The organism is Halomonas maura (assembly GCF_030409305.1).
Lineage (GTDB): Bacteria > Pseudomonadota > Gammaproteobacteria > Pseudomonadales > Halomonadaceae > Halomonas > Halomonas maura.
Genome location: NZ_JAUFPQ010000009.1, coordinates 208,643 through 266,313, shown reverse-complemented (window position 1 = coordinate 266,313; position 57,671 = coordinate 208,643). Strand labels below are relative to the sequence as shown.

General features: G+C 63.8%; 45 protein-coding genes, 4 tRNA genes and 3 pseudogenes (1 of these 52 cut by a window edge). 17 read left to right on the top strand and 35 right to left on the bottom strand.

From position 1 onward, the window contains the following. From QWY76_RS03280 to QWY76_RS03230, 11 genes are all read right to left on the bottom strand, one after another. On the bottom strand, positions 1–1,008 hold the 5' portion of the coding sequence (locus QWY76_RS03280) for a CobW family GTP-binding protein (protein WP_290309675.1). The gene continues 9 nt to the left of window position 1, outside the view; the window shows 1,008 of its 1,017 coding nt (coding positions 1–1,008); its start codon is at positions 1,006–1,008; its stop codon lies beyond the left edge, outside the window. Between the two features lie 158 nt (positions 1,009–1,166). Further along, a complete protein-coding gene (locus QWY76_RS03275; RefSeq protein WP_290309674.1) occupies positions 1,167–2,987 on the bottom strand; it encodes a SurA N-terminal domain-containing protein in 1,821 nt (606 codons plus the stop codon). 181 nt (positions 2,988–3,168) lie between these two features. Beyond that, positions 3,169–3,441 (bottom strand): HU family DNA-binding protein, encoded by a 273-nt coding sequence (locus tag QWY76_RS03270; protein ID WP_290309673.1) that lies wholly within the window; start codon positions 3,439–3,441, stop codon positions 3,169–3,171. A 178-nt stretch (positions 3,442–3,619) separates the two neighbouring features. Then, positions 3,620–6,028 (bottom strand): endopeptidase La, encoded by a 2,409-nt coding sequence (lon, locus tag QWY76_RS03265; protein ID WP_290309672.1) that lies wholly within the window; start codon positions 6,026–6,028, stop codon positions 3,620–3,622. 168 nt (positions 6,029–6,196) lie between these two features. Further along, on the bottom strand, positions 6,197–7,477 hold the full coding sequence (clpX, locus tag QWY76_RS03260; RefSeq protein WP_290309671.1) for an ATP-dependent Clp protease ATP-binding subunit ClpX: 1,281 nt from the start codon (positions 7,475–7,477) through the stop codon (positions 6,197–6,199). Positions 7,478–7,553: 76 nt separating this feature from the next. Continuing rightward, entirely contained in the window at positions 7,554–8,174 is a 621-nt protein-coding gene (gene clpP / locus QWY76_RS03255; RefSeq protein ID WP_290309670.1) for an ATP-dependent Clp endopeptidase proteolytic subunit ClpP, read from the bottom strand. Positions 8,175–8,264: 90 nt separating this feature from the next. Beyond that, positions 8,265–9,623, bottom strand: coding sequence for a trigger factor (tig, locus tag QWY76_RS03250; protein WP_290309669.1), 1,359 nt, complete (start codon positions 9,621–9,623; stop codon positions 8,265–8,267). Between the two features lie 262 nt (positions 9,624–9,885). Beyond that, positions 9,886–9,960, bottom strand: a tRNA-His gene (locus tag QWY76_RS03245). Positions 9,961–9,984: 24 nt separating this feature from the next. Next, positions 9,985–10,059 (bottom strand) — tRNA-His (locus tag QWY76_RS03240). Between the two features lie 54 nt (positions 10,060–10,113). Continuing rightward, a tRNA-Arg gene (locus tag QWY76_RS03235) sits at positions 10,114–10,190 on the bottom strand. 68 nt (positions 10,191–10,258) lie between these two features. Further along, positions 10,259–10,335, bottom strand: a tRNA-Pro gene (locus QWY76_RS03230). A 251-nt stretch (positions 10,336–10,586) separates the two neighbouring features. Here QWY76_RS03230 and folD point away from each other — a divergent pair. From folD to QWY76_RS03210, 4 genes are all read left to right on the top strand, one after another. Beyond that, positions 10,587–11,468: a bifunctional methylenetetrahydrofolate dehydrogenase/methenyltetrahydrofolate cyclohydrolase FolD gene (gene folD / locus QWY76_RS03225; RefSeq protein WP_290309668.1), complete on the top strand. Its 882-nt coding sequence runs from the start codon at positions 10,587–10,589 to the stop codon at positions 11,466–11,468. 196 nt (positions 11,469–11,664) lie between these two features. Next, positions 11,665–12,138 (top strand): S-ribosylhomocysteine lyase, encoded by a 474-nt coding sequence (locus QWY76_RS03220; RefSeq protein ID WP_290309667.1) that lies wholly within the window; start codon positions 11,665–11,667, stop codon positions 12,136–12,138. Positions 12,139–12,344: 206 nt separating this feature from the next. After that, on the top strand, positions 12,345–13,079 hold the full coding sequence (mtnN, locus tag QWY76_RS03215; protein WP_290309666.1) for a 5'-methylthioadenosine/S-adenosylhomocysteine nucleosidase: 735 nt from the start codon (positions 12,345–12,347) through the stop codon (positions 13,077–13,079). A gap of 6 nt (positions 13,080–13,085) precedes the next feature. Next, positions 13,086–14,030 (top strand): alpha/beta hydrolase, encoded by a 945-nt coding sequence (locus QWY76_RS03210; protein ID WP_290309665.1) that lies wholly within the window; start codon positions 13,086–13,088, stop codon positions 14,028–14,030. A 48-nt stretch (positions 14,031–14,078) separates the two neighbouring features. Here the strand turns inward: QWY76_RS03210 and pyrC are convergent, their stop codons facing one another. From pyrC to QWY76_RS20075, 3 genes and pseudogenes are all read right to left on the bottom strand, one after another. After that, positions 14,079–15,116, bottom strand: a complete 1,038-nt coding sequence (gene pyrC / locus QWY76_RS03205; protein ID WP_290309664.1) for a dihydroorotase — start codon at positions 15,114–15,116, stop codon at positions 14,079–14,081. Positions 15,117–15,282: 166 nt separating this feature from the next. Next, positions 15,283–15,531 carry a hypothetical protein gene (locus QWY76_RS03200; RefSeq protein WP_290309663.1) on the bottom strand — a complete coding sequence of 83 codons (249 nt, stop codon included), beginning with the start codon at positions 15,529–15,531 and terminating at the stop codon, positions 15,283–15,285. Positions 15,532–15,665: 134 nt separating this feature from the next. Beyond that, positions 15,666–15,851 (bottom strand): annotated as a pseudogene (locus QWY76_RS20075) (helix-turn-helix domain-containing protein); the annotation flags it as partial. A 97-nt stretch (positions 15,852–15,948) separates the two neighbouring features. Here QWY76_RS20075 and QWY76_RS03195 point away from each other — a divergent pair. Beyond that, positions 15,949–16,404, top strand: a complete 456-nt coding sequence (locus tag QWY76_RS03195) for a hypothetical protein (RefSeq protein WP_290309662.1) — start codon at positions 15,949–15,951, stop codon at positions 16,402–16,404. A gap of 30 nt (positions 16,405–16,434) precedes the next feature. Here the strand turns inward: QWY76_RS03195 and QWY76_RS03190 are convergent, their stop codons facing one another. Together QWY76_RS03190 and QWY76_RS03185 are read right to left on the bottom strand one after the other, a co-directional pair. Next, the gene (locus tag QWY76_RS03190; protein WP_290309661.1) at positions 16,435–17,676 is read right to left on the bottom strand and encodes an NAD(P)/FAD-dependent oxidoreductase; all 1,242 of its coding nucleotides are present in this window, start codon (positions 17,674–17,676) and stop codon (positions 16,435–16,437) included. A gap of 154 nt (positions 17,677–17,830) precedes the next feature. Beyond that, on the bottom strand, positions 17,831–18,289 hold the full coding sequence (locus tag QWY76_RS03185) for a tellurite resistance TerB family protein (protein WP_290309660.1): 459 nt from the start codon (positions 18,287–18,289) through the stop codon (positions 17,831–17,833). Between the two features lie 14 nt (positions 18,290–18,303). On the opposite strand from QWY76_RS03185, the gene QWY76_RS03180 reads away from it, so the two are divergent. Continuing rightward, positions 18,304–18,765 (top strand): DUF3592 domain-containing protein, encoded by a 462-nt coding sequence (locus QWY76_RS03180; protein WP_290309659.1) that lies wholly within the window; start codon positions 18,304–18,306, stop codon positions 18,763–18,765. Between the two features lie 16 nt (positions 18,766–18,781). Here QWY76_RS03180 and QWY76_RS03175 read toward each other — a convergent pair whose 3' ends face one another. Then, positions 18,782–19,711: a hypothetical protein gene (locus QWY76_RS03175; RefSeq protein WP_290309658.1), complete on the bottom strand. Its 930-nt coding sequence runs from the start codon at positions 19,709–19,711 to the stop codon at positions 18,782–18,784. 247 nt (positions 19,712–19,958) lie between these two features. Beyond that, positions 19,959–22,010, bottom strand: a complete 2,052-nt coding sequence (locus tag QWY76_RS03170; RefSeq protein ID WP_290309657.1) for a polysaccharide biosynthesis protein — start codon at positions 22,008–22,010, stop codon at positions 19,959–19,961. 582 nt (positions 22,011–22,592) lie between these two features. Here QWY76_RS03170 and QWY76_RS03165 point away from each other — a divergent pair. Then, positions 22,593–23,660: a glycosyltransferase gene (locus tag QWY76_RS03165; protein WP_290309656.1), complete on the top strand. Its 1,068-nt coding sequence runs from the start codon at positions 22,593–22,595 to the stop codon at positions 23,658–23,660. A 308-nt stretch (positions 23,661–23,968) separates the two neighbouring features. Beyond that, positions 23,969–24,670: a lipopolysaccharide kinase InaA family protein gene (locus QWY76_RS03160; protein WP_290309655.1), complete on the top strand. Its 702-nt coding sequence runs from the start codon at positions 23,969–23,971 to the stop codon at positions 24,668–24,670. A gap of 75 nt (positions 24,671–24,745) precedes the next feature. Here the strand turns inward: QWY76_RS03160 and QWY76_RS03155 are convergent, their stop codons facing one another. From QWY76_RS03155 to wecB, 12 genes are all read right to left on the bottom strand, one after another. Next, the gene (locus QWY76_RS03155) at positions 24,746–25,312 is read right to left on the bottom strand and encodes an LbetaH domain-containing protein (protein ID WP_290309654.1); all 567 of its coding nucleotides are present in this window, start codon (positions 25,310–25,312) and stop codon (positions 24,746–24,748) included. A gap of 59 nt (positions 25,313–25,371) precedes the next feature. Continuing rightward, on the bottom strand, positions 25,372–26,505 hold the full coding sequence (locus QWY76_RS03150; protein WP_290309653.1) for a glycosyltransferase: 1,134 nt from the start codon (positions 26,503–26,505) through the stop codon (positions 25,372–25,374). Next, positions 26,505–27,857: an O-antigen ligase family protein gene (locus QWY76_RS03145; protein WP_290309652.1), complete on the bottom strand. Its 1,353-nt coding sequence runs from the start codon at positions 27,855–27,857 to the stop codon at positions 26,505–26,507. The genes QWY76_RS03150 and QWY76_RS03145 overlap by 1 nt, the downstream gene beginning before the upstream one ends. 119 nt (positions 27,858–27,976) lie before the next feature. After that, positions 27,977–29,251, bottom strand: a complete 1,275-nt coding sequence (locus tag QWY76_RS03140; RefSeq protein WP_290309651.1) for a sugar transferase — start codon at positions 29,249–29,251, stop codon at positions 27,977–27,979. Continuing rightward, positions 29,241–30,452 (bottom strand): glycosyltransferase family 4 protein, encoded by a 1,212-nt coding sequence (locus QWY76_RS03135; protein ID WP_290309650.1) that lies wholly within the window; start codon positions 30,450–30,452, stop codon positions 29,241–29,243. The genes QWY76_RS03140 and QWY76_RS03135 overlap by 11 nt, the downstream gene beginning before the upstream one ends. Then, positions 30,449–31,720 (bottom strand): glycosyltransferase family 4 protein, encoded by a 1,272-nt coding sequence (locus QWY76_RS03130; RefSeq protein WP_290309649.1) that lies wholly within the window; start codon positions 31,718–31,720, stop codon positions 30,449–30,451. The genes QWY76_RS03135 and QWY76_RS03130 overlap by 4 nt, the downstream gene beginning before the upstream one ends. Positions 31,721–31,746: 26 nt before the next feature. Then, positions 31,747–33,492: a hypothetical protein gene (locus tag QWY76_RS03125; RefSeq protein ID WP_290309648.1), complete on the bottom strand. Its 1,746-nt coding sequence runs from the start codon at positions 33,490–33,492 to the stop codon at positions 31,747–31,749. Positions 33,493–33,584: 92 nt separating this feature from the next. Continuing rightward, positions 33,585–34,403 (bottom strand): class I SAM-dependent methyltransferase, encoded by an 819-nt coding sequence (locus tag QWY76_RS03120; RefSeq protein WP_290309647.1) that lies wholly within the window; start codon positions 34,401–34,403, stop codon positions 33,585–33,587. Between the two features lie 89 nt (positions 34,404–34,492). Beyond that, positions 34,493–35,176, bottom strand: a complete 684-nt coding sequence (locus QWY76_RS03115; RefSeq protein ID WP_290309646.1) for a sulfotransferase family 2 domain-containing protein — start codon at positions 35,174–35,176, stop codon at positions 34,493–34,495. Between the two features lie 69 nt (positions 35,177–35,245). Next, the gene (locus QWY76_RS03110; RefSeq protein WP_290309645.1) at positions 35,246–39,346 is read right to left on the bottom strand and encodes a glycosyltransferase; all 4,101 of its coding nucleotides are present in this window, start codon (positions 39,344–39,346) and stop codon (positions 35,246–35,248) included. A 52-nt stretch (positions 39,347–39,398) separates the two neighbouring features. Further along, a complete protein-coding gene (gene wecC, locus QWY76_RS03105) occupies positions 39,399–40,685 on the bottom strand; it encodes a UDP-N-acetyl-D-mannosamine dehydrogenase (RefSeq protein ID WP_290309644.1) in 1,287 nt (428 codons plus the stop codon). Between the two features lie 63 nt (positions 40,686–40,748). Continuing rightward, entirely contained in the window at positions 40,749–41,870 is a 1,122-nt protein-coding gene (wecB, locus tag QWY76_RS03100; protein ID WP_290309898.1) for a non-hydrolyzing UDP-N-acetylglucosamine 2-epimerase, read from the bottom strand. 607 nt (positions 41,871–42,477) lie between these two features. Here wecB and QWY76_RS03095 point away from each other — a divergent pair. Beyond that, complete coding sequence (locus tag QWY76_RS03095) at positions 42,478–42,984, top strand: hypothetical protein (RefSeq protein WP_290309643.1); 507 nt, start codon at positions 42,478–42,480, stop codon at positions 42,982–42,984. Positions 42,985–43,155: 171 nt separating this feature from the next. Continuing rightward, on the top strand, positions 43,156–44,865 hold the full coding sequence (locus QWY76_RS03090; protein ID WP_290309642.1) for a sensor domain-containing diguanylate cyclase: 1,710 nt from the start codon (positions 43,156–43,158) through the stop codon (positions 44,863–44,865). Between the two features lie 268 nt (positions 44,866–45,133). Here the strand turns inward: QWY76_RS03090 and QWY76_RS03085 are convergent, their stop codons facing one another. The 5 genes and pseudogenes from QWY76_RS03085 to QWY76_RS03065 form a co-directional block, all read right to left on the bottom strand. Next, positions 45,134–46,546 carry an MBL fold metallo-hydrolase RNA specificity domain-containing protein gene (locus QWY76_RS03085; RefSeq protein ID WP_290309641.1) on the bottom strand — a complete coding sequence of 471 codons (1,413 nt, stop codon included), beginning with the start codon at positions 46,544–46,546 and terminating at the stop codon, positions 45,134–45,136. Between the two features lie 267 nt (positions 46,547–46,813). Further along, positions 46,814–48,580, bottom strand: a complete 1,767-nt coding sequence (locus tag QWY76_RS03080; protein ID WP_290309640.1) for an SLC13 family permease — start codon at positions 48,578–48,580, stop codon at positions 46,814–46,816. Between the two features lie 422 nt (positions 48,581–49,002). Beyond that, entirely contained in the window at positions 49,003–49,746 is a 744-nt protein-coding gene (locus QWY76_RS03075) for a PRC-barrel domain-containing protein (RefSeq protein ID WP_290309639.1), read from the bottom strand. A gap of 251 nt (positions 49,747–49,997) precedes the next feature. Beyond that, a pseudogene (locus tag QWY76_RS03070) lies at positions 49,998–50,146 on the bottom strand (transposase domain-containing protein); the annotation flags it as partial. Positions 50,147–50,376: 230 nt separating this feature from the next. Further along, positions 50,377–50,856, bottom strand: coding sequence for a hypothetical protein (locus tag QWY76_RS03065; protein WP_290309638.1), 480 nt, complete (start codon positions 50,854–50,856; stop codon positions 50,377–50,379). A gap of 68 nt (positions 50,857–50,924) precedes the next feature. Here QWY76_RS03065 and QWY76_RS03060 point away from each other — a divergent pair, with 68 nt between their 5' ends. The 7 genes and pseudogenes from QWY76_RS03060 to QWY76_RS03030 all read left to right on the top strand — a co-directional run. After that, a complete protein-coding gene (locus QWY76_RS03060; protein WP_290309637.1) occupies positions 50,925–52,199 on the top strand; it encodes a cyclic di-GMP phosphodiesterase in 1,275 nt (424 codons plus the stop codon). A 565-nt stretch (positions 52,200–52,764) separates the two neighbouring features. Further along, positions 52,765–53,790: a TRAP transporter substrate-binding protein gene (locus tag QWY76_RS03055; RefSeq protein ID WP_290309636.1), complete on the top strand. Its 1,026-nt coding sequence runs from the start codon at positions 52,765–52,767 to the stop codon at positions 53,788–53,790. Next, a complete protein-coding gene (locus tag QWY76_RS03050) occupies positions 53,787–54,347 on the top strand; it encodes a TRAP transporter small permease (protein WP_290309635.1) in 561 nt (186 codons plus the stop codon). Before QWY76_RS03055 ends, QWY76_RS03050 begins: the two co-directional genes overlap by 4 nt. Continuing rightward, positions 54,348–55,652 carry a TRAP transporter large permease gene (locus QWY76_RS03045; protein ID WP_290309634.1) on the top strand — a complete coding sequence of 435 codons (1,305 nt, stop codon included), beginning with the start codon at positions 54,348–54,350 and terminating at the stop codon, positions 55,650–55,652. A gap of 687 nt (positions 55,653–56,339) precedes the next feature. After that, positions 56,340–56,552: a hypothetical protein gene (locus QWY76_RS03040; RefSeq protein WP_290309633.1), complete on the top strand. Its 213-nt coding sequence runs from the start codon at positions 56,340–56,342 to the stop codon at positions 56,550–56,552. Further along, positions 56,549–57,277: a nucleotidyl transferase AbiEii/AbiGii toxin family protein gene (locus QWY76_RS03035; protein ID WP_290309632.1), complete on the top strand. Its 729-nt coding sequence runs from the start codon at positions 56,549–56,551 to the stop codon at positions 57,275–57,277. The genes QWY76_RS03040 and QWY76_RS03035 overlap by 4 nt, the downstream gene beginning before the upstream one ends. A gap of 117 nt (positions 57,278–57,394) precedes the next feature. Continuing rightward, positions 57,395–57,646, top strand: a pseudogene (locus QWY76_RS03030) (TRAP transporter large permease subunit); the annotation flags it as partial. Positions 57,647–57,671 lie beyond the last annotated feature (25 nt).

The window sequence follows — 57,671 nt, the reverse complement described above, 5'->3', positions numbered from 1 at the left end:
ACAGGCGGCCAGCTCGGCCTCCAGCGCCTCGGCATCCGGCAGGGTCCCGGGCACGCCGATGAGCTCGAGACGGGAGTCACGCCGCCAGTCGCAGGGTACGGCGGGTTCGTCGCCCGCGACGCGGTTGTAGCTCCACCAGCCATCGGCGGCATGGAAGACGCCCTTGACCCGCACCCCGGCGGGAAGCGCCGCCAGGCATGTCTCCAGCGCCTGGCGCGAGAAGATGTCCTCGGCATGCCAGCACCAGCCCAGGCTGACGTGGCCGAGCGCCCTCCCCGTCTCCCTGACAGGCACCCCCGGCGTCGGTGCGCGCGCGCTGTCTCGCGCGCCCACTGGCGCCGCGAGCAGGGCCCGGTGCGCCGCCGGGCGGTAGACCATGCCCGCGCCGTGGCGGCCGGCCGACGCCGGCCGACGGGCGTCCGGCAGCCTCCCGTGGGGCGCCTCCTCGATCCAGGCCGCCGCTCCCTCCAGATCGGCAATCCAGCGCCGGGCGGCGGCGAGCTGGGCCGGGCTGGACAGGTCGGTCATGGTCAGCGCGACGCCGTCGGCGAGTGTCAGCTGGTCACGGAAGGTCTGGTGGCCCCTGGCCCGGGGATCGTCGAGACGCCGCGGGTCGAGCACCGCGATGACCTCCTGCAGCCTGAGCAACTCGGCGAAGGCCTCGCCGCGCAGCAGCGCCAGCAGCCCACCGGGATGGCCGAGCCCCGAGGGCTCGATGATCAGGCGATCCGGGCGCTCGCGGCGCAGCAGCTCGACCAGCGTCGCCTGCAGGACCACGGCCAGCTGGCAGCACAGGCAGCCACCCGGCAACGCCTTGACCACCACGTCGTCTCGCCCCGCCAGCAGGGCCTGGTCGATGCCCACCCGGCCGAACTCGTTGATCAGCACCGCCCAGCGCTCGCCCGCGGGCTTGTCGGCCAGCCAGTGGCGAATCAGCGAACTCTTGCCGCCGCCCAGGAAGCCGGTGACGACGTGGACGGGAATGTCGGCGAGGGGTGTCGGGGTCATGCCATGCCTCCCAGCGGGGCGGTGGACGAAACCGGCCCGGGAGCCGGCGGCGTACCGGGACCCGGCGAGTGCCGAGCGCCCAGGAAGATAACGGTATAATACATCGGGACGAAAAAGGGGGCCGCGGCCCCCTTTCTCGCGCCAGGCGAGGCCGGCCCTCAGGGCCGTCGGATCTCGGCCTGGTCGCGCAGGTGATCCAGCAGGCCGGTGATGGCCGCCTGGGAACGCAGCTGTTCGGCCATGCGCGCCACGAAGGATTCGATCTGTGCATCGGGCTCGCCCTCGGTCACCTGCTCCAGGGCGATCAGCACCACGCGCTGGCCATCCACGGCGTGACCATAGACGGTCTCGCCGTCGGCCGGATGCGGCAGGCGGAAGGCGCTCTCGATCACCGGCTCGGCCAGCTCGCCGCCGGCCTGGCGGCTCAGCGCGTCCTCACGCTGCCAGTCGAGGTCCAGCGACTCGCCGTTGCGCAGGGAAGCGAGCATTTCCTCGGCCCTGGCCTCGAGGGCCTGGCGAGTCTTGCGCGCCTCGACGGCCTCGGCGACCTGCTCGCGCACCTCCTCGAGCGGCAGGGTGGTGGCCTCGCGATGATCGAGGACGCGCAGTACCATGCGCCGATTCTCGTCGAGCTCGATCACCTCGCTGTTGAAGCCCTCCTCCAGCACGTCCGGCGAGAACGCCTGACGCATGACGCCGGGCTCGGCCAGCACGCCCCGAGCCCCGTCGCGGCCGATCCAGTCGCTCTCCTGCAATTCGAGGTCGAGGCCGTCGGCCACGCTGGCCAGGTCCTCGGCCGCGAAGCTCTCGTCGATCAGGCGCTGGGCCCGCTGGTTGAAGGCATCGCCGACGCGCTCCATGGCGGCCTGGCGGGCCAGGCGCTCCCGTGCCTGCGCGAAGGACGGGCGATCCAGCTCGGTGACCTTGACCAGGTGCAGGCCGTTGTCGGTCTCGACGATGTCCGAGACCTGTCCCTCGGACAGGGCGAAAGCCGCTTCCTCGAAGGCCTCGCCGAAGAAGCCGCGGCTGATCACGCCCAGGTCGCCGCCGGCATCGCTGGTGGAGGCATCGTCCGAGACCTCGGCGGCCAGGTCGGCGAACGCCTCGCCCTCGGCCAGCCGCGCCTGGACCTCCTCCAGACGCGTGACGGCCTCGTCGCGGGTCCGCTCGTTGCCGAAGCTCACCATGATATGCGAGACGCGGCGGTCGGCATCGGCGGCCTCGGCCTGCCAGGCCTCGCGCAGGGCCGCCTCGTCGACCTCCACGTCCTCGGCCATGCGCTGGCGGTCCAGCACCACATAGGCCAGGCGCACCTGCTCGGGACGCTGGTAGTCCTCGGCGTTGGCCTCGTAGTAGTCGCGCAGCTCGCCCTCGCTGACCGCCGGCGCCGAGGCGAGGTCGGACGGTACCAGGGCATGGTGGCGGAAGGTGCGGGTCTGGCGCTGCAACGCCGCCAGCCGCGCCTGCTCGCTGTCCAGGCTGAACTCGCTCATGGCCAGGCCCTGCTGCAGCTGGCGACGCTTCATGTCGACCCTCAGCTGCTGACGGAACGACAGCGGCGTGAAGCCGGCGCTGGCCAGGCGGTTGCGGAACAGCTCACGGTCGAAGCGACCCTCGGCGTCCTGGAACTCCGGCAGGCCGACGATGAGCTGGTCGAGCTGTGTCTCGGACAGGTGCAGCCCGCCCTCCTCGGCGTACTGGGTGAGCAGCCGGTCGGTGATCAGGGAATCGAGCATCTGGGCGCGCAGCTGGCGTTCCTGCTCCGGCGGCACCTGGCCGCTGCGGATGGCCCGCTGGACCTCGCGCTCCAGCTGCTGGCGGGTGATCGGCTCGCCATTTACCTCGGCGACCGACTCCCCATCGCTGCCCAGCAGGCCGACCAGCGACTCCACGCCGAACAGCGCCATGGTCACGACCACGGCGCCGATGATGATCTTGGCACCCCAACTGGTGGAGCGGTCACGAATACTTTGCAGCATGCAGGCCTCTGCGGATCAAGTGTGTCGGGTCGCGCCACATTATACGCATCCGGGTCGGGGCCGCGACCATGGAAGGGACGACCCGGAGGCGCAGGGCGCGGCCATCAACGAAAACAGGCGCACCGCTTCCGCGGTGCGCCTGTCTGGATCAGTCGTCAATGACTGGGCAAGCGACGCTGCCTCAGTTGACGGAATCCTTGAGCGCCTTGCCGGCCTTGAAGCTCGGCACCTTGGCGGCGCTGATCTCGATCGGCTCACCGGTCTGCGGGTTGCGACCGGTGCGGGCCGCACGCTCCTTGACGGTGAAAGTGCCGAAACCCACCAGGGAAACGCTGTCACCCTTCTTCAGGCTGTCGGCCACGGACTCCACCATGGCATCCAGCGCACGAGAAGCGGCTGCCTTGGGAATGTCGGCAGACGCGGCAATGGCTTCGATCAGCTCGGATTTGTTCACACTTCACCCCTTGACTGTTTCGTAAATTGGCTCTAATCGGCGAGACTTACGGCTGACTGACGCGATCACAGCATGGCGGTAGTTTATAGCAATGCGATAAAAGGCCTGTCAAGCAACCATCCCTGACAATCCCCATGATGCCGGGGTTCTTGCCCCGACATCATGGCAAAAAATGTCGTCAGTGTGTGCTGATCATCGAGTGAGATGAGGCGACATCTTCCGCGCGAGCTTCATCGCTTTTCTGGTCCGATTCTTCGGCCAGGGCGACCTCGAGCACCTCATCGATCCAGCGAACAGGCCGAATATCAAGGGCTTCCTTGATGTTATCCGGCACCTCCTTCAAGTCGCGGCGATTCTCCTCCGGGATAAGCACGGTCTTTATACCACCCCGCCTGGCGGCCAGCAATTTCTCCTTGAGGCCACCGATCGGCATCACCTCGCCGCGCAGGTTGACCTCACCGGTCATCGCCACGTCACAGCGCACCGGGCGCCCCGTGTAGGCGGAGATAATGGCGGTGACCATGGCGACGCCCGCGCTGGGACCGTCCTTGGGCGTGGCGCCCTCGGGCACGTGGATGTGCAGGTCCTCCTTCTCGAAGCGCTCCGGGTCGATGCCGAAGGACGGCGCCCGGGCCCGTACCACGGTCTGGGCGGCGCTCACCGACTCCTTCATCACCTCGCCCAGCGAGCCGGTCTTGTTGATGCGCCCCTTGCCGGGCGTCACCACCGACTCGATGTTGAGCAGCTCGCCGCCCACCGAGGTCCAGGCCAGGCCGGTCACCCGGCCGACCTGGTCCTGCTGGTCGGCCAGGCCATAGCTGTAGCGGCGCACCCCGGCATAGTCCTCGATGTGCGACGCCGACAGGCAGACCGGGGCCTGGGCGCCCTCCTTGCCCTCCGCCTCCAGGCGCTCGCGCAGCACCTTGCGGCAGACCTTGGCGATCTGGCGCTCGAGCTCGCGGACCCCGGCCTCGCGGCTATAGTAGCGGATCAACTCGAGCAGCGCGTCGTCGGCGAAGGACAGCTCGTCGTCCTTGAAGCCATTGGCCTTGAGCTGCTTGGGCACCAGGTAGCGCTTGGCGATGGCCAGCTTCTCGTCCTCGGTATAGCCGGGCAGGCGGATGACCTCCATGCGGTCGAGCAGCGGCCCGGGAATGTTCATCGAGTTGGCGGTGCAGATGAACAGCGTCTCGGACAGGTCGTAGTCCAGCTCCAGGTAGTGGTCGCTGAAGGTGTCGTTCTGCTCCGGGTCGAGCACCTCGAGCAGCGCCGAGGCCGGGTCGCCACGATGATCCATGCCGATCTTGTCGACCTCGTCGAGCAGGAACAGCGGGTTCTTGACCCCGGCCTTGCTCATGCGCTGGATCATCTTGCCGGGCAGCGAGCCGATGTAGGTACGGCGATGGCCGCGGATCTCCGACTCGTCGCGCACCCCGCCCAGCGCCAGGCGCACGTACTTGCGGTTGGTGGCCCGGGCGATGGACTGGCCCAGCGAGGTCTTGCCCACCCCGGGCGGCCCCACCAGGCACAGCACCGGCCCCTTGAGCTTCTTGACCCGCTTGTGCACGGCCAGGTACTCGAGGATGCGCTCCTTGACCTCCTCGAGCCCGTAGTGATCCTCGTCGAGGACCTTCTGGGCATGGGCCAGGTCATGGCGCACCCGGGTGCGCTTCTTCCAGGGCACCGAGACCAGCCAGTCAAGGTAGGAGCGCACCACCGTGGCCTCGGCCGAGGACGGCGACATCATGCGCAGCTTGCCCAGCTCCTGCTTCGCCTTGTCGGCCGCCTCCTTGGGCATGCCGGATTCCTCGATGGCCTGCTCGTACTTGTCGGCCTCGTTGGGCACGTTCTCGAGCTCGCCCATCTCCTTCTGGATGGCCTTCATCTGCTCGTTGAGATAGTACTCGCGCTGGGACTTCTCCATCTGGTCCTTGACCCGCGAGCGGATGCGCTTCTCCACCTGCAGCAGGTCGATCTCGGACTCGATCAGCGCCATCAGGTGCTCGACGCGATCGCGCACCCGGTCCATCTCGAGCAACTGCTGCTTGTCGTCGATCTTCAGCGACAGGTGCGCACAGATGGTGTCGACCAGGCGGCTGGGATCCTCGATGCCCGACAGCGAGTTGAGCACCTCGTTGGGCACCTTCTTGGACATCTTGACGTACTGCTCGAACTGGTTGAGCAGCACGCGGACCAGGGCGTCCTGTTCGCGCTCGGTCAGCGGCTCGCTCTCGCGCAGCACCACCTCGGCGCGGCTGTAGCCGTCATCGACGGCCAGGATATCGCGGATATCGGCTCGGGACTCGCCCTCGATCAGCACCTTGACCGTGCCGTCGGGCAGCTTGAGCAGCTGCATGATCTCAGCCACGGTGCCGATGGCGAACAGGTCCTCGTTGTCGGGATCGTCCTTGCTGGCCTCGCGTTGCGCCACCAGCAGCACGCGCTTGTCGGCCTCCATGGCGGCTTCCAGCGCCTGGATGGACTTCTCCCGACCGACGAACAGCGGAATGACCATCTGCGGGTAGACGACCACGTCCCGCAGCGGCAAAAGGGGCAGACTCAGGGTCTGTTCGGCGTTCTGCTGCATCGCAGACGTTCCTCAAACGATCAATGGAATACCAAGGGAGTGGGGGCGCCGGCGCGGCATTACAAGGCCGGCGCGGCGGCGGCGCAAAGAAAGGGGCCGCCTGGGCGGCCCCTTTGCTGGGCAGGCTGGCGGGCGCCCCCGACGCCGCGAGGCCGGCGCCGCGGCGGCCTAGCCGTCGGTACCGTCGACCCGCGGCTGCTCCTGCTGGGAATAGATCAGCAGCGGCTCGCTCTCGCCGGCGATCACCGAGGCATCGATCACCACCTTGGAGACCCCTTCCAGGGAAGGAATCTCGTACATGGTGTCGAGCAGCACCGACTCGAGGATGGAGCGCAGGCCGCGGGCACCGGTCTTGCGGGCCATGGCCTTGCCGGCCACCGCACGCAGCGCGTCCTCGCGGAAGTCGAGTTCCACGCCCTCCATCTCGAACAGCCGACCGTACTGCTTGATCAGCGAGTTCTTGGGCTCGGTGAGGATCTGGATCAGCGCATCCTCGGTGAGCTCGGTGAGGGTGGCGATCACCGGCAGGCGACCGACAAACTCCGGGATCAGGCCGAACTTGACCAGGTCCTCGGGCTCCACGTCGAGCAGCAGGTCGCCGACGCCCTTGGTCTCGTCCTTGCTCTTGACCTCGGCATTGAAACCGATGCCGCCGGTCTCGGCGCGATCCCGGATCACCTTGTCGAGGCCGGCGAAGGCGCCGCCGACGATGAACAGGATGTTACCGGTGTCGACCTGCAGGAACTCCTGCTGCGGATGCTTGCGGCCCCCCTGGGGCGGCACCGAGGCGGTGGTGCCCTCGATCAGCTTGAGCAGGGCCTGCTGCACGCCCTCCCCCGAGACGTCCCGGGTGATGGAGGGGTTGTCCGACTTGCGCGAGATCTTGTCGATCTCGTCGATGTAGACGATGCCGCGCTGGGCCTTGTCGACGTCGTAGTCGCACTTCTGCAGCAGCTTCTGGATGATGTTCTCGACATCCTCCCCCACATAGCCCGCTTCGGTCAGGGTGGTGGCGTCGGCGATGGTGAACGGCACGTTGAGCAGCCTGGCGAGGGTCTCGGCCAGCAGCGTCTTGCCGCTGCCGGTGGGCCCGATCAGCAGGATGTTCGACTTGCCGAGCTCCACCTCGTCGCCCTTCACGCCGTAACGCAGCCGCTTGTAGTGGTTGTAGACCGCCACCGACAGCACCATCTTGGCGCGGTCCTGGCCGATCACGTAGTCGTCGAGGGTGTGACGAATCTCGCGGGGGGCCGGCAGACGCTCCTCGTCGCTCTCGGCATCGGCATCGAGCACCTCCTCGCGAATGATGTCGTTGCACAGGTCGACACACTCATCGCAGATATAGACGGACGGGCCGGCAATCAGCTTGCGCACCTCGTTCTGGTTCTTGCCGCAGAACGAGCAGTACAGCAGCTTGCCGCCTTCGTCCTTGCCTTTGCCGTCGGCCATTCGCGTACCTCTCTCGCAGCGGCGGCCCGAGGGCCGCCGGGAATCACGTAATCAGAGCGTGGATGATTTCACGCTATCAGGATGTCGGCCGCTTATCCAGCACGGCGTCGATCAGGCCATACTCCGCCGCCTGCGCACCGTTCATGAAGTTGTCGCGGTCGGTATCCCGGGCGATGGTCTCGATGTCCTGGCCGGTGTGGTGGGCCAGGATCTGGTTGAGCCGATCGCGGATGCCGAGGATCTCGCGGGTATGGATCTCGATGTCGGAGGCCTGACCCTGGTAGCCGCCGAGCGGCTGGTGGATCATCATCCGCGAGTTGGGCAGGCAGTAGCGCTTGCCCGCCGCGCCCCCGGCCAGCAGCAGCGCGCCCATGCTCGCCGCCTGGCCGATGCACACGGTGGAGACGTCGGGCTTGATGAACTGCATGGTGTCATAGACCGACATCCCCGCGGTGACCGAGCCGCCCGGGGAGTTGATGTAGAGGTGCACGTCCTTGTCCGGGTTCTCGGACTCGAGGAACAGCAGCTGGGCCACCAGCAGGTTGGCCATGTAGTCTTCCACCGGCCCCACCAGGAAGATCACGCGCTCCTTGAGCAGGCGGGAATAGATGTCGTAGGCCCGCTCGCCGCGTGCGCTCTGTTCGACCACCATCGGCACCAGGCCGCCGGCGGACTGGATATCGAACTCGTTGCTCATCTGGGTGATGTCCTTGCATCCGGTGTATGGAAGCGACGTCTGACACCCCGCCCGGCCGCGGACGGCCGGACGGGAGGGCCGGAACGGGGATCAGGCCTGGCTTGCTTCGCCCTCGGCCTCGTCGGCCTCTTCGGCGTCGCCGCCCTGCTGCTGGGCCGCGGCGAGCGCCTCCTGATAGCCCATCTCGACGTCCTTGACGGTGGCCTGCTCGAGCAGGGCATCGACCGCCTTCTCTTCCAGAATGGCGGACTTGACCTGACTTTTCATCTGGTCGTTGCCCATGTAGTAGTCGACCACCTGCTGCGGGTCCTGGTACTGCTGGGCCAGCTCCTCGACCTTGGCCTTGATCTCGTCGTCGGAAGCGTCGAGTTCATTGACCTTGATCACCTCGGCCAGCAGCAGGCCGATCTGCACCCGGCTCTTGGCCTGCTCGGCGAACAGCTCGTCGGGCAGCTGGCTGACGTCGAAGTCCTCGCCGAGACCGAACTGCTGGGCCGCCTGGCGCTTGAGGCCGTCGGTCTCCTGCTGGATCAGGGCCTGCGGAACCGGAATGTCGTTGGCCTGCTTCAGCGCCTCGAGGACCTGCTGCTTGACGCGGTTGTCGACCGCCTGGCCGGCCTCGCGCTGCATGTTCTTGGTGATCTCGGCACGGAACTTGTCCAGATCGCCGTCATCGACGCCGAACTGCTTGACGAACTCCGCGTCCACCTCGGGCAGGGACTGACCCTTGACCGCATGGACCTTGACCTGGAAGGTCGCTTCCTGGCCGGCCAGGTTCTCGGCCTGGTAGTCCTCGGGGAAGGTGACCTTGAGCTCCTTGTCGTCACCGGCCTTGGCACCGATGAGCTGCTCCTCGAAGCCGGGAATGAAGCTGCCGGACCCGATCACCAGGTCGTGACCCTCGGCGCTGCCGCCCTCGAACGGCTCGTCGCCCAGGTAGCCCTGGAAGTCGATGGTCAGCTGGTCGCCATCCTCGGCGGCCCGCTCGACCTCTTCCCAGCCGGCGTTCTGCTTGCGCAGGGTCTCGATCATCTCGTCGACGTCGCCATCGGCCAGCTCGACCACCGGACGCTCGACCTCGGTGCCCTCGATGGAGGCCAGCTCCACCTCCGGGTAGATCTCGAGGGTCGCGGTGAACTCGAGATCCTTGCCGGTCTCGTTGACCTCGGCCTCGATCTGCGGGTAACCGGCCGGATTGAGGTTCTCGTCGGTGATGGCGCGCACGTAGCGCTCGCGCATCACTTCGCCGACCACCTCGTTGCGGACCTCGCTGCCGTAACGCTGACGGATCACCGACATCGGCACCCTGCCCTTGCGGAAACCATCCATGCGTACGTTCTTGGCGGCGTCCTTGAGACGGGCGGCAACGGCCTCGTCGATCTCGGCGGCCGGCACCTGCACCTTGATGCGGCGTTCAATCTGGGAGGTCGTATCGACGGAAACTTGCATGAATTGTCCTCTACCGACTGGGGCGTTCTGTGGAATGCGTGAAACGTTCAAAGGAGGGAATTCTATGAATCCCATCGGGCAGTGGCAAGCGCCATGGCTGAACAGATGGGGGCATGCCCCCCTGTAGACAAGGGGGCGGCGCAGATTCTCCCGCGACCGGTCCGGCAAGGCCTCGCCAACGCGAAAAGCCGCCACGCACCAGGGTGCGCCGCGATGCGGGCCAACGAGTCACTGCATGGGTAATAATAGAAGAGGGAGGCAATGGGGTGGATGATGGGGATCGAACCCACGACCACCGGAGCCACAATCCGGGGCTCTACCACTGAGCTACATCCACCACTGCCTGGAGATCGCGTCGAGATGGGGTGGATGATGGGGATCGAACCCACGACCACCGGAGCCACAATCCGGGGCTCTACCACTGAGCTACATCCACCATTTCGACACTGCCCGACCGAACGATCCGAGCGCCGGAAGCCACCACGTCGCGTGGCACGCCCAGCAGGACTCGAACCTGCAACCTACGGCTTAGAAGGCCGTTGCTCTATCCGGTTGAGCTATGGGCGCATTCTACGTTCCCGAGCGCCTGACCGCAAGCCAATGATGAAATTTATTTCAATTCAATCAATAGCTTGTGGTCGGGGTGGAGGGATTCGAACCCCCGACATCCTGCTCCCAAAGCAGGCGCGCTACCAGACTGCGCTACACCCCGCCGGCTCTTGCACGGCCCTGACGCCGCCGCAGGGGCCTCGTCAAGCGCTGCGTATTCTACGGGACTCTCCGCCCGCGTCAAGCACAACGCCCACTCTTCAGGCGCTTAGCCCAGATGCCTCACCCCTCATCCCTAGCACCTCACTCCTCAGCCACCGCCCCTCCCTGCTCCCCCCGCCGCTTTGCCTGGACGCCCGGTCATGCGAAAATCACCCCCCTCTTTTCATCACCCGACCACCAGAGGGAAGTTCGATGACCGCCCAACTGATCGATGGCAAGTCCATTGCCGCCCGAGTCCGCCAGCAGGTCGCACGCCAGGTGCAGGCACGCCGCGAGGCCGGCGCGCGCTCCCCGGGACTCGCCGTCGTGCTGGTGGGCGAGGACCCGGCCTCCGCCGTCTACGTGCGCAACAAGCAGCGCGCCTGCGAGGAGGCCGGCATCCACTCGATCAAGCACCAGCTGCCCGCCGAGACCTCCCAGGCCGAGCTGGAGCGGCTGGTCGACGAGCTCAACGCCGACCCGAGCGTGGACGGCATCCTGGTCCAGCTGCCGCTTCCCGAGCACCTCGATTCGCGGCCGATCCTCGAGCGCATCCTGCCGCACAAGGACGTCGATGGCTTCCATCCCTACAACCTGGGACGCCTGGCCCAGCGCCTGCCACTGCTGCGCCCCTGCACGCCCAAGGGGGTGATCACCCTGCTGCAGGAGAGCGGGATCAAGGTCCGCGGCCTGGACGCCACCGTGGTCGGCGCCTCCAACATCGTCGGCCGCCCCATGGGGCTCGAGCTGATGCTGGCCGGCTGCACCACTACCGTGTGCCACCGCTTCACCCGCAACCTCGAGGAGCACGTGCGCCGCGCCGAGCTGCTGGTGGTCGCGGTCGGCCGTCCCGGGCTGGTCAAGGGCGAGTGGGTGCGCGATGACGCCATCGTCATCGACGTGGGCATCAACCGCCAGGAGGACGGCCGCCTGATCGGCGATGTCGAATTCGAGCCCGCCGCCGCCCGCGCCAGCTACATCACCCCGGTCCCCGGCGGCGTCGGCCCCATGACCGTCGCCTCGCTGCTCGAGAACACCCTGCTCGCCGCCGAGATGCATGACGCCATGGCGCTGGGGCTGAAGAGCGAGGAGTAAAGAGTCAGGGGGAAGAGTGAGGGGTGAAGAGTGAAGGGGGGCAGCGTACGACGCGCCACGCCCATCCGCCGCGGCATGGCGAGGGTCGCCGCCCCGCTGCCGGGGCGGGCCCTCGGGCGACAACCACGTCGTGCACCCTTGCCCGCCCTGCTGTAGAATGTCCCGCTTATTTTCCACCGACTCGCGAGGTCCGTCGATGAGCGACAAGATGAACGTCGAAAGCTTCAACCTGGACCACACCAAGGTGAAGGCGCCCTATGTCCGTCTGGCCGACATCAAGACCGGCGAGCTCGGCGACCGCATCCACAAGTACGACATGCGCATCTGCCAGCCCAACCAGGAGCACATGGAGATGCCGGCGCTGCACTCCCTGGAACACCTGATGGCCGAGCTGTCGCGCAACCATTCCGACAAGGTCGTCGACATCAGCCCCATGGGCTGCCAGACCGGCTTCTATGTCGCCATGATCAACCATGACGACTACGACGGCGTGCTCGACCTGCTCGAGGGCACCCTGAAGGACGTGCTGGCGGCGGACGCGGTGCCGGCCTGCAACGAGATGCAGTGCGGCTGGGCGGCCAGCCACAGCCTGGAAGGCGCCAAGGATATCGCCCGCGGCTTCCTGGCACAACGCGACGAGTGGACCCAGGTCTTCGCGGAAGAAGGCTGATTGCCTGCTGCGCTCGGCATCCTGGCCGTCGGCGGTGCTCGGAATCCTCATTTAGTACCGCCTAAACTCCGGTTCCTGCGCTCCGGCGACGGCCAGCCTGCCTTCGCTCGCGACGCCAATCAGCGCTTCTTCCCTAGCGCAGGACCGCGAGTCGACACCACACCCCACCATTCCTCCTTACGCGCTTCTACGCGGAGATCGGATAGATGAAACGCATCGGTATCATTGGCGCCATGTCCCAGGAAGTCGCCCAACTGGCGGCCATGCTGGAGAACCGCGAGACCCGCCGCCATGTCGGCTCCACCTTCCATCGCGGCACGCTGCATGGGGTCGAGGTGGTGATCCTGCAGTCCGGCATCGGCAAGGTGAACGCCGCCATCGGCACCACCCTGCTGCTGGACATGTACCAGCCCGAGGCGATCATCAACACCGGCTCCGCCGGCGGCTTCGGCGAGGGGCTCGCGATCGGCGACGTGGTGGTCTCGAGCGAGGTGCGTCACCACGACGTGGACGCCGTGGTGTTCGGCTACGAGCACGGCCAGGTGCCCGACATGCCCGCCGCCTACCTCCCCGACGAGCGCCTGGTGCGGGTGGCGCGGGAAAGCGTCGAGTCGATGAACGAGGTGCGCGTGGTCGAGGGGCTGATCGCCACCGGCGACGTCTTCATGGCCTGCCCCGAGCTGGTCGCCCAGACACGCTCGCGCTTTCCCACCATGCTCGCCGCCGAGATGGAGGCCGCGGCCATCGCCCAGACCTGCCATCTCTATGGCTGCCCCTTCGTGGTGATCCGCGCACTGTCCGACATCGCCGGCGGCGGCGACAATCATCTGTCGTTCGAGGAATTCCTCGCCAAGGCGGCCGATCACTCGACCCGCATGGTCACCGCCATGGTCGCCCGACTCGCCGCAACGGCCACCCGGCCCGCCGCCGTCGAGGGCTGATCCCGCATGGGGCGGCGCGCCTGGCTATGGGGACTCGCCCTGGGGCTGCCCCTGATGGCCGGTGGCTGTGCCACTCACCTGAGCACCGCCGGCCAGCCATCCGTCGAGCGCGCCGCGGAAAGCGCCGCCGAACGGGCCTACCGCCGCCTGCCGCCGCGCCCCTATACCCCGGACGACTGGCCGGTCGCGCTGGACGCCCATGTCTACCTGCCCGAGACGTCCGGTGACACCCGACGTCCAGCGGCCCTGGTGGTCCACGGCGGCGGCTGGCAGCGTCGCGACCCCAGCGACATGGAAGCCATCGCCGAACGCCTGGCCGCCCGAGGCTATGTGGTGGCCAACGTCGCCTATCGCTTCGCGCCGGACTACCGATTCCCCGCCCAGCTCCACGACCTGCAGGTCGCCATGGCCTGGCTGCACGCGCACGCCGATGACTGGCGCATCGACACCTCACGGATCGTCGGCGTGGGCTACTCCAGCGGCGCCCACCTGGTCAGCCTGCTGTCGGTGCTCGGCGCCGAAGGGCCCCTGGCGACTCCCCACGGGGGTGAACATACGCGCCTGGCCGCCGTCCTCGCCGGCGGCCTGCCCAGCGACCTGATGAAGTTCGACGATGGCCGGCTGGTGGTGGAGTTCATCGGCGGTACCCGGGCCGAGCGGCCACGGGCCTATGCGCTGGCCTCGCCGGCCCGCCATGTCGATGCCGACACGCCGCCCCACTTCCTCTTCCACGGCAGCCTGGACAGCCTGGTGCCGGTGGATCACGCCACCGACATGTACGCCCGGCTGGCCGCGAATGACGTGCCCGCCGAGCTCTACCTGCAGCGCCTGCGCGGCCATATCGGCGGCTTCCTGACCCGTGACGCCGCCATCGAGGCCGGCCTCGCCTTCCTCGACCAGCAGCTGGCCCAGTCAGGCAGTCAGGGGCAAGTACGGCGCTTCGCGCCGTGAAGAGGGATGCAACGGCTCGGCCTGTGCGTCCCTCTTCCCTCTTCTGCCTTATCCCTTCAGCTTCCAGTCCAGCGTCTCGCCCGCCTGCAGCGGCACGATGGCCTGGCCGGCGGCGTAGGGCAGCGTCTCCGGCAGCGTCCAGGGCTCGCGCACCAGGGTGACGGTGCCGGTATTGCGCGGCAGGCCGTAGAAGGCCGGGCCGTGATGGCTGGCGAAGCCCTCCAGCCGCTCCAGGGCGCCGGCCTGCTCGAAGGCGGTGGCATACAGCTCGAGGGCCGCGGGGGCGGTGTAGGCGCCGGCACAGCCGCAGGCGCTCTCCTTGTCGCCCTGGGCATGGGGGGCGCTGTCGGTACCCAGGAAGAACTTGCCACTGCCGGAGGTGGCGGCCTCGACCAGCGCCTGGCGGTGACGCTCGCGCTTGAGGATCGGCAGGCAGTAATAGTGCGGCCGGATCCCGCCCACCAGCATGCGATTGCGGTTGAACAGCAGGTGATGGGCGGTGATGGTGGCCGCCACGTTGGCCGGGGCCGCGGCCACGAACGCGGCCGCATCGGCCGTGGTGATATGCTCGAACACCACCTTGAGGGACGGGTGGCGGTCCAGCAGCGGCTTCATCACCCGCTCGATGAACACCGCCTCGCGATCGAAGATGTCGATCTCGGCATCGGTCACCTCGCCATGCACCAGCAGCGGCATGCCCAGCCGCGCCATGGCGGCGATGGCCGCGTCGCAATTCGCCAGGTCGGTGACGCCGGAATCGGAATTGGTGGTCGCGCCCGCCGGGTAGAGCTTGACGGCCTGGACCAGGCCGGAGGCATGGGCCCGCTCGACCTCCTCGGCGCTGGTGCGATCGGTGAGATACAGGGTCATCAGCGGCTCGAAGTCCTGCCCCGCCGGGACGGCGGCGAGGATGCGCTCCCGATAGGCCAGGGCCTGCTCGGTGGTGGTCACCGGCGGCTTGAGGTTGGGCATGATGATGGCGCGGCCCATCTGGCGGGCACTGGCGGGTACCACGGCGGGCAGCACCTCGCCGTCACGCAGATGGAGGTGCCAGTCGTCCGGTCGGGTCAGGGTAATCGAGTTCACGGCGTGTCCTGTCTCGGCGTTTCAGGGGGAGGGTCGGGGACCCGGTGCTGGCGGCAGTATACCGGAACCGGCCCCGGCGGCGGGACGCGAATGTGTTTGCCTGCCAAGAAGCGCCGCCGTTGCTCACCCCGGAGTGCCATGACGGCCCGTCCCGCCTCGCGCCCCTTCAGGCGAGCTGGTAATCGAGCCGGCAGCGGGACGCGTACCCGCCCTGGTCGAGTATCGAGCGATTGAGGCCGGGTGTCGCCCGGATATGATGCCCCGGCGCTTCGATGTTGCTTCTGGCCGAGCGCGACTTGTTGCCGACCCGCAACGCTTCCAGCACCACGAGCGCGTGCTGAACGTGAACACAACAGGGGCTGATCGTGGCGGACGCCTGGTGCAGATCGTCGCGATGGGCCTTGGCTTCTTCCAACTGCGGCTGAACCTGGTCTTGCGGCTCAGCGACTGCTGCGCATCCTTGAGCCACGGCGTCTCGGCGCTGTTGCGCCAGCCGGTGAGTACCTTGCACAGGGCCGCATGGCCCAGCTGCTTGTCGCCTGCCTCACACCGTGCGCCCTGCAACGCCAGGCCGCGATTGAACACGAACCGCACCATGCCGGCCAACTGGCGCCTCCTTCGCACCTGCTCGCCGTTTGGCGCCGGCTCGTACTCGAAGGCTTGCAGGCGTTGGAAGGAGCACCTTCTACTGTCTCTATATCCACTTTCATGGGGCGGCTTCGGCGCCCGCACCATCCTTCCCCCGCACGAAAAGCACGGGGCATGCCGCGCAAATTCGTCAGCCAACGCTGATCTGCCGTATCATGCGCGCTGATCCACGCGAGGAGGCATCATGCCGAAGGTACGCTACTACGCCGATCTCGTCGCCATCCTGGCCGGCTTGATGTGGCTGCTGGTCTACTGGTCGGTGAGCTATTCGGTGTACATCGACAACATCGAGCCGACCCTGGCGGCGCTGTTGATGGCGGGAAGCCTGATCATGATCAGCTTCGTGCATCGCCCCATCCGGGTGCTGCTCAGCCGCTACCATGTGCGCAAGCGACGCACCGAGATGTGGATGCATATCCTCGCCCTGCCCCTCAGCCTGGCCTTCCTGCTGGCGATCGTGATCGATCACCTGATCACGCCGCTGAACGGCGAGCAGAAGATGCTGCTGTTCAACGTGCTGGCCACCGCCGGCTGGCTGGTATTCATCGTCACCCTGGCGGTCAAGCTGCTGTACCACGTGGCGAGGGAGAAGCGCCGCATCCGCGAGCGGGCTCGCCGGGGCCCCACCAATAGCGCCTGAGGCCGGGCATCGGCCCGGGCTCGAGATGGCCTAGAAGCGATCCACCCGAAATGGCCGCATCTCGATCTCCGGCGTCTCGCCGTCCATCATCTGCGCCAGCAGCCGGCCGGTGGCCGGACCGAGGGTGAACCCCTGGTGACCGTGGCCGAAGGCGCACCACAGCCCCGCCAGCCCCTCCACGGGACCGATGATCGGCTTCATGTCCGGCGTGCAGGGCCTGGCCCCCTTCCAGGGCGCGGGGTCGAGGCGCTCTCCCAGGGGATAGAGCTGCCGGGCGCTCTCCTCGGCCGCGGCCAGCTGGCGCAGGTGGGGGGGCGCCTCGAGGCGCTCCAGTTCGGCGCCCGTGGTGAGGCGGATCCCGGCCCGCATCGGCGCCAGCAGATAGCCCACCTCGGCATCCATCACCCAGTGATTGAGGTGCGCCTGGCCGACGCTGCCATAGTGCATGTGGTAGCCGCGCTTGACGAACAGCGGTATCAGGCGCCCCAGCCTGGCCAGCCACTCCCGCGACCAGGGCCCCATGGCCATCACCACGTCGCTGGCCGCCAGGCGTTCCTCGCCGGCGCTCACCCGCCAGCCATCCGAGGTGCCCGTCACCTCGCCGACCTCGGCCTCGAGCAGGCGTCCGCCCTCGGCGACGAAGGCACGGGCATAGGCCTGGACCAGGCCGCCCGGATCGGCGACGGTCCAGGGATCCAGCCAGTGGACGGCGCCGGCCAGGCCCTCCATCAGGCTCGGCTCCATGTCGGCGAGGTCCGCGCTATCCAGGGCACGGTGACGAACCCCGAAGCGGGCCTGGTTGTCACGGGCCTCCTCGAGGCGCGCCTCGAGCGCCGCCCGGGTCCGAAAGACCTCCAGCCAGCCCTCGCGGCGCACCAGCGAATCGGCACCCGCGGCCTCGATCATGGGCGCATGGGCGTCCAGCGAGAGGGCGATCAAGGAGGCGTACTCGGGGACGATGTCCCGATAACGCCGCGGGGAGGAGTTTCGCCAGTACTGCAGCAGGGGGATGGCGGCGCGCAGCATGCCACCGGGACGATAGCGAATATCGACCTGGCGGTTGGGCAGCACCCGCAACAGGGTGGCGAGATCCCGGGGAAAGGGATAGGGCCGCACCGCCTCGCGCTGGATGATCCCGGCATTGCCGAAGGAGGTCTCGGACCCCGGGGGACGGCGGTCCACCAGGGTCACCCTGTGCCCCCGCCGGACCAGGTGCCAGGCCACCGACACCCCCACCATGCCGGCGCCCAGAACGATGATCTCGCGCGCCATCCTGCACCTCCCTTGGCTTGAACGATAAGCGGATCCACCGTGGCGGATCCGCCTCGATCATACCAGTCGGCGCACCGAGACGCGCGGCAGTCCTCGAGGCGTCAGGGCCATCGCGCTCCAGCCGAGTACCGGATCGAGCCCTGTCGCCGAGCCGTCAGCGCCGAGCGGCCTCCTCCTCGGCGAGCCTCGCACGCACGAAGTCACCATGACTGACGTGCAGCAGCTCGGCGAGACGGCGGATGCGGTGCTCCTCCAGCGGGTCCTTGTGGCCATCCACCAGGGCCAGGGACCACATCAGGCGGACCAGATCGAAGCGCTCGGCGTAGTCGCAGTGCTCCCGTACGCTGCGCACGAAGCGATGGTGGTCGACCGCCGTTTCGACCTCCTCCCTCGCCCGGACGAGCAGGGCGTCCAGGGCCGGCGCATCGAGGGCGAAGCGCTGGTCGAGGACTGCCCTCAGGTGCGCCAGTTCGGCATCGTTCAGCTGGTAGTCGGCCCGCGCCACCTCGCAGAGCAGCACCGCGGTGGCCAGCGCCAGGGTGGGCTCCCCCTGTTCAGGAGCCTCGCCAGCCGCCATCATGTCCTGGAAGAGTCGTTGCAGGGATTCGATCATGGTGAGCTCCGAGCATGCCTGATATCGCGCCATTCATCGCCCTCGCCGCGGGCCTGGGCGCCGCAGTCGCCGGCCATGGCGCCTGGCGGCGACGCGACGTCAACCGCTGGCCCAGCGCCGAGGCCCGGGTGACCCGTTGCGAAGTGGAAGCCGTTCACGGCCACGCCCATCGTCGGGAGGGTGACGACCAGCCGCGTCGCTTCCTGGCGCGGGTGCATTTCACCTTCCAGGCCAAGGGGCGCACCTATCGCTCGGACAATGGCCGCTTCGACGGCGTTCCCTCCTTCACCCGCCGGCAAGCCGCGGTCGCCCACGCCGGCCGGACGCCACCCGGGACGCTCATGACGATCCGCTACGCGCCGGACAACCCCGAGATCACCCAGTCGGGTGAGTCACGCCTGCCCAACGGCCGGCTCGGCCTGGCAGCCTTCCTGGCGACCATGAGCGTAGTGGCGCTGTGGCTTTCCCTGCCATGATCCCGGGGCTGCACCGCTAGCCGCCGCGAGATCTCTTCCCCCGCCCCCTCAGCCGCTTCAGCAGGCCACGTCGCCCGAGAGACCGGGCCAGACGCGCGCATGCCCGCCGCCCTGACATGGCGCCTACCAGCACGAGATCGATACACCGCCCCAGCCACAGGTACCCGCTCCGCCCCTCTTCCAGCGCCGCCATCATGGCCAGGTCGTTGCGATCCTGCAGGTTACGTCGATGGTGCTTCAAGCGCTGAAGCTGCCCGAAGGCCATGACCCTGAAGCCATCGACCTCGAAGTGGTGACGCGCATCGGTGATCAACTCGACCTTGTCGATGCCGCCCTTGGTCGCTGCCGCCTCCTGGGAGATGAACGGCGACACCGCGTGGGAAACGGCGTCCAGCGCCAGATAGCCAATCACCCTGGCGCGACGGATGCCATAGAGCTCCAGCACCAGGCAGCCCGCAAAGACCACTCGCGATGCCTCGAGCTCCTGGCTGGAGAGAAACGCCTGAAATTGAGAGATTCTTTCAGGCCATAGGTGTCGATAGCGTCGATGCCGAGCATTGACCAGAAAATGCACCCCATTGGGATTGAACAACAGCGAGGACATCGCCTTGACGTCCGGCCAATGCGTCAGCAACAACCAGCCGTCATCACTGAAGCGCGGGGGTAACGGCATCCCCGCCGCCAGTACCAGCCGCTTGACGCTGAGGGTGCAGCCACCTTGCGTATCGTGCGGCCAGGTGGGCGGTATCGGCGCCAGCTGCAAGACCAGGTATTGCCAGGCGCTCGTTGGCAGATGGATCTCTTGCGACTGCAGGACGACCCCCGGCGGGGGCAGCGTTTCCCCCCAGTCCAGAAGCACCGGTTGCAGCGCCAGGATCGTGCTGCCCTCGAACTGCCCACAGCCCGACTCGTCAGCCTGATGATCTCCCACGTCTCCCAGGCTCATCTTCGCGACCCCGGGCATTCGCCGCTCATCGACCGCTTGGCATCAAGTCCATGTCCACATCGGCCACCTCGAGGTGTGACATGACACTGGAGAGGCGCGAAGCGAACGATACCCGGCGGATGCGTTTCCCCAATACTCGGGAGCCATCGCGACCGCCAGGCAGCCGCGGTGGCCTTACCCCGGCGGGGAGAAGGACCTCGGCAAAGCCAATTGTTGTTACGCTGCACGTCCATGGCCGCCCCCCACGTCACGCCGAGCCGGAGGATCTCAACCTCTCCCGCACAAGCCGCAAATCGGATGATGTCGAGGCCTCCTGCGTCACCGGGGCGCGAGGCGACGAAGCATGCTGCGCCTCCCACACCAGATCCACCATCTCGCCCTCGGGCGAATAGCCCAGCGGGGCCTTTATCAGCAATTCCTGAATTCTGCGGTGCTGCGAGGTACTCATGGCGTCATGCAGTTCGACGAGATAGGCCTCCAGTTCGGGCCAGGCCCAGGAGCACTCCCGGGATGTCATGATCCTGGGATGACGCGTGTCCTGGACATCGCTACCGATCAGCAGCTCCTCATAGAGTTTTTCTCCCGGCCTCAAGCCGGTGAAGTGGATCTCGACGTCCCCTTCCGGATGGTCGTCGTCCTTCACTTCGAGCCCGGAGAGTCGCACCATGCTGGCGGCCAGCTCGGCGATGCGGACCGGCTCGCCCATATCCAGGACGAACACCTGCCCGTCGCTGCCCATGGCCCCCGCCTGGATGACCAGTTGGGCCGCTTCGGGAATGGTCATGAAGTACCGGGTAATCTCCGGGTGGGTCACCTCGATGGGCCCCCCCCGCTCGATCTGGGTACGAAACAGAGGGACCACCGAGCCGCTGGAGCCGAGCACATTGCCGAAGCGCACCATGCAGAAACGGGTCTTGCCATGACCGAGGTCGCGACGACCCGCGAAGGCCTGACAGATCAGTTCCGTCAGGCGCTTCGTGGCCCCCATCACGTTGGTGGGACGTACGGCCTTGTCGGTGGATACCATGACGAAGGTCTCCACCCTCGCCTCCACCGCCGCCGTCGCCAGGGCGAGGGTGCCGAACACATTGTTGCGCAAGCCCTCCACCAGGTTGCATTCGACGATCGGCACGTGCTTGTAGGCCGCGGCATGGTAGAGGGTCTGGACACCGAAGCTCGACAGGATCTCGCGCATTCGCTCCCCCTGCTGGATCGAGGCCAGGAGCCCGCGCAGACGAACGCGACTGCCGTGCCTGCCTGCCCACAGCTGCAACTCCTGCTCGATGGCATAGAGGGCATGTTCCGCGTTGTCCACCAGCACGAGGACACGCGGTTCCTGCGCCAGGATCTGACGACACAGCTCGGAGCCGATCGAGCCCCCTGCCCCGGTGACCATGACCACCTTGTCGCGAATATTGGCCGTCATCAGCTCGGGAAAGGGCGGCACGGGATCGCGTCCCAGCAGATCCTCGACCTGCACGTCACAGGTATCCGCGATGCGTGATCGTCCCGAGACCAGGTCCTCCGAACCCGGAATCGTCTGCACCGGGATCGAGAGCCTCTCCAGTTGCTCGAGGATCTGGCGCCGACGACAACGCGGCGCGCTGGGAATCGCCAGCAGCACCAGTTCGATGCCCAGTTGCTCGATCCGGTTCTCGAGTTGCTCGGGGCTGTATACCGGCAACCCCTCCACCAGCGATCCCTGCAAGCCACGCCAGTCATCGACGAAGGCACAGGGCCGATACAGACCACCGTGATGCAGGGCACGCGCCAGCTCGCAACCCGCGACGCCGGCGCCATAGATGATGACCGGCTTGCGGGGATGGTGACGACTCAACAGATAAAGCTCGAGAAGCAGCAGCCTGAGCCCGGACACCGCGAGGATGGCCAGCATGGCGAACACGGGAACGGCCTGCCAGGCCACGGGCCAGCCGGCCAACTGGTCGATGACCAGGAGGCAGGCGGACACCAGGCCCACACCTGACACCAGCGAGACCATGAAGCGCAGGTGCATGAAGCGCAGGACAACGCGATACACCCCCAGGAGCTGGAAGATCAAGGGGGAAGCGGCAATCGCCACACCGAGTAGCAACCAGCCTCCCCCATCACCCAGGGAGCCATCATTACGCACCAGCAATGACGCCACCAGCAGGGAGAACGCCATCAACAGCGCATCCATCAGTCGCAACAATGCGCGCTTCCAGCGGCGAGGCATCCTGACCAGCGTCTCGAGTCCCATCATTGTTGTGTCCCCTGCCGGAGCCCGCATCGTTCCGCGAGCTTCAAGTTGCGCAACCATGCTCAACGCGTCTCTGACTTGAGGCTTGCGACGCGGCCACCCAGGGGCGCTCTTCCATCGGCTAGCTCCCTGCCGCACCGCTGAGTGGTACCACCCCGCACGCTCCGTAGCATGAAGGTACCTTATGTCACAGAGCGTCACGGGGTGGTTAACTTCAGCTTACGAAGTTACAGAGTGTTCACAGAGGGATTCTTCTCCGACGAGATGGGTGGGATATACCCATCGACCAGGCTGCCAAAATGGTCTGAGATGACAGGCGAATAACAGGAGGTAAGCATCAGGACGCATTGAGTAATGAGTAGTCCTGACGGCCCGTCCGGGATGCCCCGGAGGGGCCTGGCAGTCGGCGAGGCATCTCATGGCGCAACTCGCCGGGCGCTGGCACCGCCGGTCGTGGCGCGGAGCGGCGCCGGACGACACGGCACCGCATCGGGCGGTACCGACCGGATCATCGCACCCGACCATCAACCGCCGGCGCCGGCCATGCTAGAATGCCGGCCTTTCGCGCCGTGAGAGACGCACGGCGACCATGGATCTCTCCCCCGCCACGCCAGTGCCCGGGGGCCATAGCAGGACGACAGCATGGCTCGCAAACGCTTCGCCTTCGTCATCGAGGACCTCTACGGCGGCGGCGCCCAGAAATCACTGCTCTACACCGCCGACCAATTGCGCCAGCGTGGCCACACGGTGAAGGTCTTCACCCTGCGCGAGCGGATCGAGCATCGCTTGCCCGAGGGGCTGGATATCGAGGATCTCGCCGTGGTGACCCGCGTCACCAAGGCGACCAGCACGGTATTGACCGAGAAGTGGCAGGCCGCGCGGATCGCCAAGGCCCTCGAGGCCTGGCGGCCGGACGTGGTGATCTCCTGCTCCTGCGACAAGATCACCCGCCACCTGACACATCCCAATCTGTACTTCTGGGTGAAATCGGACGTCTCGGCCAAGTTCAGCGATCCCGGCAAGCGCGAACGCGCCTTCGACAAGGTGCGGCGTTTCTACCGGGGGCGCCAGGTCATCGCCGTCTCCCAGGGGGTGAAAGGCAACCTGGAAGACGTCGTGGGGCTCGAGGCCGAGCGCATCGTGCCCATCTACAATCCCTACGAACGTGAGCCCTTCGTGGCCATGGCCGACGAGCCGGCGCCACTGCCCGACGGCGAGTACTTGCTGAGCGTGGCGGCCATCGAGCCCCGCAAGCGTCACGACCGGCTGCTGCGGGCCTATGCCGACAGCGGGGTCACCACGCCGCTGGCCATCATGGGCAAGGGCAAGCCGGAGCACGAGGCCGAGCTGCGGCGTCTGGTAGCGGAACTGGGATTGAGCGAGCGCGTCCAGCTGCTCGGCTATCACCAGAATCCCTATCCCTTCATCCGCCATGCCAAGGCCATGCTGCTGACCTCGGATGCCGAAGGCTTGCCGCGGGTGCTGATCGAGGCGCTACTGCTGCACACCCCGGTGATCAGCGTGGACTGCCCCAGCGGGCCGAAGGAGATCCTGACCCAGGAGCTCGCGGACTTCCTGGTGGCCCCCGACAACGAAAAGGGCCTGGCCGATGCGATCGCGCGCATGGACCAGGCCCCGGTGACCATCGAGCCGCGCCACTACCAGCAGTTCCTCAAGGAGACCGTGCTGCCGCAGTTCGAGGCGCTCTAAGCTTTGTCTGAAGAGTCGACGAGCGATGGCCAGGGCTAGGCCCGCTCCCGGCGGGCCAACGCATTTCCCACCTCCATGTGGGTCACAAGGCAGACATCGGTGACAAATCGGCAAGGACAGCCGATTTGGGCAGCTCCGCTGCTCGCAGAGCGAGCGACATGGAGGTCGCGAGTCAAAAGACGGACCGGGCTCGCGTGCGAGTTTACGCGGTGTAAATGAGTACTTTGACCGGGCTCGCGCACGAGCCGATTCTCAACGCCGGCTGGGCGAGCGCAGGTAGTTTTCAGACAACGCGTAGGATTGGCTACATGAAGCTGCTGGACATCCCCTTCGACGATCGCCGCCGCCGCTATCTGGTGTTTCACCCCAGCGCCCTGCCGGGCGAGCTGCGCCTGGCCAGCACCACGACCACCGCCGCCTTCGAGGCGGTGGCGAGTAGCCGCTTCTACCTGAGCGAGGACCGTCACATCCTCGCCAAGGTGGTACCCGACAAGTTCAACAAGCGCCATCGTCCGCTGGGCTGGGCCTGGCGGGACTACCTCGAGAAGCGCTGCCTGCTGCAATCGGATGCCCGCAAGGAGTTCCTCAGCCTGCGCATCCTGCAAGGCGCCGGCCTGGCCACGCCCCACTGCCATGGCTGGGGCGTCTCGCTGAATCCCTGCAACCGCAATGCCTCACTGCTGCTGCTCGAGCACGTGGCGGATGCCCGCATGGGCGGCGAGGTCTTCGATGCGCTCAGCGAGGCCGAGCGTGACCGCTTCCTCGACCGCCTGTGCCGCGAGGTGGCCATGCTGGCCAGGGCCGGCTACGCCCATCGCGACCTGCACTACAACAACCTGCTGGTGAAGGCCGACGGCCAGCTCATCTGGATCGACGCCCATGTGCGCCGCCTGCCAACGAAAAGAGCCGACCAATGGCCGGCTCTCGAACGTTCCTTGACCGTCAACAAGCTGCGCGGTGAGCGCTACCGCGAACAGGCGGCGTCACGCCTGCAGTCATTGATGAAGTAGCGAGCCGCGCCGGGGAAACACGACAGTTCGCGGAGACCTGGACCTCGCTCCCCGGCCGGGAGCGCCGACACAGGCTCAGGCCGGCTTGTCGGCGCCGGTCCGCTCGCCGGGCCTCACCTCACGGATCACCCTGGCCGGCACGCCGCCGAGCACCACATCGTCGCCGAAGACATCCGCGACCACCGCATTGGCACCGACGATGACGCGATTCCCGACACGTCCCTCGCCGACGACCTTGGCGCCGGGAAAGAGCGTGACGTCATCTCCGATCCGCGCCATGAACGGCTCATGCTCCAGTGGCGCCGCCGCCAGGGTCACCTGTTGATAGAGCAGGCAGCGCGCACCGATCCTGAGCCCCTTGCCGATCACGATGGAGGTGGGATGGGGCAGTCTCAGCCCCCTGCCGATGAGCGTCCGCGGTTCCACATGGATCCCGAAGCGGGTCGCCAGAATGGCCAGCTGACGCCTGACCAGGGTGTTGCGCCCGTAATGCTCCAGCATCTGCACCAGGCGCAGGCGAAGCACGGCCTGGCGTTCCGGCCTGATGGACCACAGGCACTTGCACAGTCGAAGCCTGGGAAGGTGCCGCTTGCCGCCCAACACCTCGCCGATGCCATAGTCGACGAACCGGTGCCAGTCCATGTCGCACTCGGGCCGCGCATCCGCACCATCATCACGGGGCGCCGAGCGGGGCTCGGTGCTCACAGGAAGGCCTTGGCGACGGTTTCCGGACGGAAGTCATCCAGCCAGTGCTCACGGACCTCGGGCTTCTCCGCCTCGACGGCTCGACGAATGCCCTCCGCCAGGGCGTCGACATCATGCGGCACGATGGAAGCCTCCAGTTCGCCCTTCAAGATTTCCCGAATCCCGCCTGGGCAATCCACGCTCAGTACCGGCGTGCCGCAGGCCAGGGCCTCGAACAGCACGATGCCCATGCCCTCGAAACGCGAACTGAGCACGAACAACCTGGCATGATGCATCCACGGGTAGGGGTTTTCCCGCTGGCCGGCGAAGATGACCCGCTCGGCGATGCCCAGTTCGCTGGCCAGGGCCTGCAAGCGCTGCCGCTCCTTGCCGTCGCCGACCAGCACCAGGGGCAGCGACACACCGGACTTCGCATAGGCCCGCAGCAGCAGCGCGTGGTCCTTCGCCGGCACCAGGCGTGCCACGTTGACGATATAGGGCGCGCCGGGGAGATCGGGTTCGGGACGTGCCATCTGCTGGCGAATGCCGGCGACGGGACACGGATTGGGGATCACCCTTAGCGAGGCGGGCGTGAATTTCCAGCGGGTCATCCCCTCGCGAACGCTCTCCGCCACCCCCCGGGAGACGGTGACGAGATGGCGGCGATGGTAGAGGCTGCGCGCGAAGACCCGGCGCGCCCAGCCGTCATTGCCGACATGCAGGATGTTCTCGAGGACATAACGGGCCCGCTCGTCACGGAAGGTCCAGACCAGCTCGAAGGTCCCGATGCCCCGAAAGACGATACGATCCACGCGCCCATGGCGGCGTTCGAAGGCCCACAGCCAGGCGCGGAAGACGACGCCTCCCATCAGCCCCCGGCCGAGAAACAGCGACCGCTTGACCAGGGGATTGAGGATGAGTCGCGCCAGTTGCTCGAACAGCAGACCGAGCACGGTCACACGGCTCCACCAGCGCAAGGGCAGGTGATGGCGCCTGACATCGGCATGTTCCGGCTCCAGCGGGCAGCGTGTGGAGCGCAGGCTGAGCAGGTGGCTCTCGTGACCCGCCTCAGCGAAGGCATCGGCCAGGTTCACGGCGACACGCTCCATGCCTCCCATCTTCAGGGAGCGAACCACGATCAATGTGCGCATCAGGCGGCCTTTGAGTGAAGGGCGGGAAACACGCGGCGCCCCGTTGTGACCTGCCAGCGCCAGGTATGTGTGACCAGACCACCCGCCACCAGGTTCTGGACATAGACCCCGGTCCAGAAGCTGCCATAGGATTCAAACTGACTGACGATGGCGTAGAAGACGAAGAAGCCCGCCCCGAACAGCGCGATGTCGCCAGGCATCACACCGGCGCGCCAGGCCTGCCAGGTTCCCAGGCCGATCCAGGCGATCAACGCCAATACCACCGACAGCCCCAGCAGGCCATAGCTGACCAGGATCTCGAGGAAGGTATTATGCAGGTGGCCATAGAGCTCCTGGGTCTTTTCCGGCAACCACTCGGTGTGGTCGATGACCAGGCTGCGCCCCTCCTCTCCCCAACCGATGAGGGGGCGCTCGGCAATCCACTCCAGCGAGGCACGCCAGGTCAGCAGACGATTACCGATGCTGCTGTAGGGGATCGATTTCCAGTCACCCTCCATGGCCTGGGCGAGGATGCGATTCTCGTTGGCCAAGCGCTCGGCCACCGGCTCATGGAACGCCATGGCCCCGAGCAGTATCAACAGGAACACCGCAGCGAAGCCCCACCAGGCCTTGCGTGACGGCCGGCGCCATCCCCACCAGCTCAAGACCGCCAGCAACGGCATCACCACAAAGAGCGCGAGCCACACGGCCCGGGTCTGGGTGATCCCGATACCGACCAGGCACACGACCAGGGCCAGGCTCCACGCCACGCGCCACCCCCAGGTCGGGGCGCCACGCTCCCGCCAGCAACGAGCTGCGAAACACACCAGGCCGAGCAGGCCGGTGCCGAACAGCATGGCGTCGTGCTGGGAGTTGCGAATGGCGAACTCGGCTCGCGTGCCCTCTAGCCCGAGCCTCCACTGCTCGAGGCTACCCTCGGGCCAGAACACCGCCGCCATCAGCCCCAGCAGGGCGAGGCCCCAGGCCAGCAGGGTGGCGCGGCTGCTCCCCCCCAACCACCAGGCCAGGCCGATGAACAGGAACCACTTGGCCAGACGATCGAGCTGGGGGGTGTCGGTCACCCACTCGGGGTGATGGAGGTAGCCGCCTCCCCAGGAAATCAACTGCACCGCCACCACCGCCAACAGCAGCCACAGCGCACCACCATTGCGAATGCCCTGCCCCCAGCGGAGGACGGCGAAGAGCCCCAGTACGGCCATCAGGGTGCCGGCCGGCTCACCGACCTGGGGCGCCCACAGCCGCAGACCGGCATAGAGCAGCGCGACGCTCAGGCCCAGCCAGCACAACCACGGGGGAGACAGCCAGGCGGGATCGGGTCGGCCCTGATCGAGAAGGGAATAGGGGTGCCTCACTGCCGGCTCACTCTTCGTTGCGTTTCCAGGAAAGCGCGAATGGTAGCAGATTCCCCGGCCCCGACACGACGTTGCCGCGCAAGGCGCGGCAACGTCGGGGGCAACGGCATGCTGAGGCCTCAGCGCGCCCCGAACCCCGTGAACAGAATCCTGGCGGTCTTCAGGGCAATCAGCACATCCAGCCACAGCGAGAAGTGCTTGATGTAGTAGAAGTCATACTGCAGCTTCTTGGTCATGCCATCCACCTCGGCGGCGTAGCCCTGCTCCACCTGGGCCCAGCCGGAGATCCCCGGGCGCACCACGTGGCGGTAACTGAAGAAGGGCACATCCTGCTCGTACCACTCGGAGAGCGATACCGACTCGGGCCGTGGGCCGATGAAGCTCATCTCGCCCTTCAGGATGTTGAACAGCTGCGGCAGTTCGTCGAGCCGATACTTGCGGATCACCCGCCCGACCCGGGTGATCCGGGGGTCGTCCTCGGAGATGGTGAAGTCCTCGCCACTCATGTCATGGTGCATGCTGCGAAACTTGTACATCAGGAAGGGCTTGGCCTTGTAGCCCATGCGCGGCTGCAGGAACAGCACGGGCCCCCGGGTATCCAGCTTGATGGCCATCGCAACAACCATCATCACCGGCAACAGTACGGGCAACAACAGCAAGGCGGCGACGCTATCGACCACGCGCTTGAAACCGATATAGACGATCGGCGGCAACAGGCTGCCGAACTCGTTCTCCGAGAGGTGGTCGATCTGCACCCGCCCGGAGATCGACTCCGACACCTGGCGGATGTGGTAGACGGGAATATGGCAGAGGGTGCAACGGGCCAGGAAGGTCTCCCACTCGGGCGACAGGTCCGCGGCGTGCAGATCCGCGACCACGCCGTCCACTCGTGTGCCTTCCAGGTCGGGGCCTTCCAGCAGGCGCAGATCCGCCTGGCGAGTGCCCATCAGGCGATAGGCATCGCCGAAGGGCACCACGGCCAGCTTGAGCTTGCGGAACCGCCGGCCCAGGAAGAAGCCCAGGTAGAACCACATCAGGCTGACGAGATAGCCAGCGAACAGCACCTGACGGGTATAGCCTTCGCGGGTGAAGAACAGCACGGCCACCGCGATCAGGAAGGCGATGGTGGTCGTCGGCAGGATGTTGGCGGCCAGTTGTGCCCCCGGGAAGCGCGCCATGCGCCTTAGCGTCAGCGCCGAGGCGAGAAACGCCAACCCGATGGCGAACATGGTGTTGTAGCGCACGTCCGGCAGGTAATCCCAGAACCCCCAGCCCCAGCGCTCCAGTGCCGGGAACCCGACAGCCAGGGGGATCCCCACCACCACATGAATCGACAGCCCCAGCAGCAACACCTCGTACCACCGCGAGTGGCGGCGCTGATACTCACGCTTCATCCGTCACCAATGCCACGATCTCGTCGGCCATCTCGTTCATTATCCTGTCTCTGCGCCACCTGGCCACGAACGTGGGCCGCGGGCGTGAGGATACCTCAAGTCGCTCCAGGGCCGCGATGCCCTCATCGACATCACATGGTGAAAAACACGCTGCGTTATCAATCTCCTGCTCGACGAAGCGCGCCGCAAACCCCGACACACCCGCCCAGACCGGGCGGCCGGTTGCCGCATACTCGAACAGCTTCGAGGGCAGCACGCTCTCCAGTGACGGCAAGCGATTCAGGTGGAGAAAGAGCACGTCGGCCTGGCGGTAGGCGTCCAGCAGGCCGTCTCGCGACACCGGCGACAGCACCTGGACATTGTCGACGCCTTGCTCGGCCAGCGCTCGGCACAGCGGCTCGCGCCCGGCCCCTGCGCCGATCACCCGAAACGCGACGCGCCCCGCGAGCCGCTGGGCGAGTGGCGGAAGGATATGCTCCATGCCCTGCCCGGCCCCCAGGTTCCCGGCGTAGAGCACCTGCAGTGGCTGATCCCCCCGGCGTGGTGCTTCCTGCGTGAACACCCCGGACTCGAGCGCCGCGACGAAGGGCGTGTCGATGCCGTTGGTATGCCAGGAGAAGCCTTGCCCCGGATAGCGCGCCTGGAAGTAGGGCTCGAAGCCGCGCGACACCAGATTGATGCGATCCGCCTTCGCCAATGCCCACCGCTCGAGGCCCCCGAACACCGGGGCGAGCAGATGGCCTGCCCTAAACGGCAACACCGAAGGGAGGTTATCGACGAAGTTGTCGCGGATATCCTGATACAACCGCGCCCCGCAACGCTTCGCCACCCAGCGGCCCAGCACGGCGGTCATCAGCCGCGACGAGGTGGCAATCACCAGATCGAAGTGCCGGTCGCGGGTCAATTCCCGCACCCGAGCGGCATAGGAGGCAAACGCCCGTGCCTGCGAGGCCATGCCGCGACCGCCACCCGACACCTCGACCCGGGTAATCGTGACGTTCCCGTCGGACCGACCCTCATCATTCGTGCGCCACTGCCCTTTCCCGCCGAAGCGGTTGGGCGCCGTGGTGATCACCTCCAGTTCGCTCCCCGGTGACAGCCGGCTCGACAACGCATGGACCAGCGCCTCGCAACGAAAGGCGCCGGCGCTGATATCGGGAGGGTAGTAGAAGCCGAGCAGCAGGATTCTGACTGCCGTCATCGCGATACCGCACCGGCGCGAGACGCGGGCAGCACCCGGTCATAGAGATCGACCAGCCCCTGCTCCTGGGCTTCCCAGTTGAGCGACTGAGCGGCCTTTGCCGCCTGGTCCCGGTAATGGGCACGCTGCTCGGGATCCTCGACCAGGCGCTGGATGGCCTCGGCCAAGGCCGCCGTATCGCCTGGCGGCACCAGTAGCCCGAGCTCATGCTGCCGCACGACCTTGCTGATCTCGGGCAGCTGGCTCGCGACGACCGGCAGCCCCGCGATCACGTACTCGAAGAGCTTGTTGGAATCGGTCGTGAAATGGTTCAGACAGGTATTCTCGATGGGCTGGACGCCGATATCGGCCGAGGCCGTGTAGGACGGCAGCTCGCTCAATGCCACGGTAGGAATGAAGCGCACCCGCTCGACCAGGCCCAGCCGCTCGGTGAGCTGGTGCAGTTCACGCTCCTGGCGGCCCCCACCGATGAACACGAAATAGGCATTGGGCACGCTGGCGGCGGCTTCCACCAGCCGCGGAAGCCCCCTGCCCGGCTGCAAGCCGCCCTGATAAACCACGATCGGCCAAGGCTCGGACAAGCCCAGCTCCTCACGAATCCGGTTGGAGCCCGATGCCTCGACCAGCCGCGGGCGGTTCTGCAGGACCAGCGGACGCGGTATGCCATAAGCCCGCGCGAAGAACTTGGCACGGGCGTCGGTGGTGGTGATGGTGCCGGCCGCCCCGGGCATGAGATTCTTTTCGATCCCCCCCACCAGCCCACGGAAGGCCTTGTAGCCTTCCCGGTCGGTGCTGATCTCGTGGGCATCATAGACCAGCGGTACCCGGGCCAGCTTGGCCGCCAACCACGCCGTCGGCAGCACATTCACATCATGGGCATGGATCGCGGCAGGCCGAGAGCGCACCAACTGGATGGCGAGCCCCGCATGGGTCCCTAGCCTGGCGATCAGCTTCAGCAATTGCCGCTTGAAGGTTTCCGACGGTGGCGCTGCAGGCTTCTGCGCTTGCTGAGTGCCCTGCGCCTGTTTGGCGGCGGCCTTGTTGCCGGCCTCCAGGTACCGGCGCTTGCGAAGCTTCCAGAAGGGATTTCTCGCCACTCGTACGACCTTTACCCCGCCATCGAGAGTTTCTCTCTCCTGTGTCAGTCCGGGAGTATGCAAGGCATGCACAACGACCTGAAAGCCGGAGGATTGCAAGGTCTGAGCTTCCTTCAGCACACGCGCATCATTAAGAAACTCATTCCAGACAATCATGGAAACGGTGCTCAAATCATACTCCTAAACCAGTATCCAAATTAACCTGCAACCACGGGGTGGCAACGAGATTCTTCCAGTGACTCTATTATACGAGGCATGGTATTGATTGCACCCACAAAATTCTGTCTCATATATTGCTTTTCGAGGGAATACACCAAGGCCGAGAGTCGAACGTCCGACTCATGCAAATCTCTTAGATCAGGCCTTGATGCCTTTGCCTCACTCAGTGCATCAATATGACGCTCGAGCTCTTCTGGCATGATTGGCCAACCCGCTCCAACAGGCTCCAACGTCCAACGCCCCCAGTGCAACAAAATATAACGCCCACCCTTATCAACCCGAATCGAGTCGCTTCCCGTATCAGGATTCACGATCATCAAGGGCATATCACTGAGTCGACCGGCGATCTCAACCATGCTCTTCTTAAACATGTTGACATCATCAGAGTGTCGTTGACTGATCATATCAGCCACTGTCAAGAGTCGATCAATCATCCGCTGATCGATTCGTCGCCAAAGCGGTGGCCGTGAACGCTTGAACTGAGACACCAATTGCTTACTTGGCTCAAAGGAAAGCAAGGAAAGTGCTAATTCCTGCTTGGCTTCGGCCACATTATCTGACGAGACTTTCTTGGCGGGCTTCCCATGCATGATATGACAATGCAGCCCCTCTACATCCTCGACCCCCAACAGTTTCAACGAAGGAAGCTGCCCCTGCTCTGACAAGAGGGTTGCCTCATGCTTGGCATGGGAAACCCGATTGACGTTAAAGACTTTAACCAGGAACTCATCAACCAGCTCGTCTCTGTCATTCAATGACTTGACATGAAAGGTGGCGACATCCTGAACACCAAGCTGAATCCAGCCGATATCAACCTTGTCAACTTCATGATCACACCATTGGCTAATGACGTATGGCATCCATCGCTCACAACTGGAGCGTTCCAGCAAGGTCCAGAAGCTTACCTCATGCTTCTTTTCCTCTGAAACCAGGACATGGCCATGAAAAAAAAGAGCATTTAGCTTTAGTCGCTGCAAGAACAGGCCTTTCAAATCATTTACAAGCCCATTAATCCGAGAAAAACCCTGCCGCATTAATATCAAAGATATAACGGCGATCAATATCCCTGGGGGGGCTCCCCAAAGAAACTGTCCAACCATATACCCGAAGGACAAAAGAAAACCTACGCCTGTCGCACTGTTGACATATTTCGGCAGGTCCTCAACCAGCCCCTTCCTGAACCTGCTGCTCTTGCCATACAAAAAGCCAAAGAGAGAAAATACGCAAATAATATAGCCAACCAGAAACAGCAACAACCCGGAATAAATAAGGCCAATGACCGCCGAAACCATCAGCAAGAACACACCGCCAGCCACACTTCTCGAGTACCGCTGAAAGGCACGCCTCGCCACTTCTTCCTGGTTTTCAAAAAGAATCATTTTTTGGCTCTTCAACAGCAGAGCCTCAGCTCCACTTCTTGATATCCTCAAGATAATCCGCTCAGACACCATGTGTACCATGTAAAAGATCACGGCACACAAGCTAAGCAGCAAGACCAGAACGTCGCGGCTAAAAAAAGAAAGGAACGAGGGAAAATAGCCAGGCATACCTGGCGAGCCCAACAGCATTATGATCTTGAGAGGCAGGAGGAACGCAAAAAGAATGGAGAGCTGTGATACAAGCGTCGACGCAATGATAAGCAGCGTGGTGCCTGGCACCACGCTAAAAAACTTATTCCCAACCGAAAACGACCACCTCAAGGTGGTCAGGATTTTCTCAAACAAATTGCACTTCCTCGGGTAACAGTCCGCCAGCTATTCCTTGAACAATAGACAACAACTCATTCCCATTCAACACTATTGCATGGAAAGATATATTACTGTCTCTTCAGAACACCCAGCCCTTTTTCGAGCTCTACAAACTCAACAGAAAAACCATACGTTTCACCCCAAACAGAGCAAATAGTCGACTCTTCCTCACGCGTAGTGTCATCCATCCATACCTGGGCGTTATCTTTTAACCTGCTGACAACGGCCGGCATAGCCGGGTAACGAGAAAACTTGCACGTCGAGGCAGGAGGACCATCCACCAATAAGAGGTCAACATCCCAAGCATCTTTCAGGCATTCCTGAGAATACCAATACAGCTCCTCTTCAGAACCATCACTCAGGTGCTCGCCTTCCCAAGGTTCTAAAGGAGCGATTTTCAAGTCAACCCAAGCTGACAACCCTTCCCTTTCCAACATCAATTGAGTTTTCGAGCCATATTGACTCGAATGCTCTAGTGAAATCAGCTTTCCTGTTCCATTTTGCCTCAAGGCATCGGCAATGACTAGCGTGGAGACTCCGCTTCCAAGTTCGACCACTAACTTCGGCTTCATCGATAAAATAAAGTCCTGAAGCTCCAATAACAAATCAGGTGAAGATGCCCATCCCCTCAAGGGTGGAAGGCGGTGCCGAGTGGTCAGGCCATAGGTTAACCAGTGGAGGCTTTCCATCTGGCGATAGTTTCTGATTTCGGCACTCTTCAGCGAGTTGACAACGTAGTGCTTTATTGATCTTGCATTTTTGTCACTCTTGGCATCAAGCTCACTTATGGCATCCTGCAGCGTGGCAATGTCATCATTGTCAACATTATTTTTAATATCACCCAGGAGCCTTTCAATTTTTTTAGCCGAGCCAAACCCTGCGAACATTCTTATATCACTCCATCCGGATGGGAACTGCAGAGAACTATCATCCGCAACACATGAATCACGAACACCCCGTCCATTTACTGAACAGGCTAACCTCCGAGAGCTCGCTCATAGAGAGCATAATCGTCAGAATACAAGTCTTTTATTTGCCTTGATGCACTCGAATCCACCAAGCACTCAAACTTTGGAAGCTTTTTTGTTTTCTCATAAATATCAAACATATCCCCTGAGGAACTATGGGGGCCTGATATCTCCTGCCTCTCTATTTGCTGAGTAGAGTTGGATTTTTTCAAGAAATAACTATCTGCAATTTGCTCGCCAAACACTTTTTTTGCATTGTCATGCATCTGGGATATAGGCCAAACATGATGATAGCGAATATCTGCCATGTGTGAGCTTTGAGTCCAGAAATGTGCATCGACTTTTTCATCACCTATGTCGGTCACATAGGCGTACAAGAAATCATGAAATGAGACATCTTCAGCCCGCTTTCCAGTATGCTGCTCAACAGATTCATGAAGTGTTGAGCGACGATCCAGACGCATCAAATATTGATTGACAAAGCCAGAGAAAAGCCTCTCCGCCGGCTCCCTCACCACGATAATTGATTCCTGTATTGTCTTGAGACCTGCTACTGTCTTTATCTTGTGATATTTCCCCATGAACCCTAACAGGTTTTGATACTCTTTTGCATGCTCCCTGTATGGAGACACTCCCGCAAAGAACTTTTTCCAACTTGAGCACGCATTCTTACGTATGTAAAGGTAGCTCACACTTCGACCATTGACAGTGACCTTGAAGTGAAGCTGTCGATTATTCAAAAGCACAAGGACTCCTTAACACTAAAAGCTACGTACAATTTGATTCGCGATAACATCGCGTTTGAAATTTTTCTCAACAAACGAAGCATCTGACTGCCTTCTGGTCTCAAGGCGCGACAACGGCTCGTTTGCTAGAAGCGAGATGGTGTTAGACGCAGCGGCCACATCTGAACACAGCCACTGCGAGGGATAAATGTCATCCGCGCCTTCCCATGGAAGAACCACCGGAGACGCCCCTGCAGCGGCGCCTTCTGCCACGGCCAGGTGGAAACTTTCGTGATCACTGACGGACAACACATAGTCGATGCCAGCGTACCACTCGGGCATATCGTTGCCGTGGGGGTCGAAAAGCACCGCGCCGTTCAGCAGCGAGTCTTCTTCCAGCCGACGGTATTGGGCCTCGTACCAGGCCATCTCCTCCGGGCGGTTGGCCATCCAGACGTATTCCTCTGGGCGCTTACCCTTGATGCGTAACGTATAGCCGTCGTCTTCCTTGCGCAGCTCCCTGAGGACATCCAGCGCGCGATCCAGGCGCTTGCTTTGCGGCACCATGCCCACGAAGCCCAGCACCTTGCCGTTGGTTTGTTTGCGTGGGACGGCGTTCAGCGCTTCCACATCCACGCCGTTGTAGATCACCACCCCGCTCTTTGTCAGTGCAGGGTTGCGCCGCTGGGCGTTGCGCAGCATGTGCGGCCCAACGAAAATCACCGTTTCAAACTGCTCGAACGGAACCTTGTCGAACAGCGGGCTGCGTAGCTCCTGGGCGTGCAGCCTCCCGACGAGCCGCTGCCCTTCCCGCTTGTGCTTGCCATACCAGATGGCGTTGCCCAGCATCCACTCGCAGAACACCGTATCGGCCTGGCGTAATAGGCGCTTGCTGGCCATTTCATTGTGTTGCTTATGGCCGCTCCAGAAGTCGAGCAGCAGTCGCATCCCCGCCTGGGTGAAGTAGGGATAGAACGGCTTGATGAACTTGAGGTCATGACCGGCAATCACCACCGTCTTCCTTGGCGGGACGTTGGGGGCTTGTTCGTGGGACTTCGCGGGCTTGCGCAGGGCCAGCGTCGGCTGCTGAGCGGCCCACTCGTCAAGGGCCTTGAGTGCCATGCCGGCCGGTGGGCGGATCAGCGCCAAACCGTGAGCAACGGCGCCGCTCTCCAGGGCCACCCCGGGCCACTGGCCTTCTGCAGGAGTCGCATCACGCAAAAAGCCGATGCGCGGATGCGGGGCGTAGCGGGTCGGCCAGGCCAGGTCTTCCAGGTCTTCTGGCTCGAGCTCTTCCAAGGTACGAGAATCGGCCAGCAGCCAGAGGGTATCGTGCTGGGTCATCTCGCCATCCGGCGCGGCACATTCGATACCGGCGGCTTCCAGGCCGGCCCGGGTGCCGGCCTGCCACTGGCCGGCGACGACCCGCCGAGGGTGTAGCGTCTGGGCGAGCAAACGCTGCATGGCAGTCGTGGTGATGTCTGAAACCAGGATGCTCAACGCCGGCGATTCAGGTGCCATCATCACCAGGCCTGCCGTGCGCAACATCTGCGTCAAACGCTGCTCCGTGGTATGCGCGCGCATCACCGCACGGGCGCCCTTCATGGCCATCCGCCAGCGGTAGGCCGGGTGATGCAACAGGTTCTCCAGCGCTTGCGCGGCCTCGCTTTCGGTGCGCGCTACCTGCCCGACGCCCTCGAGGTAGCGATTCATGCCCAGCGCGGGGCCGGAGAGGATCGGCGCACCGCAGGCGGCGGCTTCCATCACTCGCCGCGAGAACATGGTCGGCGAATCCAGCACCGAGTTGACGTTGATCTGCACCGGGTGGGCCTTGTAGGCCTGGATCATCTCATCGTAGGCAAGGCCGCCGGCCACATAGCCGCCCAGGCCGCCGGGGTACTTGTAGGGGGATGCCGGGTCGTCGTGCTGGCGGTCGTAGATCGTGAGGCCCAGCGGGGCGGCCGCACTCATGATCTTGTCCATGTACTCGGTACGCTCAGGATAGCGCGTGCCGTAGTAGGTACCGCCATAGGCGGCGGTGGGCTGCCAGTCGCGGGTGGAAGGCAGCAGGTTGTGAAGCTTCGGTGAGGCGTAGAACGGGCAACTGCTGGCCGTCCGGCTCAGCGCACCGGGGGTGGCCAGGTAGGGAATGATCCGACGGCTGTCGGTCGTGAAGACGTGATCACACAGGCTGGCCGCCTTGCGGAAGCGCTCGAAGTGAACGGGGTCTTCCTTGTTCCAGAACAGCGAGGGAATACCCTGACGGCGGCAGTGTTCCAGCAACTCCGTCAGCGGAGCGAACTCTTCGACGCCGTAGTCGCCCACCCTGCGGTGCCACTGCCCGTCGTTGCCCTTCCAGGCCGACTCCACGAACATGGCATCGATGGGCTGCCGGGCGAGTTCCTGTCGCCAGTTGTCCGGCGAGAGCGGCACTACCCTGACGGCGCTGGCCAGGGTGTCGGTGGTGAACTGATCGGCAATCAGGCCCAGCGTGATCTGTTCCAGGCACTTGGCCGGGGCAGCGGGGTCAGGCCTGTGGCGGCTCGTCCGCACGCGCGCCAGGCTCTCGGCATAGAGACTGGTGACATGGTTCCAGGTGCGCTCCTGCTCGATCCAGGCGCGGGCCGCCTGGCCCAGGCGCTGGCGTTCAGAGGGGCTGTCGATCAGCGCCTTGAGCACCCGGCTGAGGTCGTCGGCGCTATCCTTGGTGAACAGCTGGGCGCGTTGGTTATCTCCCGCCAGGGTCTTGTGGGGGGAGACATCGGAGAGCACCACGGCCTTGCCCATAGCCATGGCTTCCAGGGGCTTGAGCGGCGAGACCATCTCAGTGACGGCAGACGAGAGGCGCGGCACCGGCATGATATCCATGCAGGAGAGGTAGCGCGGCACGGCATCGAAGGGCACCCGCCCGGTGAAGCGACAGTGCTCCTGAATGCCCAGCCTCTTGGCCGTGGCCTTGACGGTATCGATCACCTTGCCGTCGCCGACCAGCACGAAGACGAAGTCCTGGCCTCGGGCCTTGAGCTGCGCCAGGGCCTCCATCAGCAGTTCCAGTCCTTCGTAGGCCACGGCGCTGCCGGCATAGCCGATCACCGGCACACCGGGCTTGAGCTCGAGTTCCCTGGCCACCTCGGCATCGGGAGACATGGGCTGGAAGCGCTCGGCATCGACGGCGTTGGGCACCACCACAATGCGCTCGCGGGCCAAGCCCCACGACGCCAGCTCATCGGCGAGCTCTTCGGTCAGGGTGATCACCAGGTCCGCCTCGCGGGCCGCCTGCTGCTCCAGTTCGCGCATCAGGTGGTAGCGTTCGGAGCCGGCCCACTCCGGCTGGGTGGAGGCATGGGTCACCTCCCAAAGTCCGCGCACCTCGTAAACGAAGGGCAGCCCCAGCCGGCGAGCCGCCAACAGGGCGGGTAGTGCCGTGATATGGTTGGAAGCGGCAGCGATGATTTCGGCGCCGCTGGTCTGGGCCTCACGCAGATAGTGATCGGCGGCCTCGGCCAGGTAGTAATCCAGCGGGGTCTTGGCCAGGCTCCAGCCGGACACGGCGGCGTAAGTCACCCCGTCCACTTCGGCCACGTGGCAGCCCTTGTCGAGCCCTTTGACGCCGACATCCCAGGGAAAGCCAGGGCGCGTGGTGGCACGCACCTGCCAGCCTGCCTGCCGAAGGCCCGCCGCCACACCGTGGGAGCGGGTCGAGTAACCATTGGTGGTATGGGGCACCGACTGGTGCAGGCAGTAGAGCACAGTCTGGCGACGCGTAAACAAGCCGGCATTGGGCTGAGGCGGGGGGATAGAGGCGCCACCTTTCAGTCGTTCCAGCCCCCGGATAACACCATACAGTGCTTGATGCTTCTTGCTGAATGCGACGCCTTTACTCCTGAGGTCCTCCAGGATACTCAAGGCGCCACTGATATTGCCTTGCTTATAGAATGTGTGACTCGCACGTGAGAAGTGGCTGCGATAGGCCTTGCTTCTTGCATAGGAAACCAAGGATTGTGGCGAAGAAACCAACCCAGCCGCTCTCCGCATCCGCTTTCTTGCCGAGACAAGAGATGAATACACACCTAATGCTTCGGCAATTTTCCGCGAGGCTGTCTTTCCTCTTGCCGTCATCCTCAGTTTCATCAACATCGCAATACCTTTAGCCTTGTAACCAGGGAATTAGTTTGTCAAGACGGAAACGTCAGGCCTTTTCCGCCCAAACGCCTCTGGTATCAATCAGGTAGTCGCGATCAGTGTCGTTTACGGTGATGGTCTTGAATGGCTTGTGATCCACCAGCATGACCAGCACATCCGCCGATTCCAGCGCGCCATTCAGATCGACCAATTGGGCATCACCCAACTTCCCCTCAGGCAGCTCGGCAATATTCGGCTCCACCACCAGAGACTTGCCGGGATGCTTGGCGACGATGGACTCGACAATCTTCAACGCCGGGCTCTCCCGCAGATCATCGATATCCGGCTTGAAGGCCAGCCCGAAGCAGGCGATGGTCACGTCCCTGGCCGTCTTGTCGGGGTTGGCGCTGAGGAACTTGCCTACCGCCTCGTTGACCTTGTCGATCACCCACTGCGGCTTGCCGTCGTTGACTTCCCGGGCGGTGCGAATCAGGCGTGCCTCGTCCGGCGTCTCGCTGACGATGAACCAGGGATCCACGGCGATGCAGTGGCCGCCCACCCCGGGGCCGGGCTGCAGGATATTGACGCGGGGATGTCGATTGGCCAGGCGAATCAGTTCCCACACGCTGATATCCAGCTTGTCGCAGATGATGGAAAGCTCGTTGGCGAAGGCGATGTTCACGTCGCGGAAGCTGTTCTCGGTGAGCTTGGCCATCTCGGCGGTGCGAGCCGTGGTGGTGATGCACTCCCCTTCCACGAAGATCCGGTACAGCGCCGTCGCCGCGGCGGAGCACTTGGCGGTCATGCCGCCGATCACCCGGTCGTTCTCCACCAGTTCACGCACCACATGGCCCGGCAGGACCCGCTCGGGACAGTGGGCGATGCGAATATCGGACGCCTCGCCGTGGCTCTGGGGGAAGGTGAGATCGGGACGCGCCTCGGCCAGCCAGGCCGCCATCTGCTCGGTGGCCCCCACCGGCGAGGTGGACTCCAGGATCACCAGGTCGCCCGCCTTGAGCACCGGCGCCAGCGACTGGCTCGCGGCCTTGATGTAGGTGAGATCCGGCACATGGCTGCTGCCGGTCTCGGCCTTGAATGGCGTGGGGACGGCGATCAGGAAGGCGTCCGCCGGCTCGGGGCTGGTGGCCGCACGAAGATAGCCCTCCTTCACCGCGGCATGCACCACGATATCCAGCTCCGGCTCGACGATATGGATGTCACCGTGATTGATGGTGTCTACCGCATGCTGATTCACATCCACGCCGATGACGTTCTTGCGACGAGAAGCAATGACGGCCGCCGTCGGCAGGCCGATGTAACCGAGACCGATAACGGAGATGGTGTCGTAGTTCATGAATCGATCCAATGAATGAGAGTAAAGTGTTGTTAGAAAACAGTGCCGACTCGGGGCCGGAACCTAGAACGTGTCGGCGAGCGTCTCGAGAATGCGCTGGCAGGCCTTGCCGTCGCCATAGGGATTGTGGGCGTAGCTCATCGCCTCATAGGCACCGCTATCGGTCAGCAGGCTGTGCAGCTCGCCGACGATGCGTTCCACGTCGGTCCCGACCAGCTTGACGGTACCGGCATCGACGGCCTCGGGGCGCTCCGTGGTATCGCGCATCACCAGCACCGGCTTGCCGAGCGACGGCGCCTCTTCCTGGATGCCGCCGGAGTCGGTGAGGATCAGGTGGGCACGGTTCATCAGGTAGACGAACGGCAGGTAATCCAGGGGCTCGATGAGGTGGACGTTGTCGATGTCCGAGAGCAGCCGCTTGACCGGCCCGAGCACGTTGGGGTTCAGGTGCACCGGATAGACGATCTGGCTGTCGGGGTGGGCGGCGGCCGTATCGTGCAGGGCCTGGCAGATGCGCTCGAAGCCGCCACCGAAGCTCTCGCGCCGATGCCCGGTCACCAGGATCAGCTTGCGGCTGGCGTCGAGGAAGTCGAACTGCTCGCTGAACTGCTGCTGGAAGGTGCTGCTGGTCTCGAGCTTGCGCACCACATCCAGCAAGGCGTCGATCACGGTGTTACCGGTGACATGGACCTTGGCCGCGGCGACGCCCTCCTCCAGCAGGTTCTGCCGGGAGCGCTCGGTGGGCGCGAAGTGCAGCTCGGCCAGGGCCCCGGTGAGCTTGCGGTTGGCCTCTTCCGGCCAGGGGCTGTAGATGTTCCCCGTGCGCAGGCCGGCTTCCACGTGTCCCACGGGAATCTGCTGGTAGTAGGCGGCCAGGGTGGTGGCGAAGGTGGTCGCCGTGTCGCCATGCACCAGCACGATATCCGGCTTGACCTCGCCCAGCACACCCTTCATGCCCTGCAGGATGGCCGTGGTCACGTCCGTGAGATCCTGGCCGGGCGTCATGATATCGAGATCGTGGTCGGGTACCAGATCGAACAGGTCCAGCACCTGATCGAGCATTTCCCGATGCTGACCGGTCACGCACACTTGAGCATCGAAGCGATCATCGGCGGCGAGGGACAGGGCGAGCGGCGCCATCTTGATGGCTTCGGGACGCGTACCGAACACGCAGAGGGTCTTGATGGGCATAGGAGGCGGAGTGGTCTCGGTTGATGAAGGCACGGTCATGCCGGTGGCAGTCTCAAGGCGCAACCGAAGTGGCCGACAGCGATGATGCCACACATGGCACGGCAATAAGCGGGGCTGGGCGCGGGCACGCTACCGCCCGGGGATTCTCCCGGGCTTGTTCCCACGCCCTTCAGATACAGGGGGACCGGCGGGCGAGATTCGCTCCCCGTGCCGACCCCCGTCGATGATGTCGTCATTTTACGCAAGTGCTCGAGAGGGCTCTACGCTCGCCGCCGACCATGCGCCGAAAGCGCTGGTAAGAAGCCAGGACGACTTGGCTCAGGAAGGATACAGACCCGCCGCCAAGGCCACAACGCGGCAGCAGGGCCTGATAGGGCGAAGGGAGGGCCCGAAGCCGTGGCCACCCCCGACAAGACAGGCCGACAGCCGACCCCGGAGCGGCGTTCAAGCGATCGGCAGCCCGGGCACAGCGGTGTGCCGGGCGAGAAAGCTGTCCAACTCGGCGTCCCACGGCTTGTCGCGTCCGACTCGTTCACCTAGATTGAGAGGCATTCGCCTTTCACCACGACCGGGAATGGCAGGGACGCGACAAGGAACCGGCATGCAGGAGACTACCGAGCCCTCCGAGGCGGACGTGCCCGTCCGACTCCCCCTGACCGGCGATCCGGTCACCGTAGAGATATCCCCCAGCGCCATCCTGCTCGCTCAGGTAGTGGTTCATGCCTGGGTAATTCACCTCGCCGTATACTTCCAGAAAAGCGTGGAACTCCCCGAAGAGCCGCTGGGGCAAGACACTCTGCTTCCGCAGATGATGGATACGTGGCCACATGGCGGCATTCGGCACGCTCTCGATGGACGGATCGATGGCGATGGCATCAAGCATGGCCTGACGATCGTAGGTGATATCCCCAAGTGCCTCATCGGCCCACGCCGACCACTGGAGAAGGCAGTAGACGTGCCGCAAATGCTCCAACCCGATGGGAGGGCGTCCTCGCTAGCCTTCGGGAAGCAGGACGGCGACAGCGCCTGGTTGAACCCCTGCAAGGGTTCCAGGGCCGCCATCGGGACCAGAAACCGCTCGCGACGGCTGACCTTCTGCTGGTCTTGATCTTCGGTCTCGGCAAGATGTATCTGCTGCGCTGGAGGCGCTGGTCCAACGAGGACAGGGGTACCAGCGTCTACCCTGCCGAAGGCCGTCAGACAGATGCAGCGGGATGTCTGCAGCGCTTCAGCAAATGGATGACGCAGGCTTCACTTAAAATACAGGAACAATCATGACATGATTCGATATATCGGCTCAGGAATCCGACAGATGAAGCTAAAACACTTGTTGATCTTGGCATTTATAACGATGTCAGCGGTTCCGCTTTTTTTCGGTCTGAATTATTTGAACAATATTTCAGGGCACTACGCCCGCGACCAATTCGCCCACCACCTCTCGTCAATGTCAAAGATTGCCGAACAGCGCATATTGACTGCTGTCGACAGAATCAAGGACAACACGGCGTTGATCTCCAGTCGTACGCAAATGCGAATCAGCCTGGAACAGTGGAATCAAACAGGGGACATATCTCATCAGGAAAAGATCACCAGAATCATCAATGATGCCAAGAATGGGTTAACCCATCTGAAAGATATTCGCATTTACGATCGAAGGGGAAGACCCGTTGCTTCAACCACTGACACGTCGATAAATGAAAAGCTTGATATTCAGGGGCCATTAAGAGCGCAGATATCTCTCGTTCCTGAAGCCGACGAAATAATTGCGTTGAGTCGAGAGCCGCTGCGACTCAATCATGAGACGGTCGGCTATATCGAGATTCGGTACTACACGAATTTCATCACCAGCCTGGTGAGAGATCGTACCGGGCTGGGCAAGACTGGGGAGTGGTTGTTTGCCGTCCGTCACGAAAGCGGTGACGCTCTTTTCGCGGTACCCCTCAAATATGATCACCAGGCCGCCTTCCAGCGGCGTGTCTCAAAAGACAGGCTGGACGTGCCGATTACTCAGGCGTTGCTTGGCAATGAAAGGATCATGAGCGAAGCTCCAGATTACCTCGAACAACCCGTACTTGCGTCCACCCGCTATATTCCTGAGCTGGATTGGGGGCTGGTGGCAAAGGTCAATGAAACGGAGGTCAATCAGCTGGCTTCGCAAAACCAATCCCTGATCTACATCGCTGAACTCATCATTGTTGTGATCGCAATAGGCGTGGGTGTCGCGCTGGCCTTTTACATTTCTCGCCCGATAGAAAGGTTGAAAACGCATACCGCCAGAGCCGCTAGCGGAAAACTCGAGCCGCCACAAGTCCAGCCCACCAGCTGGCAAGAGGCCAAAGAGCTGACCAACCACTTCGCCTACATGATCAAAGCCATCAGGGAGCTAACCGAAAACTTGCAGCAAAAAGTAGACGAACGAACGCAAGAGCTCAACGAGGCCAACAAGAAGCTGGAGAAGATCGCCTCACATGACCAGTTAACGGGCTTGTATAATCGGCGACAATTCGACCAACGCTTCGCCGAAGAGTTCGACAGAAACAAGCGGTATCGACATGGGCTTGCCGTAGCCTTGCTGGATATTGACCATTTCAAGTCGATTAACGATCGCTACGGCCACGCGGTCGGCGATGACGTGCTCAGAAAAATTGGAGCCTACTTGAACTCTTCCGTGCGCGCTTCGGATGTAGCAGCCAGAATTGGCGGCGAGGAGTTTTGCTTGCTGTTGCCCGAGTGCACAGCGAAGGGGGCGCTAGCTTTCCTGGAGAGAATCAGAAACGATATATCCGAGATCGAAGTCAAGACAAACGACATATCTTTCAACATTACATGTAGCGTGGGTGTGGCCTACCTGGATGCATCGATTGAAGACAAGAATGCCTTGCTAAATAATGCTGACATGGCGATGTATAAGGCGAAGCAAGGTGGCCGCAACAAAGTGATGGTATTCCATGACGGGCATGCAGCCACCCCTATAGATAAGTACTCTTAGGCGCCGTCTGAAAAGTCGACGAGCGAAGGCTAGGGCTAGGCCCGCTCGCGGCGGGCCAACGCAATTCCCACATCCATAATTCGGGGACAGGTACAGTTTCCCTCGCATCGCCCTGGTTCCGGAATTCGCCAGCGAGACGGCCCCAACACCGACGACACACGGGCAGCGCCCTGGCGAGCATGGCGGCCACGGGCCGCGGCGGATATAGCCGGTGCAGGCGACCAGGCTGCGCGGGATCCTTCAGGCTCCTCGAGGAACCGGGATGGCGTCAGCGGGTCTCGGTGGCGAGCGTCACCGCCAGGGCGTGCCCCGCCTCCTCGGCCCAGGCCTCGAGGCTCGCCTTCAACGCCCGCTTCGCCTCGGTCTCGCCATGCACCAGGCGGATCTCCCCGGGCGGGTGGCGCATGTGCCGCACGAAGTCGAGCAGGTCGCGGCCGTCGGCATGGGCCGAGTAGCCCGCCACACTCTCGACACGCGCGCGGATCTCGATGCGCTCGCCGTCGAGCCTCACCCAGCCGCCCCGGGGGCCGTAGCGCTGGATGTCACGCCCCGGGGTGCCGGCGGCCTGGTAGCCCACGAACACCACGGCGTGGCGCGGATCGCCGAGCATGCGCTTGAGGTAGTTGACCACTCGGCCCCCGCTGGCCATGCCGCTGGCGGCGATCACCACCGCCGGTCGGCCGCTCTCGGCCAGGTAGTCCAGGGTTCGCTCATGTTCCGCGTGGCTGCCCACGGTATACAGGCTGTCGAAGCTGAGCGGGTGGCGGCCATGGTCCAGGCGGCGGCGCGCCTCGGCGTCCCACCAGGGCTTGAGCTCGCGATACACCTCGGTGAAACGCGCTGCCAGGGGCGAGTCGACGATGATCTCGAGCGCGCGCCAGCGCTCGTCCCCGTCGCCGTGGATCAACTCCTCCAGCTCGTAGAGCAGCTCCTGGGTGCGACCGATGCTGAACGCCGGGATGATCACGGTGCCGTCGTTGGCCAGCGCCCCCTCGATGGCGGCACGCAGGCGGGCCCGGCGCTGGCGGCGATCCTCGTGGCGGCGGCCGCCATAGGTGCTCTCCAGCACCAGCACGTCGGCCCGCCACGGCGAGCGTGGCGCCGGCAACAGCGGCGAGCCTGGCGCGCCGAGATCGCCGCTGAACACCGTGCGCTGCGCCTGCCCGCCGAGGCGGTCGAGGGCGTCCACCTCCACGTAGGCGGAGCCGAGGATATGACCGGCACGCTGGAGCCGCACCCGCAGGCGATGACGGTGGTCATCGAGCAGCGTATGCCAGGCGCCATAGTCCAGCGCCACCAGGCGGCCCTCCACCTCGGCCAGGAAACGCTCGATGAGGGCCGCGTCCCGGGTGAAACCGATCTTGAGCGCATCCTCGATCACCAGCGGCAGCAATCGCGCCGAGGGCACCGAGCAGAGGATCGGCCCGCGATAGCCGGCGGCGAGCAGGTAGGGCAGCCGGCCGATATGGTCGATATGCACGTGAGTGACCACCAGCGCCAGCACGTCGTCGACGGGGAAGCGCACCCGATGCCGTGCCAGGCCATCCTGCCCCTCGGCGTCCTGGCCCTGGAAGAGTCCACAGTCCACCAGCAGCGAACGATCCTCGGCCACGCGCAGGCGATGGCAGCTACCGGTCACGCCGTCGGCGCCGCCGTGATGCTCGATACTCGGATACTCCATGGCACGGCCTCCCTGGCGGATGATCGGCCCACGATTCTCTCGCCAGTGTAGCCCGGCGCGCGCAGGCGCCGCCGGGCCACACGTACACGCCCATCATCGCGGTCATGATCGGGGACAGGCAGCTAAAGACCCGCGCTCATGAACGGGGACAGGCCGCCGGTAGATATCGTGAACCGCCAGGCACGCCGCCTGGACGCCAGCGATCCGGCCGGTATTAGGGTGTGACGTCCAGCTTCCAGCTTTAGCGCTTCTCGCGTCAGGCTGGGGTCAGAACGGCCATACCACCGGCACCAGCACCACCGCCGTCGTCCCGACGATGAGGCTCAGCGGGGCGCCGAGGCGAACATAATCGAGGAACCGGTAGCCCCCCGGCCCCAGCACCATCAGGTTGGTCTGGTACCCCAGGGGGGTCATGAAACTGGCCGAGGCGGCGAACATGATCGCCACGGTGAACGGCATATAGCTCACGCCGAGCTGCTCGGCCATGGCGACCGCGATGGGAAACATCAGCACGGCCGCGGCATTGTTGGTGATCAGCTCGGTAAAGATCACCGTCATCAGGTACACCAGCGCCAGCGCCAGCCAGGGTGCCAGGTCATCGCGGAACATCAGCCACTGGGCGATCTGGCTGGCCGCCCCCGTCTTGGTCATCGCCGCGCCCAGGGCGAACGAGGCGCCGATCACGATCAACACGGAGAGATCCACATAGCGGCGGGCCTTGCTGGCCGGCACGCAACGTGTCGCCAGCATGGCGCCCCCCGCCAGCAGCGCCGCCTCCAGGATGCTCAGCCAGCCGCTGGCACTGGCCAGCACCATGCTGGCCAGAATCCCCAGTGCCAGGGGCGCCTTGCGAAAGTCCGGCGGCGTGGAGTCGTTGAGGGCGCTGACCAGCAGGAAATCCTTGCGGTAGCGATACTGGTCGACGAAGTCCTGGGCCGTTTCCAGCAGCAGGGTATCGCCCACCTGGAAGGAGATGTCGCCCAGCTTGCCCGGGAGCCGCTTGCCGTGGCGGGAGATCGACAGGATGACGGCCTGATAGCGCGAACGGAACCGCGACTCCCGCACCGTCTGGTTGAGGCCCGCGAAATCCGGGCCGATGACCGCCTCGACCAGGCAGCGGCGATGATGGTCGATGTCCAGCTTGCGCACGTCTCCGCCGGCGGGTCGCAGCCCATGGATGCGTCGCAGCTCCCTGGCACACTCGGGCGCCCCGATGAAGATCAGCACATCGCCGGCCTGCAGCTCGGTCTCTGGCGGCACGGCCGTCAGCAGGTGGCCATGCCGCTCGATTTCCGCCAGGTAGCCATGGCTGAGGTGGCGCAGCCCCGCCTCGGCGATGGTCTTGCCGACCAGCGGGCCCTTCTCCAGCACCGACACCTCGACGGCGTATTCCCGTGCGCGCTCCAGCTGCTCCAGGGCCCCCTGGCGGTTGGGCAACAACCGGTCGGCGAACAGATACAGGAAGCCGCCCCCCACGATCAGCAGGGGAACGCCGACCCAGGCCAGCTCGAACATCGCCAGGTGGGTATTCATCTCGCTCTGCAACAGCCCATCCACCACCAGGTTGGTACTGGTGCCGATCAGGGTGCAGGTACCGCCCAGGATGGCCGCAAAGCTCAGCGGCAGCAGCAACTTGGAGGGAGGCAGACGGAGGCGACCGGCCCATTCCTGGACGGCGGGAATGAACATGGCGACCACCGTGGTGTTGTTCATGAAGGCGCTGAGGCCGGAGGCCGGCAACAACACCCGCAGCTGGGCCTGCCGCAGGCGGTGCGGCTGACCCAGCAGCCGATGGGCCAGCCACTGGATGGCGCCGGTCTCCTTGAGCCCTGCCGCCACCACATAGAGGGTGGCGATGGTCATCACGCCGGGATTGGAGAAGCCGGACAGGGCCTCGGCAGGCGTCAACACACCGACGACCATCAGGAACGCCAGGGCCCCGACCAGGATCACGTCGGGCGCGATACGACTGAAGGCAAGCGTGGCGAGGACCGCGAGCACGGTCCCCAGGGAAAGCAGCATCTGCCAGGTCATGCGTGACCCAGTCCTACAACAAGCAAATCCATCATGACCGTCCCTGACTCAAGACAAATCGAAGAGTGAGCAATCAAGCAAGCGAGCCACGAGCCCCGTCAGGGTGAGAGTCGTTCTCGAAGAGTGATCCCAACGCTACCCGCGTGCGGCCGCACCTGTCCTGCACCACTACCCGCGGTGCCGACGACTGGCGACTCCGCCATGCGCAAGGCACGCTACCGAATATTCGGGGACAGGTACAGATTCCCGTGGCCTGAGCAGGCGGAAATATCGGGGACGGGTACAGATTTCCCAGATTCTCCCCCGGGACGCCCCCGAGGGCTGGCCTCGTCCTACGCACACCACAGGGTCTTGCGTTGGTTCTGGATGGCGGTGGTGAATGCCGGCACAGGCAGCTCGTACCGGCATCCGGCCAACGATGATTACTGTTGCTCCTGCTCGTCTGACTCCTGCTCGACCGACTCCTGCTCGACGGGCTCCTGTTCGGCTGACTCCTGTTCGGCGGGCTCCTGCTCGACTGGCTCCTGCTCGACTGGCTCCTGCTCGACTGGCTCCTGCTCGACTGGCTCCTGCTCGACTGGCTCCTGTTCGGCTGGCTCCTGTTCGGCTGGCTGCTGCTCAGCCTGCTGTTGTTCCTGTGTCTTGAAAGCCGTCGCATTCTCGAGAGCGGCCTTGTCCACGGTCGTATTGACCTGATAGCCGGCACCTTCTCCAGAGCTGGTAATCTCGATGGATTGCCATGTCAGGGCGACATGCTTCTCGCCGATGCCCAGAAAACCGCCGACCCCCACGACGATGCCGACCACCTGACCGTCCTGATCCAGCAGCAGGTCATCGATTTTGCCGATTTCATCGCCCGAGGGGTTGAGGATGGAGCTGCCCACGAGCTGGTCGGAGCGAATCTGGTCGCTCGTCTGCTCAGTCATGAACGGCTCACCGCTGGCAGTCGCCGCGCCCTTCTCCTGCTGACCGCCGGATGCTTCTGGCTCCTGGGGTTGTTCCGCTGGCTCCTGGCTGCCGCCGTTGGCGCCACCTTGGGCCGCTTCTGATGTCTCGGTGCCAGCCTGCTGTGACGTCGTCTCTGCTTTCTCGGAGTCCGACTCTTGCGCCATAGCAAGGACTGGTAAAATCCATATGCAGAACAGTAGTGCTTTAATGGTATTCATATCGTTATCCACCTTGAGAATTGAATCCTGGGGAAAGTACCGCCTAGTTACAATGCAAAATAACCAGCGGCGCACGACAAATACCGCACGCAAAATCCTTATGGGTCAACTGAAGAATTAGACAATAATTTAGCACGAGTCAAGGAGGATAAAACAAGCTGCACAACACAGAACTTTGTCAAAAAAAGCTCTGCAAAAACATATCCATACAATAATATACGTAGTCGAATGGCGATCACCTTCGGGGGTAATCAGTCGCCTCGCTGCCAGTGATGCGTCAGGGCTAATGGATCTTGTTGGCGTTCTGCGTCGGTCGTCTTTCCAGCACCTTCCTCAAATAGGCATAGGGCTCATGGCCGTTCAGCTTGGCCGATTGGATCAGACTCATGATGTTGGCGGCGGTAATCCGGGACGCGGTAATCGGGGACGGGTACAGGTTCCCACGCACCGAGCGGAGTAGGAACGCCTGGGGGCAAAGTAGACCACCCAAGAGGCCAGCAGCTTTGCGCGTCAACGGCTCAGTGCCTGGCCTCACGGCGCAGTTGGGTCAGGTCCGCCACGGGGAGGCCGGCGATCCCGGCGATCATCTGGTCATCCATCTCGGTACGAGCGATCAGGTTCCGGGCCGTGTCACGTTTCGCCTTGCGCTCGGCCGCCCGACGGACCTTCTCCCTCCACCGCTCGGGCCGCCGCCACGTTATGCACCCGATCCGACCAGGCCGGGTCATGGACGATGGCCACCTCATCCAGCAGCAGACAGCATGTCGCCGATACGGCGTTTCCCCTGTTGGCCCTTGGCCTGGCCGCCGCTGCCCTGCCGGCCCACTCGGCCACGCGCATGGATTTCTCCAACATTCTATCAAAATCAGTATGTTGAAAACGTAAAACCTTCAATGCCTGCCCTTTGGTCGCCTCGGCTGGCGCTTTGATGACATTTTTCAACCTGACGGCATGAGCCGTATAGAAACGCCCCTGATCACCACCTGCCGGGCGACCATCGAAAAAAAGCTCGAAAAACCAATCCCTTGAGGAAAAATCATCGTAACATCCTGTAACAACACTCTTGCTTAGTGAGGCCGAGTCTGCTAGTACGAAAGAGCTAGATGCCATACCACCTAGGTAGCTGACAGGGTCAGGGGCCACACCTCAGACATCTCGGATGTAAGGGTATTACGATAATGGTAAACGATGATATCCCAGCCCACAGGAACTTGATCAACATTCCTGTTTCAGCATTACAGATCGGGATGTATGTTGCCGAGCTAGATCGCCCTTGGCTTGAAACCCCCTTTCCATTAGAAGGTGTCCTCATAACCAAGGAAAGCGATATCAAGGAAGTCAGAAAATACGCCAGCACCGTCTATATATCCATTGAAGAGTCATATAACAGACCTTCCACCCCCATACGCCACACGGCTTTTAAAAATGAAAGCAAACCGCTCGCGGAAACAGGCAGCCGCGCACAACTCAAAGCCATCCCCTGTGTTGGAAGAGAGATAAAGAGGATAAAAAAAGAACACAGCGGCGCCAAGAGAATGATAAAAAAATTGATGTCAGACAAGCAGAGCTGGCACAAGAACATCCCCGAAACCAGAAGGGTCGTGAAAGACTTTGCCGATTCCATCGCAAGAAACAAAAACGCTCTCTACTGGCTAACCAGAATCAAGAGAAAGAACGAGTACACTGCCGAACACTGCCTGAATGTCGGCATTTTAGCAATGATATTCGCCAGGCACCTCGGATGGGAAGCGCGCAGAATCGAAGAAGTCGGATTATCGGGAATCCTGCATGACGTGGGAAAGATGAGCATCCCCCTTGAGATACTGGATAAACCGGGGAAGCTGAGCGTTGACGAATTCGAAATAATAAAAAAGCATGTCCTGGAAGGCTACAGGATTCTGAGCAGCGACAACACCTTACCCGAAATAGTCTTGAACACCAGTCGCGATCACCACGAGCGAATGAACGGCCAGGGTTACCCCTACGGGAAAAAAGGGGAAGACTTGTCCGATGAGGCGAAGCTCATCGCCATTGTCGATACCTATGATGCCATCACCAGTGACCGGGTTTACAGCCCGGCCGAACCGCCTACCTATGCCTTGAAGGAAATATATGAGAACGCCGGAGAACTCTTTGACAAGCTCTTGAGCGTCAAATTCATTGAATGCATCGGGATCTATCCCCCCGGGTCATCCGTAGAGCTAGACACGGGGGAGACTGCCATAGTGATCGAACAAACCCCGGAAAGAAAGCTTCAACCTAGAATCTTCATCCTTCCAGAAGAAGAAACGCAACCCATTTCAGAAGGAACATTCCTGGACTTGAGCAACCAGAAAGGCTTCTTCGAGAGAAAAATCATTAGAGCGATACCAGAAGGTCATCACGCCACCACGGTAGAAGAGGTTTTCAAAACCATAGAGCTTCAACAAGGCAGCGCCGAGATCTGGACATGAAAAAAAGATACTGCGCAAAAAAGCGTAGAAATGCCACATTGCTATTCCTTCAGCTAGCCCCACTAGTCATGGCCTTAATTTTTATTAAAAGCTGTGGAATGATCTAGAAAACGCCTCACACATGGGGACTTCGTTTTCACAAGATCGGGAACCTCCTTTCCAGCTGCAGCCCTGTTGCAGGGTGCTCGACCGGAGAGCGATGGCTTGCACCTCGGCACAGGCGTCCAGCGAGGTTCGCCAGTCCAGCGTGTTGCGCGGCCGTGTGTGCAGTGAGTCGCGATCTCGTCGAGGGCTTCCCGGCTGCTCACCGACGGGTCCATGCCCTTCGGCAGGCACAGCCGCAACAGGTCAGTGGAACCTACCCAGCCATCGTGCGCACCCATCCAAGCGATCATGCGGGCCTCGACGGCCTCGGGACCGATCATTGCCATCGCACTCGCCGATCGGCCCACCGGTGGCCACGTGCCGCCGACAGAACATTAGAGGTCGCGACGGCATCCCCAGGCCAGGGCAAATTTGAGGATGCTGAATCAGTAAACGATTACAACGCACAAGGAACCCGCTGATGACTGGCACCTCTCGCCCACCGTTCGCCGTTGCGGCGTTCCCCCTGTTGGCCCTGGGCCTGGCCGCCGCTGCCCTGCCCGCCCACTCGGCCACGCGCATGGACTTCTCCAACGAATACAACGCCAGCTCGATCCATGCCCAGGGCGACGCCTGGTTCATCGAGCGCGTCGAGGCGCTGACCGACGGCGACGTCGACATCACCCTGCACACCGGCGGCGCGCTGGGCTTCCGCTCCGGGGATCACTTCTACGCCGTGGCCGACAACGCGGTGCAGATCGCCGACAGCCTGTCCGGCACCCTGGGCGGTATCGATCCCATCTTCCTGCTGTCGTCGCTGCCCTTCGTGGCGGACGATGTCGAATCCGCCCACCGCCTCTACGAGATCGCCCGGCCGGAATACGAGGAGGTCTTCGAGGACAACGACCAGATCCTGCTCTACGCCTCGCCCTGGCCGGCCAGCGGCATCTGGTCCGAGGGCCCCGTCACCAGCATGGCAGCGCTCGAGGACCTCAAGATCCGCAGCTATGACCGCAACGGCACCGCCACCCTGGTCAACGCCGGCGCCTCCCCGGTGAAGCTCTCCTGGGCCGACGTGGTGCCCCAGCTGGCCACCGGCGGCATCGAGGCGGTACTCACCTCCGCCGAGGCCGGCGCCAACGGCAGCTTCTGGGAGCACCTCAGCGACTTCAACGCCATCCAGTACGCCGTGCCGCTCAACATGGTGCACATGAACCGCGACGCCTTCGAGGAGCTGAGCGAGGCCGACCAGCAGGCGATCCTCCAGGCCGCCGAGGAGACCGACGCCCACAACTGGGAGGTCGTGAAGGAGCGCGTGGCGCAGAACTATGCCGAGCTCGAGGAGCACGACGTCAGCATCCACGATCCGGTGCCGGCCGAGTTCCACGACAGCCTCGCGCAGGCGGCCCAGCCAGTGGTCGACGACTGGCGCGAGACCACCGGCGAGCGCGCCACCCGCATCCTGGAGGCGTTCCATCAAGAGAGCGGCCAAGAGAGCGGCCAATGAGTTCACAGCATCGCCGTGACGGCGCCGCCTTCCCCGGCGTCGCCAGCCTGCTGGTCGATGCCCTCGGCCGGGTGTCAGGCGCCCTGGCGTCGCTGGGCGCCAGCCTGGCCATGCTGCTGGTGGTCTACATGCTCGGCCATATCCTGCTCGAGATCGGCCTGCGCCTGTTCGGCCACTCGACCTTCATCCTCGACGAATACATCGGCTACAGCGTCGCGGCGATGACCTTCCTCGGCCTGCCCTACGCCCTCGAACGGGACGGGCTGATCCGCGTGGCGCTCGTCCTCGAGCGCCTGCCCCGGGCCTGGCGCTGGCCGCTGGAGCTGTTCGCCAGCGTCTCGGCGCTGCTGGCCTTCGGCTGGCTGGCCCGCTACTGGACGCTGGCCGTGCAGCGCAGCCAGGCCCGCGGCATCGTCAGCGAGACGCTGGCCCAGACGCCGCTGTGGATCCCCCAGGGCGCGGTGCTCGTCGGCCTCTACCTGCTGTGCCTGGTGCTCATCGTTCGCTCGCTGCGCATCCTGGTGCAGCGCCACGCCTTCGCCGCCGGAGACCACTGAATGGAGATGCTACTCGTCGGGGCCGGCGTCATCGGCCTGCTGCTCGGCGTGCTCGCGCTGGGCAGCTGGGTCTTCGCCGGCCTGGTCATCGTCGCCATGCTGTCGCTGTGGGGGCTGGGGGATTTCGACGCCGAACGCATCGGCCTGATCCTCTCCAAGATCCTGTTCCGCGCCGCCAACAGCTGGGAGCTGTCGGCGATTCCGCTGTTCATCCTGATGGGCGAGCTGATCTTCCGCTCCGACATCTCCGAGCGCCTGTTCCGCGGCCTGACGCCGCTCACCCGCCACCTGCCCGGCGGTATCCTGCACACCAACGTGCTGGGCTGCACGCTGTTCGCCGCGGTCAGCGGCTCGAGCGCCGCCACCACCGCCACCATCGGCAAGATCACCACCCGCGAGCTGGCCGAGCGCCGCTACGACCGCAGCCTGTCGATCGGTTCGCTGGCCGGCGCCGGCAGCCTGGGGCTGTTGATCCCGCCCTCGATCGTGATGATCGTCTACGGCGTGCAGGCCGAGGTCTCGATCAGCAAGCTGTTCATGGCCGGCGTGCTGCCGGGGCTGCTGATCGCGGCCCTGTACGTCGGCTACGTGGCCCTGCGCAGCCTGCTCGACCCCGGCCTGGCCCCCAAGGCCGAGGACAGCGGCAGCGGCGCCTGGCGGGCGCTGTGTGACCTGGCACCCGTGCTGGGGCTGATCGTGATCGTCATCGGCGCCATCTACAGCGGCATCGCCACGCCCTCGGAGGCCGCCGCCGTCGGCTGCGCCGCCACCCTGTTGCTGCTGCTGTGCGAGCGCCAGCTGACGCTGGTGCTGTTCATGGATGCCCTGCGCGGCGCGCTGATCAGCGCGGTGATGGTGTGCAGCCTGCTGGTGGCCGCGGCCCTGCTCTCCACCGCCATGGGCTACCTGCACCTGCCCAGCGAGCTGGCCGGCTGGATCGCCGAGCAGGGCTTCTCGCCGGTGGCCCTGCTGCTGGCCATGGCGCTGTTCTACGTGCTGCTGGGGCTGTTCCTGGACGGCATCTCGATCACCGTGATGAGCCTGCCCATCACCCTGCCGATCATCGTCCAGGCCGGCTACGACCCGCTGTGGTTCGGCGTCTTCCTGGTGATCATGGTGGAACTGGGCCAGATCACCCCGCCGGTGGGCTTCAACCTCTTCGTGCTGCAGGGGCTTACCGGCGAGAGCATCAGCCGCGTGGCGCTGGCGGCGGCGCCCTTCTTCGCGCTGATGTGCCTCGCCGCCCTGATCATCAGCGTCTGGCCGACCATCGTGCTGTGGCTGCCGACGGTGCTTTCCGGCTAGCGCGACACGAGGCTGGCACGGTTCGGCCCCCAGCAACGACGACGCCCGGCTCAGATCACTGAGCCGGGCGTCGTCGTATCTAGGGGGTGGCGGCGGGAAATCAGCCTTGCGGGTAGCTCTCGGGGTTGCGCTCCTGCCCGCACCAGGCATCCGCCATCCTGGCCGCCAGGTCGCGCCGGGCCTTCCCACCCGGCTCTTGCTCGGCCATGGCCGCAGTAATGAGGGACAGGCACCGATTACTCCACGGCGCCCGCGCCGGCCTGCTGCTGGTGCGCGACACCCGCTGGACGACATCACCGCCCTCTCCGACCCGGAAACCCGGCTGCTGATGATCATGAAGGGCGGCAGGGTCTAGCATGAGGCGGGCCTCACCTGGCCCCGCCACGTCGCCAGAACACGCCATGGGTTCGGCGGCTGGATCTGTAGGGCTGCTCATCGGCCTGCCTCCCCCGCCCAAACGACAGCACCCGGCCAACCAGAGCCGGGTGCTGTCGAAAGGGAGGGTTAAACCGCGTCAAGGAGCGACGACACCCCGCGCCTCAAGGCGGAAAGGGCATCGACGCCATAGGGGTTAGCGTGTCATGCTGCCCCTGACCTGAGGGGCTAGGCTCGTTTTGACGCCCTACATGCAGGAGACTAGAATATCAAGGAGTTAGAAGTATCACCCAGTCTTTCACTGGTGAACCTATGAAAACCGCTCTCATCAATCGATGCGATTATCCCGAACTCGATGCCATCCTTTGGGACCGTGCCGACGATTATATCAACCCCGAGGTGGCCTTCCATCTCTATGAAGAGAGATGGCGCTTCGTGGCGCAAGATCGCCTACTCGACAACGAGCGCGCCCTGATTGCCGAGCTGGCCCGGACTTACGGCCACGGCCATATGCTCGTGGCATGATGTTTACACGCCCCCACCACCAAGCCATTGGTGCGCTCCTCTCCCGGTTTGACCCTGATTTCCTCCGCGATAGCCACATCCTGTTCGGAGGAGGTACACGTATTGCACTCGAACTCGACGAATTTCGTGAATCGGTGGATATCGACCTTTTTTGTATCGGCAAGGAGGCTTATCGGGCCGCTAGATCCACAGTGACAAACATCAGCTTTGGCAAGCTACTACGCCAAGGAGAGAAGTTGCCGCTTTGGGACAACCGGGACATTCGTGCTGACCGGGATGCCATTCGTGCCTTACTGGATGGCCCACAGCGCCCCATCAAGCTCGAAATCATCAACTTTGCCAATGACAGGTTGCTGCCCGACACCCAACAGACATGCTTCCCCATCCCCTGCGTGAACCACGAAGGCTGCTTTGCAACCAAATTGACGGCCAATGCCGATAGATATCAGAATCACATCAAAGATATCCTGGATCTATGCATGATGCGTCGCGAATGGGGCCAGATCCCTCCATCGGCATGGGATATTGCATGCGATGAGTACGGGCAGCGAGTGATTGCCACCGCCTTGGGCGAAGCACTCAGGGATCTAAAGGCGCGTCATCATGCACATATCAAGCATGCCATCGAGTCGCTCCACATGCCTGAACCGCTCGCGAGAGAGCTCATCACAGCCTTGGCACCGGAATGGCTTGATGAGCTCTTGAAAGCGAATATGGCCCAATAGGCGCTGGCTCTCTTCGCTTCCCAGCGAACACTCTGAGACCATCAAGCTCAATCCCACCATACAGACCAAAGATCTCATCAGCAGCCATGCTGAGTAACGAGGGACAGGCACCGATTACTCCCGATCATCGTCCAGGCCGGCTACGACCCGCTGTGGTTCGGCGTCTTCCTGGTGATCATGGTGGAACTGGGCCAGATCACCCCGCCGGTGGGCTTCAACCTCTTCGTGCTGCAGGGGCTGACCGGCGAGAGCATCGGCCGAGTGGCCCTGGCGGCGGCGCCCTTCTTCGCGCTGATGTGCCTCGCCGCCCTGATCATCAGCATCTGGCCGACCATCGTGCTGTGGCTGCCGACGGTGCTTTCCGGCTAGCGCGACACGAGGCTGGCACGGTTCG

What these genes read in the sequence shown, in the direction of transcription:
- clpP (WP_290309670.1), bottom strand. Translation starts at nt 8,174, where the DNA reads ATGAGCAACGAGTTCGATATCCAGTCCGCCGGCGGCCTGGTGCCGATG.
- QWY76_RS03060 (WP_290309637.1), top strand. Translation starts at nt 50,925, where the DNA reads ATGGTAAACGATGATATCCCAGCCCACAGGAACTTGATCAACATTCCT.
- QWY76_RS03075 (WP_290309639.1), bottom strand. Translation starts at nt 49,746, where the DNA reads ATGAATACCATTAAAGCACTACTGTTCTGCATATGGATTTTACCAGTC.
- QWY76_RS03195 (WP_290309662.1), top strand. Translation starts at nt 15,949, where the DNA reads ATGCCGAAGGTACGCTACTACGCCGATCTCGTCGCCATCCTGGCCGGC.
- QWY76_RS03110 (WP_290309645.1), bottom strand. Translation starts at nt 39,346, where the DNA reads ATGTTGATGAAACTGAGGATGACGGCAAGAGGAAAGACAGCCTCGCGG.
- QWY76_RS03170 (WP_290309657.1), bottom strand. Translation starts at nt 22,010, where the DNA reads ATGGTTGCGCAACTTGAAGCTCGCGGAACGATGCGGGCTCCGGCAGGG.
- mtnN (WP_290309666.1), top strand. Translation starts at nt 12,345, where the DNA reads ATGAAACGCATCGGTATCATTGGCGCCATGTCCCAGGAAGTCGCCCAA.
- QWY76_RS03175 (WP_290309658.1), bottom strand. Translation starts at nt 19,711, where the DNA reads ATGAGCCTGGGAGACGTGGGAGATCATCAGGCTGACGAGTCGGGCTGT.
- QWY76_RS03135 (WP_290309650.1), bottom strand. Translation starts at nt 30,452, where the DNA reads ATGACGGCAGTCAGAATCCTGCTGCTCGGCTTCTACTACCCTCCCGAT.
- QWY76_RS03095 (WP_290309643.1), top strand. Translation starts at nt 42,478, where the DNA reads ATGCAGGAGACTACCGAGCCCTCCGAGGCGGACGTGCCCGTCCGACTC.
- QWY76_RS03165 (WP_290309656.1), top strand. Translation starts at nt 22,593, where the DNA reads ATGGCTCGCAAACGCTTCGCCTTCGTCATCGAGGACCTCTACGGCGGC.
- QWY76_RS03160 (WP_290309655.1), top strand. Translation starts at nt 23,969, where the DNA reads ATGAAGCTGCTGGACATCCCCTTCGACGATCGCCGCCGCCGCTATCTG.
- QWY76_RS03155 (WP_290309654.1), bottom strand. Translation starts at nt 25,312, where the DNA reads ATGGACTGGCACCGGTTCGTCGACTATGGCATCGGCGAGGTGTTGGGC.
- QWY76_RS03045 (WP_290309634.1), top strand. Translation starts at nt 54,348, where the DNA reads ATGGAGATGCTACTCGTCGGGGCCGGCGTCATCGGCCTGCTGCTCGGC.
- QWY76_RS03055 (WP_290309636.1), top strand. Translation starts at nt 52,765, where the DNA reads ATGACTGGCACCTCTCGCCCACCGTTCGCCGTTGCGGCGTTCCCCCTG.
- QWY76_RS03140 (WP_290309651.1), bottom strand. Translation starts at nt 29,251, where the DNA reads ATGAAGCGTGAGTATCAGCGCCGCCACTCGCGGTGGTACGAGGTGTTG.
- QWY76_RS03080 (WP_290309640.1), bottom strand. Translation starts at nt 48,580, where the DNA reads ATGACCTGGCAGATGCTGCTTTCCCTGGGGACCGTGCTCGCGGTCCTC.
- QWY76_RS03065 (WP_290309638.1), bottom strand. Translation starts at nt 50,856, where the DNA reads ATGGCATCTAGCTCTTTCGTACTAGCAGACTCGGCCTCACTAAGCAAG.
- lon (WP_290309672.1), bottom strand. Translation starts at nt 6,028, where the DNA reads ATGCAGCAGAACGCCGAACAGACCCTGAGTCTGCCCCTTTTGCCGCTG.
- QWY76_RS03050 (WP_290309635.1), top strand. Translation starts at nt 53,787, where the DNA reads ATGAGTTCACAGCATCGCCGTGACGGCGCCGCCTTCCCCGGCGTCGCC.
- clpX (WP_290309671.1), bottom strand. Translation starts at nt 7,477, where the DNA reads ATGGCCGACGGCAAAGGCAAGGACGAAGGCGGCAAGCTGCTGTACTGC.
- QWY76_RS03150 (WP_290309653.1), bottom strand. Translation starts at nt 26,505, where the DNA reads ATGCGCACATTGATCGTGGTTCGCTCCCTGAAGATGGGAGGCATGGAG.
- folD (WP_290309668.1), top strand. Translation starts at nt 10,587, where the DNA reads ATGACCGCCCAACTGATCGATGGCAAGTCCATTGCCGCCCGAGTCCGC.
- QWY76_RS03180 (WP_290309659.1), top strand. Translation starts at nt 18,304, where the DNA reads ATGCCTGATATCGCGCCATTCATCGCCCTCGCCGCGGGCCTGGGCGCC.
- tig (WP_290309669.1), bottom strand. Translation starts at nt 9,623, where the DNA reads ATGCAAGTTTCCGTCGATACGACCTCCCAGATTGAACGCCGCATCAAG.
- wecC (WP_290309644.1), bottom strand. Translation starts at nt 40,685, where the DNA reads ATGAACTACGACACCATCTCCGTTATCGGTCTCGGTTACATCGGCCTG.
- QWY76_RS03190 (WP_290309661.1), bottom strand. Translation starts at nt 17,676, where the DNA reads ATGGCGCGCGAGATCATCGTTCTGGGCGCCGGCATGGTGGGGGTGTCG.
- QWY76_RS03035 (WP_290309632.1), top strand. Translation starts at nt 56,549, where the DNA reads ATGATGTTTACACGCCCCCACCACCAAGCCATTGGTGCGCTCCTCTCC.
- QWY76_RS03040 (WP_290309633.1), top strand. Translation starts at nt 56,340, where the DNA reads ATGAAAACCGCTCTCATCAATCGATGCGATTATCCCGAACTCGATGCC.
- QWY76_RS03090 (WP_290309642.1), top strand. Translation starts at nt 43,156, where the DNA reads ATGATTCGATATATCGGCTCAGGAATCCGACAGATGAAGCTAAAACAC.
- QWY76_RS03210 (WP_290309665.1), top strand. Translation starts at nt 13,086, where the DNA reads ATGGGGCGGCGCGCCTGGCTATGGGGACTCGCCCTGGGGCTGCCCCTG.
- QWY76_RS03275 (WP_290309674.1), bottom strand. Translation starts at nt 2,987, where the DNA reads ATGCTGCAAAGTATTCGTGACCGCTCCACCAGTTGGGGTGCCAAGATC.
- QWY76_RS03085 (WP_290309641.1), bottom strand. Translation starts at nt 46,546, where the DNA reads ATGGAGTATCCGAGTATCGAGCATCACGGCGGCGCCGACGGCGTGACC.
- QWY76_RS03185 (WP_290309660.1), bottom strand. Translation starts at nt 18,289, where the DNA reads ATGATCGAATCCCTGCAACGACTCTTCCAGGACATGATGGCGGCTGGC.
- QWY76_RS03120 (WP_290309647.1), bottom strand. Translation starts at nt 34,403, where the DNA reads ATGTTCGCAGGGTTTGGCTCGGCTAAAAAAATTGAAAGGCTCCTGGGT.
- QWY76_RS03220 (WP_290309667.1), top strand. Translation starts at nt 11,665, where the DNA reads ATGAGCGACAAGATGAACGTCGAAAGCTTCAACCTGGACCACACCAAG.